44 protein-coding genes and 6 pseudogenes (1 of these 50 running past the window's edge) are annotated in these 57,671 nt (G+C 60.3%); 20 read left to right on the forward strand and 30 right to left on the reverse strand.

The genetic code is table 11. The features are described 5' to 3' along the window. Positions 1 to 726: 726 nt before the first annotated feature. A complete protein-coding gene (locus K408_RS38685) occupies positions 727 to 1,830 on the reverse strand; it encodes a helix-turn-helix transcriptional regulator (RefSeq protein ID WP_024343484.1) in 1,104 nt (367 codons plus the stop codon). A 2,083-nt stretch (positions 1,831 to 3,913) separates the two neighbouring features. Between K408_RS38685 and K408_RS44325 the strand changes: the two are divergent. After that, positions 3,914 to 4,027: pseudogene (locus tag K408_RS44325) on the forward strand (PEPxxWA-CTERM sorting domain-containing protein); the annotation flags it as partial. A 2,459-nt stretch (positions 4,028 to 6,486) separates the two neighbouring features. On the opposite strand, the pseudogene tnpC (K408_RS38690) reads toward K408_RS44325, so the two are convergent. Then, positions 6,487 to 7,245: pseudogene (tnpC, locus tag K408_RS38690) on the reverse strand (IS66 family transposase); the annotation flags it as partial. 105 nt (positions 7,246 to 7,350) lie between these two features. Here tnpC (K408_RS38690) and K408_RS38695 point away from each other — a divergent pair. Further along, positions 7,351 to 8,307 carry an IS110 family RNA-guided transposase gene (locus K408_RS38695; RefSeq protein ID WP_051160752.1) on the forward strand — a complete coding sequence of 319 codons (957 nt, stop codon included), beginning with the start codon at positions 7,351 to 7,353 and terminating at the stop codon, positions 8,305 to 8,307. Between the two features lie 227 nt (positions 8,308 to 8,534). Here the strand turns inward: K408_RS38695 and tnpC (K408_RS38700) are convergent. From tnpC (K408_RS38700) to K408_RS42290, 5 genes and pseudogenes are all read right to left on the reverse strand, one after another. After that, positions 8,535 to 9,275 (reverse strand): annotated as a pseudogene (tnpC, locus tag K408_RS38700) (IS66 family transposase); the annotation flags it as partial. Between the two features lie 329 nt (positions 9,276 to 9,604). Next, on the reverse strand, positions 9,605 to 9,769 hold the full coding sequence (locus tag K408_RS42285) for a hypothetical protein (protein ID WP_155248632.1): 165 nt from the start codon (positions 9,767 to 9,769) through the stop codon (positions 9,605 to 9,607). Between the two features lie 65 nt (positions 9,770 to 9,834). Then, positions 9,835 to 10,782 (reverse strand): PEPxxWA-CTERM sorting domain-containing protein, encoded by a 948-nt coding sequence (locus K408_RS38705; RefSeq protein ID WP_035698514.1) that lies wholly within the window; start codon positions 10,780 to 10,782, stop codon positions 9,835 to 9,837. A 268-nt stretch (positions 10,783 to 11,050) separates the two neighbouring features. Then, positions 11,051 to 11,233, reverse strand: a complete 183-nt coding sequence (locus K408_RS0125730) for a hypothetical protein (RefSeq protein ID WP_024341342.1) — start codon at positions 11,231 to 11,233, stop codon at positions 11,051 to 11,053. A gap of 508 nt (positions 11,234 to 11,741) precedes the next feature. Further along, positions 11,742 to 11,894, reverse strand: a complete 153-nt coding sequence (locus K408_RS42290) for a hypothetical protein (protein WP_155248633.1) — start codon at positions 11,892 to 11,894, stop codon at positions 11,742 to 11,744. 518 nt (positions 11,895 to 12,412) lie between these two features. Between K408_RS42290 and K408_RS40400 the strand changes: the two genes are divergently transcribed. The 5 genes from K408_RS40400 (at position 12,413) to K408_RS44330 (ending at position 14,541) form a co-directional block, all read left to right on the forward strand. Further along, the gene (locus K408_RS40400; RefSeq protein ID WP_024341343.1) at positions 12,413 to 12,790 is read left to right on the forward strand and encodes a hypothetical protein; all 378 of its coding nucleotides are present in this window, start codon (positions 12,413 to 12,415) and stop codon (positions 12,788 to 12,790) included. Positions 12,791 to 12,967: 177 nt separating this feature from the next. Further along, complete coding sequence (locus K408_RS43510; protein ID WP_230646705.1) at positions 12,968 to 13,090, forward strand: phage portal protein; 123 nt, start codon at positions 12,968 to 12,970, stop codon at positions 13,088 to 13,090. Positions 13,091 to 13,110: 20 nt separating this feature from the next. Next, positions 13,111 to 13,227, forward strand: a complete 117-nt coding sequence (locus tag K408_RS43515) for a phage portal protein (protein ID WP_245265914.1) — start codon at positions 13,111 to 13,113, stop codon at positions 13,225 to 13,227. 147 nt (positions 13,228 to 13,374) lie between these two features. Next, on the forward strand, positions 13,375 to 13,815 hold the full coding sequence (locus tag K408_RS40405) for a hypothetical protein (RefSeq protein ID WP_024341344.1): 441 nt from the start codon (positions 13,375 to 13,377) through the stop codon (positions 13,813 to 13,815). Positions 13,816 to 14,049: 234 nt separating this feature from the next. Continuing rightward, positions 14,050 to 14,541 carry a sialate O-acetylesterase gene (locus K408_RS44330; RefSeq protein WP_433994146.1) on the forward strand — a complete coding sequence of 164 codons (492 nt, stop codon included), beginning with the start codon at positions 14,050 to 14,052 and terminating at the stop codon, positions 14,539 to 14,541. Here K408_RS44330 and K408_RS43520 read toward each other — a convergent pair. From K408_RS43520 to K408_RS0125790, 7 genes are all read right to left on the reverse strand, one after another. Further along, entirely contained in the window at positions 14,500 to 14,766 is a 267-nt protein-coding gene (locus tag K408_RS43520) for a hypothetical protein (protein ID WP_024341345.1), read from the reverse strand. The genes K408_RS44330 and K408_RS43520 overlap by 42 nt on opposite strands. A 157-nt stretch (positions 14,767 to 14,923) precedes the next feature. Then, entirely contained in the window at positions 14,924 to 16,489 is a 1,566-nt protein-coding gene (locus tag K408_RS41250; protein ID WP_024341346.1) for an AAA family ATPase, read from the reverse strand. Continuing rightward, on the reverse strand, positions 16,486 to 16,857 hold the full coding sequence (locus tag K408_RS38720) for a DUF6634 family protein (protein WP_155248634.1): 372 nt from the start codon (positions 16,855 to 16,857) through the stop codon (positions 16,486 to 16,488). Before K408_RS38720 ends, K408_RS41250 begins: the two co-directional genes overlap by 4 nt. Positions 16,858 to 16,925: 68 nt before the next feature. Next, the gene (locus K408_RS0125775; RefSeq protein WP_024341348.1) at positions 16,926 to 17,696 is read right to left on the reverse strand and encodes a metallophosphoesterase family protein; all 771 of its coding nucleotides are present in this window, start codon (positions 17,694 to 17,696) and stop codon (positions 16,926 to 16,928) included. Further along, positions 17,693 to 18,313 carry a hypothetical protein gene (locus tag K408_RS0125780; RefSeq protein ID WP_024341349.1) on the reverse strand — a complete coding sequence of 207 codons (621 nt, stop codon included), beginning with the start codon at positions 18,311 to 18,313 and terminating at the stop codon, positions 17,693 to 17,695. The genes K408_RS0125775 and K408_RS0125780 overlap by 4 nt, the downstream gene beginning before the upstream one ends. Before the next feature lie 11 nt (positions 18,314 to 18,324). Beyond that, positions 18,325 to 19,260, reverse strand: a complete 936-nt coding sequence (locus K408_RS0125785) for a DUF4357 domain-containing protein (protein WP_024341350.1) — start codon at positions 19,258 to 19,260, stop codon at positions 18,325 to 18,327. A 242-nt stretch (positions 19,261 to 19,502) separates the two neighbouring features. Next, positions 19,503 to 19,787: a hypothetical protein gene (locus K408_RS0125790; protein WP_024341351.1), complete on the reverse strand. Its 285-nt coding sequence runs from the start codon at positions 19,785 to 19,787 to the stop codon at positions 19,503 to 19,505. A gap of 415 nt (positions 19,788 to 20,202) precedes the next feature. Between K408_RS0125790 and K408_RS43525 the strand changes: the two are divergent. Both K408_RS43525 and K408_RS40420 read left to right on the forward strand, forming a co-directional pair. After that, positions 20,203 to 20,906, forward strand: a pseudogene (locus K408_RS43525) (transposase family protein); the annotation flags it as partial. Between the two features lie 79 nt (positions 20,907 to 20,985). Then, a complete protein-coding gene (locus K408_RS40420; RefSeq protein WP_155248635.1) occupies positions 20,986 to 21,204 on the forward strand; it encodes a helix-turn-helix domain-containing protein in 219 nt (72 codons plus the stop codon). A 229-nt stretch (positions 21,205 to 21,433) separates the two neighbouring features. Here K408_RS40420 and K408_RS0125800 read toward each other — a convergent pair whose 3' ends face one another. Beyond that, entirely contained in the window at positions 21,434 to 22,330 is an 897-nt protein-coding gene (locus K408_RS0125800; RefSeq protein WP_155248636.1) for a hypothetical protein, read from the reverse strand. A gap of 338 nt (positions 22,331 to 22,668) precedes the next feature. On the opposite strand from K408_RS0125800, the gene K408_RS0125805 reads away from it, so the two are divergent. Further along, positions 22,669 to 23,547, forward strand: coding sequence for a DUF3320 domain-containing protein (locus tag K408_RS0125805; RefSeq protein WP_024341353.1), 879 nt, complete (start codon positions 22,669 to 22,671; stop codon positions 23,545 to 23,547). Positions 23,548 to 23,624: 77 nt separating this feature from the next. After that, a pseudogene (locus tag K408_RS41255) lies at positions 23,625 to 23,843 on the forward strand (IS5/IS1182 family transposase); the annotation flags it as partial. Between the two features lie 11 nt (positions 23,844 to 23,854). Here K408_RS41255 and K408_RS0125810 read toward each other — a convergent pair. The 5 genes from K408_RS0125810 to K408_RS38740 all read right to left on the reverse strand — a co-directional run bounded on the left by K408_RS0125810 (position 23,855) and on the right by K408_RS38740 (position 30,931). After that, on the reverse strand, positions 23,855 to 26,449 hold the full coding sequence (locus K408_RS0125810; RefSeq protein ID WP_024341354.1) for an NfrA family protein: 2,595 nt from the start codon (positions 26,447 to 26,449) through the stop codon (positions 23,855 to 23,857). A gap of 189 nt (positions 26,450 to 26,638) precedes the next feature. Further along, complete coding sequence (locus tag K408_RS38735) at positions 26,639 to 27,595, reverse strand: alginate O-acetyltransferase AlgX-related protein (RefSeq protein WP_024341355.1); 957 nt, start codon at positions 27,593 to 27,595, stop codon at positions 26,639 to 26,641. 28 nt (positions 27,596 to 27,623) lie between these two features. After that, a complete protein-coding gene (locus tag K408_RS0125820) occupies positions 27,624 to 28,676 on the reverse strand; it encodes an alginate O-acetyltransferase AlgX-related protein (RefSeq protein ID WP_024341356.1) in 1,053 nt (350 codons plus the stop codon). A 7-nt stretch (positions 28,677 to 28,683) separates the two neighbouring features. Next, complete coding sequence (locus K408_RS0125825; RefSeq protein WP_024341357.1) at positions 28,684 to 30,063, reverse strand: MBOAT family O-acyltransferase; 1,380 nt, start codon at positions 30,061 to 30,063, stop codon at positions 28,684 to 28,686. 10 nt (positions 30,064 to 30,073) lie between these two features. Next, the gene (locus K408_RS38740; protein ID WP_024341358.1) at positions 30,074 to 30,931 is read right to left on the reverse strand and encodes an alginate O-acetyltransferase AlgF; all 858 of its coding nucleotides are present in this window, start codon (positions 30,929 to 30,931) and stop codon (positions 30,074 to 30,076) included. Between the two features lie 1,107 nt (positions 30,932 to 32,038). Between K408_RS38740 and K408_RS42875 the strand changes: the two genes are divergently transcribed. Further along, on the forward strand, positions 32,039 to 32,197 hold the full coding sequence (locus K408_RS42875; RefSeq protein WP_155248637.1) for a hypothetical protein: 159 nt from the start codon (positions 32,039 to 32,041) through the stop codon (positions 32,195 to 32,197). Between the two features lie 495 nt (positions 32,198 to 32,692). Here the strand turns inward: K408_RS42875 and K408_RS43950 are convergent, their stop codons facing one another. Continuing rightward, positions 32,693 to 32,827 carry a hypothetical protein gene (locus tag K408_RS43950; RefSeq protein WP_283805282.1) on the reverse strand — a complete coding sequence of 45 codons (135 nt, stop codon included), beginning with the start codon at positions 32,825 to 32,827 and terminating at the stop codon, positions 32,693 to 32,695. 651 nt (positions 32,828 to 33,478) lie between these two features. Further along, a pseudogene (locus K408_RS44335) lies at positions 33,479 to 33,589 on the reverse strand (PEPxxWA-CTERM sorting domain-containing protein); the annotation flags it as partial. Positions 33,590 to 35,382: 1,793 nt separating this feature from the next. Here K408_RS44335 and gmd point away from each other — a divergent pair. Both gmd and fcl read left to right on the forward strand, forming a co-directional pair. After that, entirely contained in the window at positions 35,383 to 36,453 is a 1,071-nt protein-coding gene (gmd, locus tag K408_RS0125850; protein WP_024341361.1) for a GDP-mannose 4,6-dehydratase, read from the forward strand. After that, complete coding sequence (fcl, locus tag K408_RS38750; protein ID WP_024341362.1) at positions 36,434 to 37,423, forward strand: GDP-L-fucose synthase; 990 nt, start codon at positions 36,434 to 36,436, stop codon at positions 37,421 to 37,423. Before gmd ends, fcl begins: the two co-directional genes overlap by 20 nt. A gap of 126 nt (positions 37,424 to 37,549) precedes the next feature. Here fcl and K408_RS0125860 read toward each other — a convergent pair whose 3' ends face one another. Continuing rightward, entirely contained in the window at positions 37,550 to 38,287 is a 738-nt protein-coding gene (locus tag K408_RS0125860) for a metallophosphoesterase family protein (protein WP_024341363.1), read from the reverse strand. Between the two features lie 614 nt (positions 38,288 to 38,901). On the opposite strand from K408_RS0125860, the gene K408_RS0125865 reads away from it, so the two are divergent. Continuing rightward, positions 38,902 to 40,332 carry an undecaprenyl-phosphate glucose phosphotransferase gene (locus tag K408_RS0125865; RefSeq protein ID WP_024341364.1) on the forward strand — a complete coding sequence of 477 codons (1,431 nt, stop codon included), beginning with the start codon at positions 38,902 to 38,904 and terminating at the stop codon, positions 40,330 to 40,332. Between the two features lie 41 nt (positions 40,333 to 40,373). Here the strand turns inward: K408_RS0125865 and K408_RS0125870 are convergent, their stop codons facing one another. The 3 genes from K408_RS0125870 to K408_RS0125880 all read right to left on the reverse strand — a co-directional run bounded on the left by K408_RS0125870 (position 40,374) and on the right by K408_RS0125880 (position 43,933). Next, complete coding sequence (locus tag K408_RS0125870; protein ID WP_024341365.1) at positions 40,374 to 40,661, reverse strand: hypothetical protein; 288 nt, start codon at positions 40,659 to 40,661, stop codon at positions 40,374 to 40,376. Positions 40,662 to 41,133: 472 nt separating this feature from the next. Next, positions 41,134 to 43,335: a Wzz/FepE/Etk N-terminal domain-containing protein gene (locus K408_RS0125875; RefSeq protein WP_024341366.1), complete on the reverse strand. Its 2,202-nt coding sequence runs from the start codon at positions 43,333 to 43,335 to the stop codon at positions 41,134 to 41,136. A gap of 31 nt (positions 43,336 to 43,366) precedes the next feature. Continuing rightward, positions 43,367 to 43,933 carry a hypothetical protein gene (locus K408_RS0125880; protein WP_245269076.1) on the reverse strand — a complete coding sequence of 189 codons (567 nt, stop codon included), beginning with the start codon at positions 43,931 to 43,933 and terminating at the stop codon, positions 43,367 to 43,369. A gap of 582 nt (positions 43,934 to 44,515) precedes the next feature. Between K408_RS0125880 and K408_RS0125885 the strand changes: the two genes are divergently transcribed. Genes K408_RS0125885 through K408_RS0125900 form a run of 4 tightly spaced genes read left to right on the forward strand, consistent with a single transcriptional unit; the run spans position 44,516 to position 49,274 of the window. Continuing rightward, entirely contained in the window at positions 44,516 to 45,727 is a 1,212-nt protein-coding gene (locus K408_RS0125885) for an acyltransferase family protein (RefSeq protein WP_230646600.1), read from the forward strand. Positions 45,728 to 45,734: 7 nt separating this feature from the next. Continuing rightward, on the forward strand, positions 45,735 to 47,072 hold the full coding sequence (locus K408_RS0125890) for a hypothetical protein (RefSeq protein WP_024341369.1): 1,338 nt from the start codon (positions 45,735 to 45,737) through the stop codon (positions 47,070 to 47,072). 7 nt (positions 47,073 to 47,079) lie between these two features. After that, positions 47,080 to 48,189, forward strand: coding sequence for an acyltransferase family protein (locus tag K408_RS0125895; RefSeq protein WP_028145992.1), 1,110 nt, complete (start codon positions 47,080 to 47,082; stop codon positions 48,187 to 48,189). Next, the gene (locus K408_RS0125900; RefSeq protein ID WP_024341371.1) at positions 48,186 to 49,274 is read left to right on the forward strand and encodes an acyltransferase family protein; all 1,089 of its coding nucleotides are present in this window, start codon (positions 48,186 to 48,188) and stop codon (positions 49,272 to 49,274) included. Before K408_RS0125895 ends, K408_RS0125900 begins: the two co-directional genes overlap by 4 nt. 15 nt (positions 49,275 to 49,289) lie before the next feature. Here the strand turns inward: K408_RS0125900 and K408_RS0125905 are convergent, their stop codons facing one another. After that, a complete protein-coding gene (locus K408_RS0125905; RefSeq protein WP_024341372.1) occupies positions 49,290 to 50,405 on the reverse strand; it encodes a glycosyltransferase family 4 protein in 1,116 nt (371 codons plus the stop codon). A gap of 1 nt (position 50,406) precedes the next feature. Beyond that, positions 50,407 to 51,210 carry a polysaccharide pyruvyl transferase family protein gene (locus K408_RS0125910; protein ID WP_024341373.1) on the reverse strand — a complete coding sequence of 268 codons (804 nt, stop codon included), beginning with the start codon at positions 51,208 to 51,210 and terminating at the stop codon, positions 50,407 to 50,409. 155 nt (positions 51,211 to 51,365) lie between these two features. On the opposite strand from K408_RS0125910, the gene K408_RS38755 reads away from it, so the two are divergent. Next, positions 51,366 to 52,832 (forward strand): lipopolysaccharide biosynthesis protein, encoded by a 1,467-nt coding sequence (locus tag K408_RS38755; RefSeq protein ID WP_024341374.1) that lies wholly within the window; start codon positions 51,366 to 51,368, stop codon positions 52,830 to 52,832. Between the two features lie 210 nt (positions 52,833 to 53,042). On the opposite strand, the gene K408_RS40425 is transcribed toward K408_RS38755, so the two are convergent. Both K408_RS40425 and K408_RS0125930 read right to left on the reverse strand, forming a co-directional pair. Continuing rightward, positions 53,043 to 53,432, reverse strand: coding sequence for an acyltransferase family protein (locus K408_RS40425; RefSeq protein ID WP_024341375.1), 390 nt, complete (start codon positions 53,430 to 53,432; stop codon positions 53,043 to 53,045). Positions 53,433 to 53,800: 368 nt separating this feature from the next. Further along, on the reverse strand, positions 53,801 to 57,671 hold the 3' portion of the coding sequence (locus tag K408_RS0125930; protein WP_024341377.1) for a hypothetical protein. The gene runs 38 nt beyond the window's last position; the window shows 3,871 of its 3,909 coding nt (coding positions 39-3,909); its start codon lies off the right edge, out of view; its stop codon occupies positions 53,801 to 53,803.

Below are 57,671 nucleotides of genomic sequence, written 5' to 3' on the forward strand. Positions count from 1 at the left end.
GTCCCGGACCTCAGGCGAAAATTTGTTCGTCGTCTTGCTTGTCATGGCTCCATCCTCTCAGGAGTTGGAGCCTCCGGCAAACCCGGGGCGGTTCACGGGGGCTCTTGTCCTCAGTTTCACCAAGCTGAAGGGATCAATCACAGTCCTCCGCCACACACCGCGCAGCCACAAGTCCTCAATTCGGCTGAGCCCGATACCGACGTGGCAGAGCGATTGATAAAACCCATCGAGGGAAGACCGCTATTTTTATGGATAGACGTGGAGCACCGTTGGCGCGGGCCGGAGCCCTGCGGGCAGCGTCTCCGGGTCTCTGCCCTTCAGCCACGGGAAGGCTGTGATCTCATCGCGGCGATGCGTCGCGATCAGATCAGCGTACCTTGGGTGATTGATGGTCGCAGCAAAACGGGGAGCTCTTCATCGTGTAGGCGTGCTTGCATCCACACTCGCACTGGGCGAAATGCTCATCCTCGACAACCTAGGCAGCCGCAAGGGCAACGCCGCTCGCCAAGCTTTCGCGCCAGAGGCGTCACCGCATCTTCCTGCCGGCCTACAGCCCCGACCTCTGTCCGATCGAGCAAGTCTTGGGAAAGCCTAAAGGCCTTCTACGCGCTGCAGAGCCTCGCGACTTGAAGGCAACTTGGCAAAAGATTGGTGAACTGCTCGATCTCTTCTGCGAGGAGGAGTGCATCAACTACGTCGCAAACTCGGGCTATTCTAGCGCTCCCTCTAGCCTTGAGGATATGTCTTCCCTCCGAGCAAACTGACCAACTCAGTTTGCCGTCGCACGCCTGTCTTGGCCAGCACGGCCTTGATCTGTTTCCGCACCGTTGAAGGCTTGACACCCAGCGATCTCGCCAAAACGTCGACGTCGCCGGCGCGACCGATGCCCTGGGCGACCCTTGCCTCGGCCGGCGTCAGGTCGAACAGTCCCTGCAAGACTTCCGCCGTCGGAACGCTCGCTCGGTCGACCGGCGTCACCATGACGATGGCCGATGCCTGGAAAAACAAGTCCTGCGCAGCGCCGCGCACCGGCAGTAGATGAACGATCATCGGTGGACGGGACGCATCGGATGCCACGGGGATAGAGCCAACACCGCGCCCCCCGGCTCCTTTGCTGAGGTTTTCCAGGACTTTCGCGAACAGGCTGTCGGCCCGCTCGTCAACGATTCGGAGACGCTCGCGTCGATCCTGGAATAAGGAGGGCATCATTCGTTCGAGCATGGCGTTGGCCGCGAGCAATTTGCCGCCATGGCGGACCACTGCCGCGGGAATGCCGATTGTCTCCAACGTACTCGCCATCGCCTTGGCACGTTCCAGTCCCGCTCGGCCCGAGAGCAACGCAGCACGCGCAAGATGGGGACGCAGGACGTCAAGGCTTAGACAATCTCCACGCGTAAACGGGCCCCTTTCGTATCGTCGCTCCACGCTGTAGATCGCGATTTCCCCGGTCGGCATCGTGATCCCTGTCCCCGCTCCGTGACCGAACCCGGCCGGCCTCAGGTAATTGACAATGGCCTCGTCCTGCTCGATCTCCTGAGGTTCGAAGATGTCACTTTCGCTGACGAAGCCTGCGTGGTTCAGAGCGATCATGCGAGGTGCCCGCTGCGTCTTCGCCTGCCATCCGCCATCGATCCATCCCATCCAAAGCTCATGCAACGCATCCGACCAGATTGCGCCGCTGGGGCTGTTGTTGTTTGACAACAGGAAAAGCGCCGTACCCGCGGCGTTGACTCTATGGGCGACCTGATCCAGCACGCCCTTCCAAAGATCGGGAACGATGGCGGCTTCATAGATTTGGTCGATCAATAGTTCGTCGGAAATCGAAGTCATTCGATAATCAGGGGCCGCCGGAAGGCGACAGCGCGGTTACTTGTCAGGATGGACATCGGAGAGCATGTGACCAGATCGGCCTCTGCCTACGGGCCGACCTTTGCAAAAATCGCCTTTCTTGCTTGCGAACTGCTTCGGGCGGAACGTGCACCTTGCTGCCGCCGATTGCATGTCTGCTGCCGACCACAGGGAAGATACGACAGCGCCAAACGATTTCGACTAATGAAGCGCCAATTCAACGCCCTACGGGCGGCGTCAAATGCCTCTCCGTTCAGGATGGACGTGGCCGCGTCAATGTCGAGTTTGGCCAAATGAACTCCGTGACGTCTAGAGGGTTCTTAGGGCGGTATCACATACGAGCGGCCGATATGCCCGGTACAAAAACTTGCACTCCAATTTGCTTCGTCGGATATGCGGCGGATCTTACGCCTGCGACCTGAGGATGAGAAGTAGGTCTTGCAAAATTTAAGATCACAAAATACGGCAGGACGACGCAACCCCGAGCACCCGCTATTCTGCAATCTGTGGCTGATGGACCGGCCTATTGGAGAGCTCCGCTCCGAGCGCAATTGAACGCCGACAACGGTTGCAACCGCATTTGCCAAGACCATGACCACTGACGGTTCTCCGGTGGTGGGTAGGCGCAGTGCTGGTCCAGTTTCATGTTGGCTCCGCCCACGAACCGCCCGCCGGCATGAACGATACGATCAGCGGCTCCTTGGCGGTTGTGACCGCGGGCTTGTTCAGGTTCATACCCCATATGGGGGTTGCTGCCGTTGTTCGAAGAACGTCTGCTGACGGAGCGGTGACCAATAGCTTCTCGCCGAACTTATCTAGCCGGGCCGAAGCACGGCCGCCCAGCTGGCATTTGATGTTGCAGGATGAGGTTCGCATTATGAAGAAAGCTGTTTTTGCTTGGGCGGTCGCAGGTTGCTCCTTCGCCCTGCCCACACTGGCGCAAGCCAGCCCAATCGACATTGGTGGACCGTATCTCTTTCTCGACAATCGGCAGGCGAACGATGCCGGGATCAGCGCGGGCGTGATTATTCAGCTTGGCGCCACGCAAGTGATGCCGCTCGGCACGACCGGCTATGCGACCTACGAGTCCAACACCATTCCCCTTGCCTCAAAGCAATACACCATAGACCCGTATTTTTTCGCCGGAGGATATAAGCCGCCGCCAGCCGCCATCTCGGCTTCCGGCAGTTATGCCGCTCCTTCGTGGACGCTGCATTTCGAAAATGGCGGCAACACAGCGACGGCCACGACGCCGGGCATCAGCTTTGCCCAGAACGTCAGTCCGATTCCCTTCGTCAGCAACGTGGTGATCAGTTGGTCAGGAGACAAGCCGACGCTGAGCTGGACAAATACCGGAGCCGGTCTTGACGCTGTCGGCATCCGCATCCGGGAGAACGGCACCGACGTGGGCGGAGGCCTTGCCAATATCGTCTTTCAGACCTACCTAGCGCCGGTGCAGGGCACGCAGAGCATCTCGCCGTCGAGCTTGTCGCAACTCCCGCTTGTTCAGGGGAAGCAATATTCGATCGAGATCGCTCAGATTCAGACGCGAAACGATGTAGCGCCAGTCAGCGGCCAGCTTCCATTCCCAAGCATCCTGAACCAATCGCGCTCCTTTGTCGATTTCACTTTCGCCAAGTTGGAGTCTGTCCCGGATAACACGCCTGTCTATCTGCCGAATGTGACCCTCTCATCCAACAACGTGCCTATCTACAATTTCGAGCTCTCGGTCTTGGCCGGGCAGACCTATTTCATCGACCCGACCTATGCCAGTGGCTACATCTTCAACACCGGTTTGAGTGATCCGCTGTTCGCCTCGGTCATTCTCCCGGTTCTGGACGGCACGCCGAGTTACACCATCGTGCTGCCCGACGGCACCACGTACACCGTCGTCGGCGGCAACATCTTCGATTTCACGACGCACGGCTACAACCAGGGGGTTTCCGCCTTCAGAGTAGAGGGCATCACGGCGCTGACTAATCTCGATCCGACCGATCCGATGGCCTTCGCCGCAGGCCTGACATTTATGGGCAACGGCGAATTTACGGGATCGATGACCCCCATCGTCACGGATGTCCCCGAACCCTCGACTTGGGCTATGATGATGCTCGGCTTCGGGGGATTGGGCTGGCTCGCATATCGGCGGCGCAGTTACGCCTCTGCATTGGTCGCAGCTTAATCATAGTTGCATCCCGATTAGGGAAAGTTGCCTCTGGGCGGCTTTTCTGTTGGGCAGCATCGACATGGAGATTTCGTCAGGCACCGGCGAGCCGCCGCAATCATTCGGCCGAGCCCGGCAGCAGAATCGTGATCGGTCCGCATCATCGATTGAGTTGCTCGATTTCTATGATGACTTGTGCTGCTCCTCGACATCGAGCGTCGGAGCGTTTCTCCGCGGCGTTGGCAGCTTCGTTGGATTCTGAGCTTGGTCAACCAGCTTCCACGAAACAGATCAGGATTGTTGATGCCATTGCTTGCAATTCGGGGTCATATTATTAGACGGTCCAAGCTCAAGCGGTGCTTTCCAACTGGCTTCTCGCAATAGCCGATCTATTGACGAGAGCTCTTCGATGGGAGTTGCTGCGCGCTTTTAGAATCAATCAGTCCCTTCGCTTCGTTAGAAATATGGACTGGGCTTGCAGGGACATGCACTGGGCTTGCGTCCCATAATTCTTTCGCAATCGGGCGAGGCGAGATTTGCAGGTTTGCCCACCAAGTTCTTTCGTCTCCTGTCTGTGCAGAGATTGATCGACAGAGTGGCACTGTGAACTCATTGCTGACCTTGCGGCCCAATGCTCGTGGCTGGCGAACTTCCGGTGGTGCGCGTCCGCAGGGCTTTTTTTTGGGCAGACAAGGCACTCCTGGCTGCGGATGAAGGCGAGGTGTTCCTTGCTTCGACGCCGGGACGGCTCCTTCGGAAAGGCAAGGCCGACATGTGCTTGGAGGAAGGGATCGACCGCTGTATCGACTCCGATGGGTGTCGGTCCAGAGGCCTGGGTGATCTCAGATGGATCGCTACGTGGGGCAGGGAGCTGATTTCCGCGCTCAAGGTCGGGAGGGGCGTCATGCTCCAATCTGAACTAGTAGGCCGCCTCGAGGGCCCGGGCGTCCCTTTCCAGGAGGGTGTTCTTGAGAGGCAGGCTTGCTTTCGCCTAGGCTAGTAGCCCCTCGTCGCCTGCCTGGAGGGCCGGCTCGCCAGGAGGCGCTCTAGTAGCTCGGCCGAGGGTTCAGGCGGCAACACCGGAGCCCGGTTCAGAACGCTTTTTTTGGCGGCCTACCCTTCGATCTGGTGCGATCTGTGGCTCGGGGGCAGCCGGCGGCCCTTTTGCGATGTCAGGGGAGCCCAGATCGTCCTCTCCCGCAATCCCGACGAGCGCAAACAGGGCGTACCGTCGGGCATCCTGGGAGCCGCCGCAGTGGGTAGAGCCGGGGAGAGAACACGACCTCGTCATCGCCGCCCCCGTCATTCATGTGCATCCCTTTGCCCAACCACCCATACGCAAATGGTCAGCAGTCGTGCGGCTCCCAAGGAGACCCACCACGATGGAATAAATCAACCCTAGGGAACCAACAGGTGGGCTGATTTCCCTGCAAATGCGCAGGAAATTCGCTGCCCGTCTCAAAGGACCAATTCTTCCAAAGGACGCATATCTTTAGTAAGGTGTCTTATTGACTTCAGGCAGCAGGCGGCTTTTGCTATAGTTTTCGCTGCATCGTTTCCTGCTTGCAGCGAAATGGCTTCGCCGCAGCGTTGAGCTATCGGCTCCTACTTTATGACGTCGCTTGGGACTTTTGCGTCAGCCCCAGGCTTGGAATTTGTAGATTAGGTGGGGTCACGGGACGTTGATCGAACCTCGCTAGGGTCCCGCCTAACCAACATCGGGCGAGTGAGGCAGCGCTAAGTACATTGGTATGCGTTTTGCTTTCTATTGGACGTCGGAGCATTTTTATGAAGAGCGCATTTTCGAAGGAGCGGAGACCACGCGAGCTGAAGAAGGTGAAACGGGCGCCCAAGAGGCCTCCGGTCGCCGAGACCATCGCGGAGCGCTACCTCGAAGTTTTGCGGCTCAGGCAGCGTGTTCTCGAGGCAGATACGTTGCGTCTGGATCGACATTAGGAAGTGCGATTATGCGTTCTGTTTACGTCATGTCGCTCGTGGTGGGGATGGTGGCCTGGATCTGGGCGCTGACCACGGGGATTGTGTGGATCTTCGGCGCGTAGGGCAACTCTTGAAGATTGTCGCTCGGGCACGATCCTTGGAAGCCGGATATTCATCGACCAATAGTGGCTCTTGGCCTGCGATCGCCCTGTCGAACGAACAGGATCCTCCCGTTCCTCGACGTCGAAGCATCTCGCCTCGGAGTTGGACCGAGTTACTCTTAAAGGGAACTCATCGATTAGCGTTGGTGGCCATCGGCGCAGGCTTAGCTAGAGCGTTTCACATTTTGATTGAAGCATAACCGGCGGTTGCGAAGTAGTTGGCGCATTCGCGAGGCTGGATGTCCTGGACGAGGTGACCGATTTGGCGCCAGGTGTCCTCGATGGTGCGCTTCTGAGCTTGCCGCATCCAATGTTTGATCGTACGCGTCCGGTGACGGCCCCTGGTTAGGTCATCTTGAGTGGATGGCTGACCGCCGTTTATGCGGCCTGAGCGACGTTCTGAGGTCGCCAATTCCAGGGCATGAGTTCGTGGATGCGCTTGGCAGGGTGATCCGGTAGGCGCGCCAGCACGTCGGCGAGCCAAGCCTGCGGGTCGATGTCATTGAGTTTGGCGGTGGCGATGAGGCTGTAGATGGCGGCCGCACGCCGGCCGCCCTCGTCGGACCCGGCAAAGGTCCAATTTTTTCGTCCCACGGCGGCCGCTCTTAGCTCACGCTCAGCAGCGTTGTTCGACATGCAAAGCCGTCCGTCATCAAGGAAGCGGCTAAATGCATCCCAGCGGCTGAGGCAGTAATTGATCGCTTTGGTCGTGTCGTTGTTCCTGGAGAGCTTGGCGCGCTGCTCGCGCAACCACGCCTCCAGCTCGACGATCAGGGGGCGGCTACGCTCCTGGCGCACACGCAACCGCTCCTGCGCAGTAAGACCGTTGATCTCGCGCTCGATGGCGAACAGGACATCGATGCGCTTGACCGCCTCGGCCGCAATCGGCGCCTTGCTGAGCCGTGCCAGATCAAAGAACTTGCGCCTGCCGTGCGCCCAGCACGCGGCCTCGATGATCGGGCCGCCCTTGCGATTGGCCTCGTAGAGCCTGCCAAAGCCGGCGTAGGCGTCGGCCTGCATCAGTCCGGCATAGCCCGCCAGATGTTGCTCCGGATGCTCGCCGCCACGGTCCGGTGAGTAGAAGAACACGGCCGCCGGCGGATCTGGGCCGGCAAACGGACGGTCGTCGCGCACGTAATGAGATGGACGGTCCCCGCCCTGATAAGCTGCGAAAGGGCACCCCAAGAAGGAGGACAAGCTATGGTGACAATCGGGCTTGATATCTCGAAGAGCTGGTTTTAAATCCACTGGATTACGGCGGATGGAGAAATTATCCGCAAGAAGCTCGCTCGCGGGAAGGTTCTCGATTTCTTTTCACGGCTTCCAAGTTGTCTCGTTGGTCTTGAGGCTTGCGGCAGCGCTCATCATTGGGCTCGTGAACTAATAAAGCTTGGACACAAAGCACGTCTTATGCCGGCCCGCTACGTCCGAGCCTACGTGAAGACAAACAAGCATGATGCTGCTGATGCGGAGGCGTGCTGGGAAGCCGTCCAACGGCCTGGCATGCGCTTTGTCCCTGTAAAAACCGTCGAACAGCAGGGAATTTTAATGCTACATCGCACGCGAGATTTGCTTATTCGACAGCGCACAGGCGCGATAAATGCTCTGCGTGGTCATTTGGGCGAGTTGGGAATCGTGACCGGGAAGGGAAAAGCAAACGCGAGAGAGCTCATGGCACTCGTGGACGTTGACGAGCGCATCCCACAGAGCGCGCGTAGCGCTCTTTCAATCCTTGTCGATCAGATCGAAGACCTTGAGCTACACATTGAAAGCCACGAGAAAATGATCCTTGCAACTGCCAAAGACAATGAAGTCTGTCGGCGTCTCATGAAGGTGGCGGGCATCGGCCCATTTGCCGCCACCGCCCTGGCGGCGTCTGTCGATCATCCACAACAGTTCGCTTCGGCAAGGCATTTCGCCGCCTGGCTTGGATTAGTACCGAAGCAGCATTCGACCGGGGGAAGGGAGCGTTTGGGCGGTATCAGCAAGCGCGGCGACGGCTACATTCGTAAGTTGCTAATACATGGCGCCCGAGCGGCCGTTCATCGCGTCCGTATCCATCAGGTCACCAATACCTGGATAACAGAGCTGCTCGGCAGGCGTCCCTTCAATGTCGTGACGGTGGCGCTCGCTCACAAAACTGCACGGATCGCTTGGGCGATCATGGCCAATGGTGAAGAATACCGCGCGCAAGTATAAATCGAGCGTGGCTCCGTTTGCGAGGGCAAAGCAGAGTGATGGCAACCGGTCGGACCGGGGTCGGCTAAGCCCGTTGGACCTATCGAGCTTCAGAGCTCGCCAACGTAATTGGGCGCCGATCCGCGGATCTCATCAAGGCTCGTGGCATGCCATAAAGCCGGATAGATAGCTGCAAACGATCGTTAGCCAAAACAAAGCAAATGGCCTTGCAAAGCGGGGACCGTCCATAGATAAGTCCAGAGCCGGCCGGTCCGGGTCTTGCCCTTGGCCAGGACCGGCACTGTGGTGTCATCCGCGTGGATGCGCTCGGCTGCGAAGACGTGGCTCCGGATCGCATCGACCAGGGGCATCAGGGTTGCCGCGGAGGCACCTACCCAGTCCGCGAGCGTCGATACGTCGAGGTCGATGCCTTCACGCTGGTAGACGTCGCTCTGGCGATGAAGCGGCAGGTGCAGGCCGTACTTGGCAAACAGGACATGGGCCAGCAGCTTGGGCCCCGCACGCCCGCGTGCAATCGGATGCGAGGGGGCCGGCGGCTGGGTGATCGCTTCGCAGGCCCGGCAGACGAGCTTCTCGCGCACGTGCTGGATCACCTTCCACTGCCGCGGAACGAGCTCCAGCGTCTCGGTCACGTCCTCGCCGATCTTGCGCAATCGGCTGTCGCCGCAGCATGGGCAGGTGGCAGGCACCGGATAGACAAGGCGCTCCCGCGGCAAATGCTCCGGCAGCGGCCGGCGGGCTGGCTTGCGGCGCTCGAACGATGGCACCGCAATCTTCTCGGCTGCCATCTGTGCCGCGGTCTCAGCTTGCGCCGCGTTCTCCTCCAGATCGGCGAGTTGCAGCTCGAGCTGGTCCAGCAATGCGCCTCGCTCGGAGGACTGCCCGAACTGCTCGTGCCGGAGCTTCTTGATCGTGAGTTTGAGCTTCTCGATCAGCAAGGTCCCCGCCTGGGCCTCGGCTTCCGCGGCCACGGGAGTCGAAGTACCGATGCCCGGCGTGCAGTACAGGTCCGCTAAGGGCGGGCAGAATTCGGCCCAATACACCCTCAGGGATGCCGGTCCACTCCTCTCAGGGAAGCACGGACTTCATTGCCGGTTGATCGGCTAAGAGCGCATGCAGTGCCGGACCATCTCAGCACGGATGATGTTCGCGACGAAAGGCGAGATCGGCATGCTGCGCTCCCTATAGCGGCGAGTTCAACCGGTCTCTCAGTCACCCGATAATCGCCCGTGCCGGCGACGATGTAAGTGCCCTCCGACTTTTGCGGTGGCAGTCAATCGCCAGGTCCGATTCCCCTTCAACTGGGGCGCTTTGGGTGGCTGGTGGCTATCTGCTCCAGGTGCTCGATCCGCGTGCGGTATTCGTCCGCCAACTCAAGCAGCGCGAACTTTGTCCGCATATCGCCAGTCAAGGCGGCCTGCCGGCGGGCTAGGGCTTCGAGATGTCGAAGATGGTCAAGCATTTCAGATGCTCCGATGCTCCAGCTACCAGTGGGTTTCCAAGCTGCAGGCTCGGTTCTGCGCACTTTCAGGACAGCGTATGCCTAATCAATGTGGTGTAGCACGAGCGGTTCGCCTCAGGCCGCCAGCCCCTGGAAGCCGTTCTTGGGGGAATGGGCGGAGCCAGCGACTTGCGGGCGGAACAGGGAATTCCCCAAGCCCATCCTGTTTGGTTGCGTTTGCATGTCAAAACTGAAGCTCTCTCCCTCAGGGATGCCGGTTCGCTCCTCTCAGGACTGCGAAGGAAGGGCCGGTTCTGGAAGGCGTCCCTCGAGACCGACCCACTCCCAAACGAAAAACCCGCCAGCGAGACTGACGGGTCCTTAGTAAGCTGAAACTTGTTAGGCCGTGATGATCTTGCGGCGCGGAAGGTGAGACCGACACCTGCGAAGCCGAGCAACATCATGGCCCAGGTGGAAGGTTCGGGAACGGCGGAAGTGACCGAACCATCCAAGTAGAACGCAAACTCGGCGTTGATGTTTGAGCCGTTATGGCCGTTGCCCGGGTAACCGGAAGTGACCCACCACGCGCTGTAGATCGTGCTTCCCGCACCCGTCAGGCCCAACCAATAGTTGGTATTTGCGGCAGCAAGAAACGGGGTCTGTAGATCGAACGTAACGAGCCAAGCGTTTCCCCCGCAGCACCATGGCAATCCTGAGTCGAGTGCTGCAACGTTCTGTGCCGTGCCCGACGCTAGCAACGTCCCGGGCGATCCGCTGACGTCAGAATAGAAGTTGTAGTTGACGACCTGATCCCAGCCGTTGATGCCCGGGTAGGTCTGAAAATAAAAACCGACGCTTGTAACCGACGCGGCGGAAGAAAATCTGAAATCATCTGCAGCCTCATTCACTGAGAAGATGGAGTAACCGTTGTAGGTGTCGGGTCCACCGTTGTTGTAGATTGTGGCCGCACCTGCACTGAAGGACACGCCGAGCTGGGCAAGGAGTCCCAAAAGGGCCAGCATGATTATGCGCATTTACCCCCCCCCATTAAATAGCAATTAAATACGATTCAATGATAGGAACCTTAGGTAAATCGTGTCAAGTAGGCTGACGGATTTCCCCGGGCTGCATTGCGTAGCGCACTCTTCTCAAGCGCCTCCGTGCGCCAGTCTTGGGGCCGGTCTTGGGGATGGCTGGGCGGGCGGCCTTCGGGCGGGACTGGGGGTCTCACGCGGGTCGGAATGCTATGGGCTCGGACGGCATGTCAAAAGGGTTGTCTGGTTTGTGAAGCGGTGCGCGTCGTTAGGTGCCGCGAGTCGGCTTTCGGGGAAATATCTCGCGCGCAGCAAGTTCGAGCTCCAGATCGGTAATCCGCTCGAATATCCGGTTGGCAACCAATTCGGCCTCTGCGTCTGTTAGCGAGCGGATGCCAATGGACCGAAGTTCATCCCTCAAAATCTTGGCAACGATGGATTTAATGCTCATCGAACCTCTGGGTACGGGCGAAGCCTCTCGGTGATGGCGGCATCCAACACGAGGTTCGTGAACGATGACAGGGGTTCTCAGGGTGAGGCCCACCACTCGTCGGGAAATGGCTCCAGCGGAGCCTCGATTGGGTTGTCGTTCGCAGCGTCCGGAAACGCACCGTTCTTTCCTGCTTGGTGGAGGGCAGCGCGGGGTGGTTTCTGGTCCGGCTGAACCGCTCGAGAATGTATTGAGTTTGCATCCAGTTCGATCGGGCAGTTCACCCGCAGCATTCGCTCCACGTCTGCACTGACGTTTGGCATCGAAATCTTCCTCTGAAAATGTCTACTGAAAAGACGAATTGCACCAACGCCTCCATGCTCGCGGCATCTGAAAAGGACACTATCCGCGCTCGACAGTTAAGCTAGCCGAGGCAAGACGACCGGTTTGTGAAATCACTCACACTTCGGATTGAATTGGAGCCCTGTTTACTCCTTCAGGGGAGCGTTCAAAGGGCAATGCCTGAAGTCTACCAGATCGTCTCTTGCCGCTCGATCTCGCGATCTTCCACCTGCTTTTCGCGGGGCGTCATATGGGCGCGGTGACGGCGATACCAGACATTAGCTGCCACCACGGTAGCTATCAGGGCGACCAGGAGGACTATGCCGATTGTTGTGTTCATGCAGGAAAACGCTGGGTCCCGTCGCCAGTTCCTTGTTTCACTCCTCAGGGGGCAGCGGATCGACGATCGGGGAAACGGCGGCGCAGGAGCAATTCGCCTCAGGCCGCCAGCCCGAGGGGCCGTTCTTGGGGAATGGCAGGCCAGCGACCTTCGGGCGAAACTGGGAGTTGCGCAGCCCGATGCTACTGGAAGGGAGATGTATGTCAAACCACACCGTTTGCTGCCTCAGGGTGAGAGAGCAACTGCCACCCTCACAGCCGCCGGCGCCGATCACTCGCCCGGCGCCTCGCGCTGATCGCGGCCCTGATGCCATAGCCGATAGATGCGCCGAGCAGGAAGGCACTGATCCCGATTACGACGGCTAGGTTGAGATCGATCACGCGTCCTTGCCCCTTTATTGAGTCTTTTCAACGTGTAGCCGCTTGCGGCCGTTCCGGCGCGTCAAGCTCGATCCGACAACCCAGATTCCAATACCGCCGCGCGCGCCACCCGCTCTCTAGGTCAAGAGAACATCATTCATGGCAACTTCCGTTCCGTCCGTGCCGCCGCCAGGCCAAGCCAAGGCGGTCGTGACCAAGGCGGCCGAAGGTCAATACCGACCGGGGCCCTATTTGCTCTCGGAGGGCTGGCTTTCCGCGACCGCCGGCAAGTTCATGAACTGGTGGCAGATGGGCTATTCGATCCAGCCTTACGGCCCGGCGGGGGCGATGGTCGAGGCGTGCGTCTCCGCCTATTCGCAGACGGTTGCGATGTGTCCGGGCGGGCATTGGCGATCGCTTCCGGAAGGCGGTCGCGAGGCGGTCACGACGTCGGATCTGGGACCGGATCCTGCGCAAGCCCAACGACTACCAGTCGATCTCCGATCTGCTGTTGAACATCACCCGTCGTCTCTATGAGAAAGGCGAGGCATTTGGCCTGGCGATCCGGAAGGATCGAAACGAGGTCAAAGAACTGCACTGGATGCGCCACAGCGTCCCGTACATTGCGAAAGATGGGTCGATCTTCTACGGCTGGGCGGCAATTAGGTCGTCGAGCGGCGCTTCGATCTCTCCTATCCGATTCCGGCGCGTGACGTGCTCCACGTGCGCCTGCATACGCCGCGCCACCCCTTGAAGGGCGAGAGCCCGATCCTGGCCGCGGCGCTCGATCTCGCCATGTCGGGCGCGGCGCTGAACCAGCAGGTGTCGTTCATCTGAATGCCGCGCGTCCGTCCTTCATGCTGGAGACCGATCAGCAGCTGACCGCGCCCCAGACCAAGGAGCTGCGCGAGCGCTGGGACGAGCAGACGAAGGGCGACGGCGCCGGCGGTACGCCGATCCTGGCGTGGGGCTGAAGGCCAAGCCGGTCACCGTGACGGCGCAGGACGGCCACCCGCGAATCCAAGGCTCAGTAGCACTCGGGCGCCCACGAATCTCGCTGAGGGCGGCCATCGTCAGGTCGCCCCCGATCGCCAACAGCCTCTCACGCATGACACCCTCAAATGGCCACGGAAATCCTAGCGATTGGCACGACTGCCGAGAGTTCCGAAGACGTGACGGTCTCGTCGGGAAGCACGTTGACCGTGTGCCTGAAGGACGCCGCCGGCGCGGTTCTCGGCCAGGGCGCCAGCGTCGAGATCCAGCTCAAGGCGGATAGCAACGAGTATTTTACCGTCGCGCCGCTCAGCGCGTCAAAGCTGGCATTGGTCATCACCGGCGCGGGGACATACCGCTTCACCCACCAGCGGCCCTGTGCGCGCATCAGGCACCTACAGCGGAGGCACGCCGAGCGCGATCGAGCTTCAGGTCCTCAAGGTCTCCGACAATTCGATCGTCAAGGATTGGACGACTGCGACCGCGTCTATCGGCGGCGGGACATGGTCAGCGAGCGTTTCGGGCGTCGCGCAGGGTGGCAGCTACTACTTGAAGGCTCGCTCCGCTAATGCAACGAGCCTTGCTCAGACCGGCAGCAATCCGTTCTACGTCGGCATCTTCCTCGCTATCTACGGGCAATCGAACGCGCAGGGAATTTACGGAGGACCGTCATTATCTCCTCCCTCAGCTAACGCACTGACGATCTGGTACAACGGCTCCGCTGGGGCCGCGGTGCCAAGTTCAAACGGAATCCGGGAGCTTCTGAACGGCATTGCCTCTCTTGTAGGTGTGCCGGTCGGTGCCTGCGGGGGGGCGGTGTCTGGAGTCCCGATTTCCTTCCTCACGAAGGGTGCCGGCACGGGCACTATCAGGCTGTGGCAGCGCAGATAGTTGCGGCTACCCACGATCTCGAATTCATCGTCTGGCATCAAGGCGAAGGTGACAGCGCGAACGGCACATCGCAGGCTGCCTATCTGGCGCAACTCGACGCGCTAAACGGAAGCTTTGCGACCGATTTTGGTCGGAGCAAATCTACCATCCCGCTTGTTCTGTCAGGTCTGGGCACTGTCACGGGAGGCGCTTCAGGTTACGGGACAGATGCCTCTTGGGACGCAATGGAGCGAACGCTGCTCGACGCTCGCTCACGGGCGTCTATTATTCGCACAGCAACCGTGACGCGGTCATTGTCAATGCCAACGTCCACTACGATGCGGCAAGCTACGGCCGCATGGGCAAGCGCTACGCTCGCACCATTACGACATTGCTCGGCTCGACCAGCGGATATGAGAAGGTGAGCTTAGCGCCAACATCGGAAAGCGCATAGCTGACCCGGTGGCGAACTTCCGTCGGGTTAAGCGCGAACGCTCCCAACCGCAGGCGCGGTGGCCGAACTCGACCTCCCTTGCCGCGAGCTGCTGTTCAAACCGCCGCCAGGTCTCGGCCACGAGCGGTTCGGCCAGCGATTCGGTGAGCTTGATCTCGGTCCGGCACTTCGGGCACACGATCTGAGGCTCAGTCATGCTCTTTTTTCAACGTTCTCAGTTCCGTTGATAGTGCCAGCCGGGCCTTGGCTTAAGCGGCGTCCGCAAAGTGTCCCCGGCGACTGGGGCGGCCGCGGCAGCCGGGATCCCGGCAGCCGCGTGGTGGAATTTGCCAACTTGTTGGTGTCGCGCGTCATCAGTGCCTCGTCGTCTCGGTCTCGCGATGCTGCAGGATCGCCTCGACGATCCGGCGAAGCCGTCGGACCGAGCCGCCGCGCCAGCCCCGCGCGACGGCGAGGTGCTCAGGTCCATCGAGTGGCCGCACCCATCTCTCGTCGATGCCTCGCTCTCGGGCGAGGTCGGCAATCATCGCCGGCAACAGGGCGTCGAGATGAGCGGCCGTGGGTTTGGGGAACGTCACCACGCGAAACCTGTCGCGGATCGGCGAGGGCAGGGGACCGAGACTGTTCGCCGTCGCGATGTAAGATACATGCGACAGGTCGAGATTGGTCTGCAGTGCCGGATCCGGATAGCGCACACTGGTCTCAGGCTCGAGGAAGCCGAGCAGGCAGTCCCAGAGACGGCCATAGTCGTTCCTGGAAGCTGCCTTTTCGAGCTCGTCGATGAGAATCAGCGGGTTGGCGATCTTGCCCTGAGCGACCGCAAGAAACGGATGGCAGGGTTCGGCCGAGTACCAGCGACGATCAGTGCCGCCAAACACCGCGCCGTCGCAGCGGCTCGCATCCGTGCGCCAGACGCTGACTCCCAGCAACTCGCCAAGCCTCCGCCCAAACCGGCTTTTGCCCCCGCCGGCATCGCCACACAGGAGTAGGGGACGCAGGCGAACCGTGGTTCGCCCGACCAGATCGGCAAGCGCGAAATCGATCACCTCACCTGCGTATGGAAACTCGAAGAGAAGCTTGTTGCGGACCTCGTGAAGGGGCGGGGCCTTCACGAGCGGCAAGGCGACGTTGATGACGCCCTTCAGCGGCCCCAGGATGTCTTTGAGCTTGCCATTCTTCATCTCCTCCGCGGAGAGGCGGGCCACCACGACGCTTTGGTTCGACGTGGGATCAGCAGGAGGCTCCTCGCGCTGATTAGAGGCGGTGGCTTCGGCCTTCTGCTGCTCCCGGCGTTCTTCCTCCTCTTTCAGCTTGCGACGCAAGGCTGCCCTGGCGGTGAAGATCCGGTGCTCGGCCATCATGGGCCCAAGCCTGATGGCGTTCATCAGGGCGCTGTCATGCTTCGTAACCAGATCGCTGCACGCGGGCAGAGCCGCCCAGCCGAAGGTGATTTCTTCAAGTTCGCTGCACAGCTCCTCGTTGGCCTCGCGGCAGACTTTCCTGAACGCCTTGACCAGTGCCTTGCCGACCCGGCGAAAATCGTCGAACAAGTTGGCGCTGTGCGGCAGAGGCAGGCACAACAAGCGGACGCAGTCCGCGAGGCTGCGCAGGGCGGGCTCGTCCTGACCGACGGCGCGCCGGTCGAGCTCGGCCGCGAGCGCAAGCCCGTTGGCGGTGCTTTCCGTCGCCGACCAGACCGCGGTCTCGGCGAGCCCGGGACAGACTTCGTTGATTTCGGCGATCAGCCGCTCCTGAATATGCGTACCGCCTTCGTTGGCCAGCATCGCATAGCGCAGAAGGCGCGGCAGCGCCTTCAGACGCTCGTCGAGATCCGACGAGTCAGCTGCAGCTCCGGTCGACGCGGCATCGGTCACGGCCGCGGGAAGGTCGAGATCGTCGGTGTCATCCGTTGCGGTCATGCCTCTTCCTCCGATCCGGAGGCTTCGGAAGAGCCGAGCATGCGGGGAACGTCTGCGGCGTCGGCCGGAGATCCCAGGCGGTAGAACCGCGACAGGCTTCGGACCCATTTGCCGTCAGGATCCGCCCACCAGAGCGGCGTCGTCATCACCATGCGATCGCCATGCACCGGGTGCCCCACCGCGTACCCGGCCAGATGCAGGCCCGCCGGCCTCAAGATAGGGATCCAGTCCCGCAGCAGCGGAGCCTTGTCCAGAAGTCGCGTCGGGACGCCTCGGCGGAGCCGGAGACGGTCGCAGTCGTCGGCGAGGGCGCGGAGCTGGTGGGACGGATCGAGCGAGATGTGGGCCGGATCGAGAAAAGGAAACATGCGCGTAAGCATGAGGAGAAACACCGGACGAGACAGGATATCGATTGGGTGGAGCGCGATGATCGGACCTAGGCGCCGATCTCGACTACGAGCGAGCCGTTGAAATCCGGGTTCTCGCTGCCGTAGCCGTGCGGATTGCAGACGATCCGGGTGTTGCCGAGCCGGTAGTCGCAGGAATTATGGACGTGCCCATGAATCCACAGCGCCGGCCGGTACGTTTCGATGGTCGCGGTCATGTCCGACACGTAGGCGGCCGTCACCAGGTCGTTCCGGTATTGCGGCAGCACCGAGTTGAAATGAATGGCATGGTGAGAGAGGACGGCCGTCGGGCCAGCGAAGTTCGTCGCCAGGATCGAGGCGATGTAGCTCCGCGACCGATGGTGCAGCAAGGCCGCTTCCCGCGGTCTGAATCGCGCCCAGGGCTCCTTTCGCCAGCCGATGCGGCGGTGATCGTTCATTCCGGCAGCGCAAGCGTTCATGACCGCCAGCTGGTTAGCATCGCCGAAATTCCGGTAGTCGGTCCACAGCGTCGCGCCGACGAAACGGACTCCGACATACACGATCGCGTCGTTCTCCATCACGTGAATGTTGAAGGACGGCGCCCGTGCCCGGGCGAGCGCGAGCTCGTCCGGAACGAAACGGCGATAGTATTCGTGATTGCCGAGCACCATCAGGATCGGAATCGGCATCGGAACGATTTTGCGCAGCTGTGCAAACGCCTGCACCGCGCCTTCGCAGACGTCGCCCGCCACGATGACGGCATCGATGCCATCGACGATCGAGATCGGCTTGACCGGCGCGACGTCCAGATGCAGGTCCGAAAAGACTTGAACCTTCATGCGCTCTCTCCGCTGTGCTGGAGCTCCCGGAAGGCCATGAGCAGCACGGCCTCGGCCTGGCCGAACTTGCGCGGATTGCTCGAGTGGCGCAGGCCGTGCGTGTACCAGGACGCGGCCAGCTCGGTGGCCAGCCCGTGATCGAGATAGGTCAGACCGATGACCTGAGCCAGGACCAGCGCCGCGATCGCGTTCGGCGCGAGTGCGGCGCGCATGAGCGCCGACATCGCGATGTCGACGGTCAGCGTGGTGTCTTCGATCGGCATCAAGGCGAATGCGACGTCAATGGCGGCCGCGACATCGCCGGCTAGCGCGGCCGCGAGATCATCGCCACCATGGAGGACCCCGATCCGCTCCAGCGTCCTGAGCAGGATGTCCTGCTCGGCGTCCTGGAACGCATCGGACGGCAGCGTTCGCCACCATTGCAGGGGCGAGACGTCCCGGGCCTCGAGCGGCCACGGGCGATCCGGCGGCCTCTTGATCCGCGAGGCCGGGTTGTCGGTGAACGCGTTCGCCACAATCGATCCTCGATCGATCGAGGGCAGGGAGGTGGCAGCGCCGGCGCGGCGGGCTTCCTCGTGCCGGAGCTTGCGCTCCGGCACCTCGCTTGCGTCAGACATGGCTTGAGCTCCTAGGCCGCGACCAGGATCGGCCGCGGATCGCGCGGCGGCTGCCACTTGCTGGAGTCCACATGCGCGCCGGTGACGACCTTCGCGGCGATGGCGGCCGACGGGAAGCACACGGCGACGCGCAAACGCTGCCGGTCCTGCACGCCCGGGATCGCCATCAGAGCCTGGGCGCCCGCGAGCTCATTGCGGCGCGCTTCAACGATCGGCGGCGCGCTCGGGTTGACCGTGCTGCGGAGCTCGGAACCGGCCATCACCACGAAGCCCTCGGGCGTGGGGAAGCCCCTCGCCCAGAGATCGCCGTAGTTGAGCTGGAGCTCGCTGCCGAGCGGCGGCGTGGCGATCACGCCGATCTGCATCGGGCCGCTGTCGTCCGGACCGATGGTATCGACGTCGGCGACGGTGCGACGCTGGCTGGCGAAATTCGAGCGCAGCACGCGGCACCCGGCGTCGAACAGGAGCCGCTCGCCGTGCTCGACGAAAATATCGAGCGAGGCACGTCGATGCGAGGGCAGCTCCAGGACCTGCGGGTTGACCCCCTTCATGATGTCGACCAGGCCGGCCTGCTCGGCCAGCTTGGTGAGGCGGTACTGCAGATAAAGCGCCGCGGTGGTGTCGAACCAGGCGCCTTCGTACCCCGAGATCACGTACACCTCCTTCGCGAAGGCCTTGCTCTGGTCACGGAAGTGATCGGACAGCCGGCGGCCGATATTGCCGCTCTCGCCGATATAGGCCGTGCAGTGGTCGGCCAGGATGTAGCAGGCCGGCACTGCGGCGCGCGTCATCGACATGTCCTTGATCATCGCGAACGGGAAGGCCGACGCCGTGAGGCGGCCGACATCATCGTGAACCTCGCGCAGGCCCTCGATGCCGCCCATCGGACGGTGGACGTTGTTGGTGCAGGCCGGCTGCACCGAGCTGTTGGAAGCAAAAAGCGTCATGCTGGTTCTCACTGTCAGGATGTGTGCGAGAGACCGAAGAGCTCGGCGCCGTCGAACCTGAACGCGCACGGCTACCCCAGCGCCACGAAGGGCGGAGGCGTCCGGTCGTCCCGACATTCGGCCGATCAGCAACGGTCGACGACGCGGTTGACGCGTCGTCACCTTGCCCCGGGGGCCATCTGGACGGGAGACGAGCCGGTCAGTGCAACGCTTGCGTTGCTGACGTCGAGCTCCGCGATCAGCTAGTCGATGGAGGTGGTGATGGAGGTGGCCCCGCCCTGGGGCCGCGTCGCGTGGACGGCGCCGTGATCCCGCAGCCGGCGCGCGTAGTCGATGCTCTCGCCGATATACATGGCCGCGCTGCCGTTCAGGATGTAGGACGCGATCACGGACGGCGCCTCGATCGCCGACAGGGCCGGGAAGGCGATGGGCTTGACGGCGCTGCTCTCGGGGCTGCCGGGCATGCCGGGGCGCAGAGAGAAGAGGGGCGGGAACGGCGAATCGCCGTTATACTGGCACTCAGCCATGATCGACTCCTACTAAGTCGGTTGTGGTCAGGCCGTTGTCGTGTGTTGGTAGCACCGGCAGCGGCCGCCTTCGCAGGAATTGCGAATGGCACGACAAGTATCGGGTGGCTCTGTTCCAATTGCAAGTTCCGCCCCCGCTCCGCCGACAACATGCTTACTTTACATTAACGGATGGGGTCCGCGGGTCGGCGTCGCTGCTGCCACGCCGGCATTAGAAGCCCGGGACATCGCTGCCTGCCCTGTCGCTGCGCGACACGAGCAATCAGGCGGATGCTATTAGGGGTATCAACAATGATTATTGTGATGCTAAGGATGAGCCTAGCGTCACGACAAGCGGGAGGAGGACACCGAGTCCGGCCCGGGCATGAAACGTGCACACAAGCAGCCGGCCTAGGTGTTCAGTCCCGGGGTGTAGGTGGGACAGGTACTCCACGGCAGCGCCACGACAACGCATGCCATCCGAACTGCGATACAGCGGTCGAAGGCTCCGCTCAAGAACCTAATAGCGGTCCAGTACGGCCTCAACCAAAGACCGTGGCCAAGTGGCGCAAGCGCAGCTTCGTCCTGGATGCGCCCATGGGGCCGATGGCCCCGCGCTCGACCGTTCTTTCGGCCGAAGAGGAGGCGGTGGTCGTTGCATTTCGGCGACATACCCTTCTGCCACTGGACGACTGCCTCTATGCCTTGCAAGCCACCATTCCGCACCTGACGCGCTCCTCGCTGCATCGATGTTTGCAGCGCCACGGCATCAGCAGGCTGCCCGACGTCGCGGCGACAGACCGTCCAGAAAAAGCTCAAGGCCTATCCGATCGGCTACTTCCATATCGACATCGAGGAGGTCCGCACAGAAGAGGGGAAGCTGTATCTCTTTGTGGCTGTGGTCAGGCTCTCGAAGTTTGCCTTCGCGCAGTTGCACGACGTCGCTACGGTGAAGACCGCCGCGGCCATACTACAGGCCTTGACCGAAGCAGTTCCCTTCAAAATCCACACGCCACTCACCGACAATGGCGTACCGTTTTGTGATCACCCTCGCGCCGATCTGGACCGACCGCCCGTTGGCGTCTGCACATGTTTGACCGCATCTGTCGCGAGCACAAAATCGAGCACCGCCACACCAAGCGTAAGCGTCGTTCCGCTCCCACCTTTTCGTGGCAGATGGGATAGGCGAGTTTCACGATCTCTTTAAAGGGATCGGTTTGTGACTATGTTTGACCATACGCTTAAGTCGGATGTAACGGCGCGCCGGCTGGAAGTGATCACGGAGACGGGACGACGTCGTTGGTTCTGCAAGGACGACAAGGCCCTGATTGTCGAGGAGACGCTGGTACCAGGCGCGGTCGTTTCCGAGATTGCCCGGCGACGCGGGCTGACCCACAACAAGTGTTCACTTGGCGCCGGCAAGCGCGCCGGCATCTGACAACGTAGCTTTAGAGAGCCTGCTTTGTCGTTGTGTCCCTGCCCGTCGAGCTTCGCGAAGCCCGCTCATGGCGACGGCCCGTTGGTCGGAGCGATAGTTTGCTGACTTGTCAGACAGCTGTCTTGCATGCTTTGCCGCCTTACTTACCGGTTGCGATCCGGCGGGCCCCCGTGCGAGGGATGGAGGTCACAGGCGTGCGGTGCAGTCACGTCAATGCGACGCCATCACGTCAAAAAGGAGGGGTGGGCGTATCGCCCGCAGGCCCATCGCGCATTCTTTCTTCGCGATTCTTCATGAACTCCAAGTTAGCTTCGCGGCTTACCTTCCGCGATCCGATCACCTTCGCAACGTCCTCAGGCAGGGGACGGGCAACACCGGACGGCTTGCTGCGCCATGCGGTGCGGCGCTTCGCGTAATGGGAGCTCGCTGTCGCCGTGGTCTTATGTCCGGCGGTTGCCGCCACCTCTTCAGGTGACATCCAGGACTTGGCGTTCGCCATGCCGATATGGCGCGTTGTGTACGGTGCCAATCGCTTTATGCCGATCTCCTTGCACGCCCGTGCAATTCGCGAGGCTAGCCTTCCCCACAGCCGGCGGAAGCCCTCAGCTGTCTGGGCCTGTCTCTGCAGGACCGCTAGGAGCTTGGAAAGATCGTTCACCCCTTCAGGACCGTAGTCCGTCAAATCCAGTCGTCGATGGAAGCCCAATGCCCTCCCGTTCGTGGCCTTTCCATTTCTGACAATCAGAATGTTGCCTTGGAGAATCGCCGTTCGCCACTCGCTTGGGCGGAGAAAAAGTCGAACGTTATGGTTCAACAGTCGTGCCGCGAGGCGGTCGTCGGGATGGCGGCCTCTGTTCCTCAGGTGACGTAACAGCAGACCGAACTCGGATTTCGGAACCGACTTTCTCTTCTTCGCCGAAGTCCGGGGAGGTCCGGATTGGCGGGGCTTGGGACCAAGTTTGAGAATCGCAGACAGTTCTTCGGCAGCCGCAATCGGAAGGTCAGGTTGGGAGTCTTCGATCACTTGTAGGAGCGCAGCTCGATACTGCCTGATGGTCGACTTCACCCAGCGATTATGCCCACCGGCAAACCACCTAACGGCGCCCAGCAGGTCGTTGATCTGCACGTCGGCAAGCCGACACAGGCCTACGTACCTCTGCCGATAGGCGATCACTGTCGCTGGCGTGCGGGTGACCGTTCGCCGGGTCGCATCCGTCCGAAGAGACACTGGCTTTTCTTAACTGCTCTGCTCGTTACTCGACGTAAATTACCCTATGTCTCAAGTTTGATCCAGCTCACATCCACTTCGTATGTGCCGCACCGCGGACTGCCGGAGAGCCAATCTGCGGGTTCAGAAAATGCCCTATCGGCGTTTGACGACACTATTCTATTGAAAAAAGAGGTGTTTTATATATGATGTCGTCATTTACCGACTAAGGTGTCGTCATTCGACGACGAGCATTTATGGACATTCGCGAGCCCAAAGATCTCGGACTTTTCATTCGCGACCGCCGCACTCTGCTGGGGTGGTCGCAACACCATTTAGCCCTGCGCGCGGGCGTCGGGCGGCAATGGGTGGTCGATCTGGAGAAAGGCAAAGCTGCCGCCGCGCTGCAGCTGCTGATCCCGACACTCAGAGAACTCGGATTGGTTCTAAGAATTTTTGACGATACGCCGGCGCGCCTCGCGGTCATCAGACACCTGGACAGCGAGCCGCGACCTCGGGGCGTCCGAACAGCGGCGGCCGCTGCCTTGCCGGACGCTACGAGCTCCCTCCAGGCACCTCCCAGACTTTTGCCAGCTCAGGTTGAGCCGCAGCACGGCAATCTGGAGGTAGGACTCCCTTATCATCCGACAAACTTCGCTTCGCTCGGGGTGACCTTGAGCAAGCATAGTCTGTACGAACGCGAATACCGCCGCACAATCCAGCTTATGGTGGACCACGTGATAAGCTCGGAAGGCCCGATCTTCGAGGAGCTGGTGGCGCGCCGGGTCGCGCGTGCTCACGGTCTCGCACGAGCAACGGGAAAGCTGCTCCAGATCACTCGAGAAGTGGCTGACCCATCATTCGCGCGCTCATCAGAAGAGGGGCGGTCAATTGTATGGCCGAGCCCCGAACTGCAGGAGCTGGTGCCTTTCCGGAATGCTCCGAAAGAGATTCGTGACCATTTAGATGTGCCGCTGGTCGAATTGGCGTCGCTCGCAAGCTCGCTCTTGGCTGCAGGCCACACGACAAGCAAGGCAGCGGAGCTTATGAGCCGGCGAATGGGCTTGAAACGTATGGCGGGCACTACCCGCTCTCGATTTGAAGCTGCTGCTGAACTGGCTCTGAGGGCCGGATAATCAGAGCAGGCGCACTGTTCGCCTGTCCTGTCGCATCGAGGCGGTTTGCGAGACGCCGGCTTTACTGTATCACGACCTCCGCCATCGAACCCGTCATCGGGCACCTGAAGACCGATGGTCAACTCGGCCGCTGCTACCTCAAAGGCCGCGCCGGCGATGCGGCCAACGTTATCCTCTCGGACGTCGGCCACTACTTCCGCCGCATCCTCGCCTGGCTCAGGGCTCTTTGGTGCCTCTTCCTGGCCACTCTCATCGCAGCCATCAGCGACCGCTCCCCGCTGCAATCGGCTTCTTAACGGACGACGAGTTAGTAGTTGATGGACGTTTGCGCGAAGATGCCCTCGGCGCGCCTGTCGCCGGCGAGCCTGAAGCGATACTGCAGCGTCAGCTCCCAGTAAGAGGGAGGCGCAAGATATTTCGTTTCACCAAACCAATAGCGGATCGAGCTGCCGACGCCGGCAGAAAAGGCGTCGCGAACAGCAAATGAATCGTCGTAGCTGGCGGCAACAACTGCGTGGGGGAAGAACACCAGGTTCCTGCTGATCGGATCCAGGCGGAAGCTGTGACCAAAGCGTCCTTCGAACAATCCGATGAGCTGTGTCTTCTGGAAGAAGCGATCAACCTCCGCATAGATATACCAGGTCGGCCAATGCGTATCCATTGCCCGCAAGTCCGTTCCGACCGTGTACGAATAGGCCGCTCGCAGCAGCGTATCGTCGCGGGCGGCGTTGCCAAGCCTGAACAGTTTGTCCACCTCGAATACGAGGTTGTGATCCGAGAACGGCTTCCACCGGGCGCCGGCCATGCCTTGCGTCGTACGTAGCCCGGTAGGTCCGCCCGCCTCGTCGTACAGTGTCTCGAAGAGGCGGCCGAAAACCTCGAACAGGGCGCCGTTACGGTTTCCGAACGCCTCCGGCCGGTAGTAGAGCTCCGATCCAAATTGGGACGTGTAGGTGCTTGCGGGCGAGTTGATCGTCAGGAAAGGATTGGGAGCTGACCCCACCTTGCCGTAGGAGATAGAGCTGTTGATCCCCCATACGCGCGTCAGATCGGCAACCGTCCGCCGTGTTTCGAACAGCTTCTGATCGTCGATGTTGATGCGACCGTCGGCCTTCGCGTCGATGCCCTCCATGAGATAGGCGATTGCCTTTGGATTTAGGAACTGCCGCATCGCGGTGTAGCCGGCATCGATGGTGGCCCGGGGCGGCAACGCACCGTTTGCCTTCGCGCGATCGAACAGCTCCAGCGCCACTTTATCGTTGCCGACGGCAACGCCGATATAGGCGGCATCTGCGCCCCGGATCGATTTGAGCTGGCCCCGAGCAATCGCCGCGTCGAAGATCGCTCGTGCCTCGGGCTTGCGATCAAGCTCCAGCAGGGTGTTGATTTGTGCCTGGATAGCGCCATCGCGCTGAACATTGGTGACAGATAGACGCTCAGCCGACCTGAAGTCGCGCAGCGCCTCTTCCTTGCGGCTCAAAGCTTGATAGGCATATGCGCGGCGAATTGTGAAGTCGTAGTCTAGGCCTACGCGCGGAAGCGACCGCAGCGCCCGTTGCGGATCCTTGGCCTTCAGCGCCGTGTCGACCAGCGCGAGACGGACGTTCCGGATTTGATCTCCTGGAAGCCCACGCGCAAGCGCTGTCTCCCAATCTGCCATTGCGCCCTTGTCATTGCCGATGCGGCTGCGCGCGAATCCGCGCTGTGCGTAGATCTCGGCATCAACCACGCCTTCCGCGATTGCGCGGCTCGCTGTGGCTTCGGCCTCGGCCGGCCGACCGGCGGTTAGCTGCAGGTTGATGAGGAGCAGCCGGGTGCTGGCGATCTCCGGGGTATCCGCCACCGCTTTCTTGGCTTGCTCGATCGCCACGCTGTAGTTCTTGGCACGGGCGGCCTCGTAGGCCTTGCCTGCCGCCCCCATGCCTTCGGCCTTCTTGTCGATGGGCGTGGCGATGCTCTGAACGAGCGGCGCCTGCAGACTGCAGACCGAGCCGTATGGCGTGTCGCGGCAATCCTGCACCGGCATCGGCATGAGCCTGCCGTCGCCCTTCAGGGTCGCCTTGCCTTCGGCAGCAGCATCGGCATCGCCAATCCGCGTAACGACCGATGGATCTGTCTTGGCATATGGCTGAAGCAGGATCTGAACCGCGCGGGCGTCGCCGGAAGCCAGGGCCGCATCGGATGCAATCAATCTGATCTGCTTCTTCTCGGCGTCGGTAAGGTCGGGAACGGCGAGTGCCGCATTGAAGTCGGCGACGGCGAGCGTCCGGTTGCCGAGCTTCTGGGAAATATATGCCCGCCACACGAGCGGAACGTAATTGCCGGAATCGAGTTTGATCGCCTCCGAGGCGGTCTCTGCGGCACCAACAAGGTTGTTGTCGGCGAGTTGGGCGGCAAGCAGAAGCAGCCGGTATGACATCACATCCGGCCCATACTCCACGGCTTTGCGGGCGGCGCGAACAGCGGCCTTTGGATCTCCCCGCTCAAGCGCCTTGTAGCCCTCGCCGGCCGGTTGCTGTGCAAGCCGCTGGCGAATACTGGATTGCCGGGACTCCAGCTCCTGGTTCGAGGAAAAAGTTGCGAGCGCCGCCATGGTTGCCTGTTCGGCCGACGCAAGGTTGCCTGCAGCGACTAATGCGTCGATCAAGAGCAACCGCAGGCGGAGGATGTCAGGTCGCAAGGAAACCGAGGCTGCAGCCTGGTTTGCGGCAGCCTGGTAGTTGCCCTGCTCAAACGATTTATATGCTTGTGCGGCGGAGGAGTAGGCCTCGCCGTCGAGAGGGCGGTCCAGATCGGCGGTTTGGGCGCGTGCCGAGCACGCCAAGACAAGCGAAAGCGCGAGGCCGCCGAGGGCAGCCCGCAGCTTACGTCGTCTCAGACGCTCTGCGCCCCTGATAACCATGGCCCCCACAGGCAGTAACACTTGCATCTCAGATTAGCGGACGGGGCAAACCTGCGGAACCAGAATTTGATGTCCGACTGCAACAAGACCTTCAAAGATCATGCTTTTTGTCCGACATGTTGCGCAATTGCTGCGGTGTTTCGCAGCAGATTTAGGGGGAAATCCTGACGTCAGAGAAAATTAAGCCTTTTACCGATTTTTCAAGGCATCGCTAACCTTCATTCGCCACTCGACGCGGCTGGAAATACTCTGCGAAGCCCATTCGCCGACGGCGTCGGGCCCGTTCTGGACTTGCGCTTCGTTGAACTGCCAAACGAGGTATCTGATTGGCGACGTCCTGAATTCGGCTGAGCGCAAGAATTGCAGGAGTGTGGCCCATGGTCCGACATCCCCGGGATTCCACTTCAGCGCCACCGGCCTGTCGATCTTGCTGGACAGCCGCTGCGGAAAGCCGAAATACGGTTGCACAAAGCTGTTGCCTACGACGGCGACTGGAGCCGGATCCTCATCGAGCAATCCGACGGCTGGTTTGGCGGGGCCCCGGATAACGTAGGCTTCGGGGCCGATCGCCCGTTTTCGATCCGGCGGCAGGAAATTGGCGGCAAGGTCGCCAAGGTGGCGATCGTTCATCCACTCGCCAAGCTGCGCACCGCTTCCGGCTTTGCCGGGGAGGGGGCCGTCGGCGGTGATTGCGCTGGCGACGAGATCCGCGGACGCTTCGGCGGCAAACGTCGTCCAATGAAAATCAGTGCGGTAGAAGACCTCCTTCTTGTCGTCGATGACGGTCTTGAGAGCGTCTCGAAGATCGGGCGCTGCAACGCCGGCAGTGCGCAGTCCGGTGAGTTCCCGATCGTAACGCTGCCGAACGATGTCGGACAGCTTTGAGCCATCGGGAAGCAGGCTTTCATAGTACCTGGGCTTGAGCGGGACAATGGCGACGATAAGCTTGACATTTTTCTGAGCCAAGAGCTGCCCGACCGCCGAAATCAGCTCGATGGAGCTTCGCTCGGCGTCAGGACGCGCGACGGTGAGGCTTTCCCAGCCGGCGAAGAGCCAGTTGGACTTGCCTTCGATGACGGCATCGCGCGCAGTTGCGACCGACGTCAGCGGTGCGGACGCCAGGAGCGCGGCAGCAGTAATCACCATCAATCGCGTTACACTTTGCGCCACTGCATCACCTGATCCGGCGTAGGAAGTTTTTCTCGGCTTCGCTTGGAGGGAAGGTCAATGATCGCATTGGCCACTCCCATATCACGACCTTGGCTTTCTCCAAGCTGCCAGATCGTGTCTCGAGAAGTTCTAGCAGCGCGCCGGCGAACCCTCCGCCAGGCCAGCTGACTTGCGCGACTTCTCGAGCGAGCGAGTTCTGGAAATACTCGAAGAACCCCGAATTCATCGAAAAGGACGATCCAGCGAGAATGATAGAAGGTTCGGGCGTGTCGTCGAGCAATCCGCCTGATCGCGAGATGTCCGCCTTCAATTCTCGCTCCTGCTCGGGCTGTGGCGCGAGCACACGTGGCGCATCGGTCAACCCAGACAATCTGGCGAGGTCACCCGTGCGCTGTCGCGTGGTCCCTTCAATCAGCTTCACCGTCTCTGGCGCGGGTTCGAGCGTGTGTGCGACGGCTTGTGCGATCCGCTCGGCAGCAAAGCGGGCGCCGGTTTGATCCCAGTGTGTGTCCGTCTTCCAATAGCCTGGACGGGGCCAGTTATCGCGGAGATCGACGACAACCGCCCCTTCCATGCGGCCGAGCTCGTTCCAGAATTGGTCTCGCAATCGCGATTGCGCTGCAGTGATTCCGCAGAGCCTGTCTTCGACCTGCGCGGCTTTGTCGGGCACCGGGACAATGATGAGACGCGTGCCGGATTGTCTGACTGCATGCGCCAGCCCCCGCAGCAGTTCTGCCCGGAGCGCCATGTTGGCTCCGGCGTGACGCTCTGCGCGCAATTCCTCCATGGTGAAGAGCCAATCACCGCAACCGGCGCGGACCTGTGGTCCGGCATCGCCGAGCAATCGATATTCGATTCCGGAAACGAGGCCGTCCAGGTCAGTGCTGCGTGGTACTGCACCAAGAACCGCCTTGTCGATTCTCTGGGCGAAGCGACCATCGGCAAGGTCGTTCAACGTCGTCGTCTTCAGCACTTCGCCCAGAGAACCATGACCTCTGATCAGCACGGAGACCAGCCCCGAGAAGATCACTGCGAGTACGAGGACAACCCTGAGCATGACGTCCCTAGAACTGGAAATACAGAAAGGGAATAACGGTGCGGCTCTGTATCGTCCACAAGGCGCATAGCCACAAGAGGAGCGCCAATTCGAACGGTGGACGGGCGATATAGGCTCGCAGACGAGAGGGCGGCAGCGTCGGAGCGTAGACCGCAAGGAGCCCAATGCAGACTGTCAGCAACTCCGTTGGCCTTGCAGCAGCAGCCATCGGCGATGACAGGGCAAGTCCATGAAAGCCCAGCAGACCCGACAACATTGTTTGCGCAGCCTGCCAGTCCTGGGCGCGAAACAAGAGCCATCCGACCATCACGAAGGCCAAAGTGAGCAGATGGGAAATGAATGTGGGGATCGGAGGCGCGCCGGCTACGTTCCAGAGCCGTGCTACGATCAGCCCCAAACCATGCCAGATGCCCCAGACCAGAAAAGTCCAGCTGGCGCCGTGCCAGAGGCCGCCGAGCGCCATGGTGATCAGCAGGTTGAAGTAGGAGCGAACCTTGCCAACGCGGTTGCCGCCAAGCGGTATGTACAAATAGTCGCGCAGCCAACTCGACAGGCTGATGTGCCAGCGGCGCCAGAATTCGGTAATTGATCGGCTCAGATAGGGATTGTCGAAATTCTCCGGAAACTTCAAGCCGACCATCAGTCCGAGACCGATGGCCATGCTGCTGTACCCTGCAAAGTCGAAGTAAAGGTGCAGCGTGTAGGCGGTAACCGTCAACGCGACGTCGGCCACGCTGGGGTTGGGCAGCGCATAGCCGGCATCGACGAGTGGCGCGAGTGTATCTCCAAGGAGAACTTTCTGCGCGAAACCCAGCATGAAGCGGCGCCAGCCCTCGGTGAACTCCGAAAGGTCGAAGGTGCGTGAAGACAGCCGCTCGGCCACGGACTGATAGCGCACCACGGGACCCGCGACGAGATGGCCGAACATTGCCTGATAGGTGGCGTAGTTCACGAAACTGGGCTCGGCGGCGACGGTCTTTCGGAAGACATCCACCGAGTATGAGATCGCGCCGAACACGAAGAATGAGAGGCCGATGGGCAATGGAATAGCTGTCCAATGCTCGACCGGTGCACCTAAGACCGATGCGGTTTCAACGAGAAGGTTGGCGTATTTGAACCAGATCAGACTTGCGAGTGGGGCCACAATGGCCGCGGTCAGGGCAAGCTGACGTTCGCGGCCTGAGCTTCGGACGATCCAGAGCCCCGTAGCCCAGGACCAGGACGCGATCGCAATGAGGAGGGGGAGAAAATCGAACCGCCACCAACCATAGAAGACGAGGCTGAATAGGAGGATCGTGGCATTCCGCAGGCGCGCGGAAACAACTGCGTAGACAGTTAGGAACAGAGGCAGGAAGAGAAAAACAAAGGAGTCGCTGACGAATACCATCGCGAACTGCCTAGCGCTCCCGATGAGGCTCGGTCTCATCCAAGCCGCCGGTGAGACGAAGCCGTTGGGACTCCTTCCGAAGGAACACGCTGTAGTGATCCCCGGCACGCAATTGAGGAAGCGTCAGGCCGGCGCTGCCCTCGCCGCAGGATCCTTCAAGCCGTGCGGATACGGGATTGATGGCCCGAGACCGGACGGAGGCAAATGGACTTTGCTCGAAGATTGTGGGGCCGTCCGCAATCTTCAGAATGGCTGCGCAGCCGGGCACGAGGTTGAAGAAGCGGAGCTTGGCCTTCAGGCCGTCATCCGAATTCTGCCCCTCGTCAATCGATTGGACGGTCCAGGCGGGGTTGGCTTTCGAGACCACCAAGGTCAGAAATGTTTCCGGGGCCGGCACGACATCTTTCGAGATCGGAGAGCCGTTCGCCGCCAGGTGCAGGGGCTGGTTGCCGGGAACGGCGCGATAGGAACTCGCCCCCGTGGCCTCGTTAATGGCCAGATCTGCCGAGTTGACCTGTATCCGAGGGGAATTGCCCTCAGATACTGTGGCGATCCTGATGAAGGCGTATCCGGGCGGTGGTCTGGTTGCGTACAGGCGGCCGATCTCCTGGCCCTGGCTTTGCGTCAACTGCCCAAACGATAAGGCTATGAGCAGGGCAGGGCCGAACGATCGTCGGCAACGCCGAACACACGAAATGAGATGGATGGTCATTTTGAAGGTCAGATCAGCAATGAAGCGGGCCTTGGCTACATACCACCGCACCAGCGGCCAGAAAATCCGCCCCGAAATTCCAGTCGCCACATGGGAAACGGAATTGGTTAGCAAGGTCTTCGTGAGACCCCCTTCTTGGTTCGAAGCTACCGGCATTCAGCGGCCTTGTCTCTCGCGGGGAGCGCGAAGCGACATGTGCCGATGTGGCAGATCGATCGCCGAGTGGTTTGGTCAGGGGACGGACGACAACATGCGGGTCTCAGGCGGCCTTGTCCTGCGGAAAAGAGACCATTAAGACTGTTAGTCTCTGTCGAACTTAGAATCGGGTGGATCCGAAGGGCAAGACAATGCTGAAATTTACTGGAGCGATCGCCGGTCTTTCGATGATGCTGGCAGGGGGGGCGGCTGCGGCGCCGCTTCTAGTCCAGACCACTACGCCCCATTCCAAACCGGCGCTCGTGCAGGTCAAGGTGATCTGCAATGAGGCGGGACGCTGCTACCGACCACCTACCCGTAAGCCAGTCGCGCGTTGGGTGTATGGGGACGGCAATTTCTACGGACCCTATGAAGGTCCCGGCTATTATGGCGATCCTCGGCTGCGATACCGGGTGTTTCCTTACTTTTGGTGGTGATACGGCGCGGCTTGGCGAGGCTTTCCGGGCCGGTTAGCCGACGCTGGATAATGCCGGCGGGTTATGCTGACGGATTTGTTCACTCCCAGAGAGCGGAGACTGTTTTTAGCGCGGCTACTTGCTCTGCACGGCAGTGGCCGAGACAATTCCTTCGTCTGCGCAGAAAAGTGGACCATCGGCACCTGCATCCGCAACTGCACCTTGGACCCGTTCAATGGTTTCCGCACCCAGCTTGGCAATGTGCTCAGAGCCTTGAAGGGGTGAACGCGAGGATCGAGGAAATGCAAAAACGATCGAAAACTTGTCCAAGCCTGACGCTGCGAAGCAGCAAGTCGAGGAGTTTCAGCGTTGATTTTTCGGACCCGGGGTTTGGTTCTCGGTCAATGCCGAAAAATCGCGAAACTCGGGATGCCCGCTGACATATTGCTCGCTCCAAGCAGGAGCAAATGCGCACGACACCAATTTCACACGTCAGAGCGGTCGTCTTTGCAGAAGCGTTGGGATTAAACCCGTTGCAAGAATGTGAAGACGACCGATGGATTGGCGAAGGCGAGCAACGAACTCGCGTAGCTTCTGAAGACCGTCCAGACCCCGGCTATGCCTTGTTGGAGGTCGAAAGTGCGGATGAGAGATGGTGAGAGTCGTCTGCAATCTCACTGGAGACGAGGGGCGCTTCGGAGGGGCTGAAGCGCTTCATCCGCAGCGTCTCGCCGCCGGGGTGATCTGGCTGAGGTCGATTCAGGTGGTCGTGCTGACCGGCTGTGACCGGCAGGCCGAAGGGCTTTGTTAAGGTGAAGAAGAGCTTCGCCACCCTCACTAACGGAGGTACTCTGCTTCTGAATGCGAGGGCGCGCGATTGGGTGGCTGCAGCCGTTTTGTGATCCAACGGATCATTGGCAGCGCAAATCTTCGGATCGAGCGCGAGGCAAGTCGAAAGCTGAGCGATTTTGCGGTGCGGAAGAACTCTGTTGTGATCGCAAGACTGGCTGCGACCAGCGAGATGCTCCGTTGTTCGGGCGCCGTCGCAACCCTTCGGAGAAGCAGACAGGCAGCGGCGTCGCTCGCAATGCTGGGTGGCGGTACGGCTGTTTATCCCGGGGATCCGAGTACTTTTTGCCATTAAATTCGACTCATTAAAGCGAGCTTGACCCCTCGGTTAAAAACTCAAATAATGGGAATTATTAAGTCTCGGGTGCGAGGACCCTGTCGGGTGCAGTGCCTTGCGACGGCCTCTGTTAGTCACTTTGGACGCGCTCCCAGACTGCTTGCGCGCGCCACTGCAGGCTCAATCCTCGTCGGGCCTACTATGGGGAGAGATCTGATGGGTCATGCCGCGATGCACCTTTCTCATCTGCGACGCCTTCAGGAGGCTCTTGAGAAGATTGCGAGCGACCTCGACGAAATCGAGGGAAGGTCCCATGCGCGCCTTCGCTACGTAGCTCAAGATCTGAACGACGACGGTCCGGCCCGTAGTATCGAGTCCTGTGTTTCCAATTTCGAGATTGCAGTACGAGGCCGATTGGTGAACTAGGACCTCCCTGATCAAGATCGCTCAGGCCCAGGAAGTTTCCCCGGACATCGTCGGATGCGTCTTCGCCATCCGTGAGAGGCGACGGCAGTCTGAACCACACGCTCGCCCGCCCTTTTGGCCATCGCGGCCTCGCCTTAACGCGCGACAACGATGACAAGCTGTACGCGCCTTCTTTTTCGCTTCGGCTCGCTAAAACGACCGATCTTCATTTCAAGCGTGTTTGGAATTAGATCGAGGTCTGCATCTCGCGGTGTTCGAGATGCCTGCTATTCGGCGTGCTTCCTCTTTCTCCTTCTTGAGGTCGGCGGCGCAAGAATTCCAGCGCGGCGAGCCATACGAAATACCTCGTCAGCATGTCACTCTCCAGCGATCAAATGATAATAGGAGACGATATTCATTTTATGGGCAGGACTGGATTCTTAGTCCTAGTTTCAACCCTTGTCATCGCTTGTGTTCCATCCCTCAGCAAGGTGGTTCTGGCGGACAAAAAGGTCGCTTCGCAGACCTCCTCTCGAAGGGAGTTCGGGGGGGCCGGCTGGTCTAGGCGGCGGTCGGCAGCAAATTGCGGCGACGATATGCAAGGAGACCAACGCCGGCGAACCCGAGGATCATCATTGCCCAAGTCGAAGGTTCAGGCACGGCCGCGACCGTGAAAACGAACTGCTCGTCGGTGTAGTTGTGATCCGTCCACCCGGTCTGATGCAGGCTGAGATCCTCGAAGCCAACATAGGTTCCCGTCGGAATCTTCCCGTCGCCATCGAATGCTGTCGAGTAGACGTGGTTCACGCCATCACTATTCTCCGAAATGTCAGAGTAGTAGGTATGCCCCGTCGTCTTGACGTCGATGTAGAAGACTAGGATATCACCGGCGTTCACCTGGCCGAAATTGTGCATCGTGCCGTACTGACTGGTGTGGTTGTTCAGAGCCGTACCCCGATCGTCCTGGCCGTTGACGAGCAAGCCCAGGTTCTCGCTGAAAGCGGCTCCTGACCCATAAAAGTACGCGAGCAATGAACCAGTGGAGTTCGCAACGAACGTGTAAGTAATCGGATTTTCCGTACCTTGGTTCTGGTATGGAATCGTAGCCGCTTGGGCTGTGGTAGCAGCAATCAGTCCCGTCAGGGCGGCAGCGAAGCACGTTCTGATCATAGGCGAGTCTCACGCATTTAATACTATATTATATTTTTATTTATTATAAGATATATTCTGAGGCCGTCAATTGATGAATCTAAGAATCGGGACTGCCTCAGGTCGCATCGGTTTGAGCGCCTGGGAGGGCCGATTTCCGTGCGGCAGGGTAGTCACCCCCGAGACCTGAACGCCCAACTTCATCGGCGCTTCTGTGCCCCTCGTTTTGTCGACATGGCGGACGCTCGCCGCGCGGCGTCCCGTTTGAGTTGATGGGCCCGCAGTTCGGCTTGCGCCACCTGTTCCCGCAAGGAAATTATTTCTGACATCAAGAGAAGCAGATCAGAATCTGGAACAGGTTCTTTCAGCACCATTCGTCGCATCCGAAATTCGAACTGTCGCCCATCGGGCGGTAAATGGCTTTCAAAAAGATGAGACCGTCTGGGTGCGCACACGGCTGCGCCGCGTACGAAGCTTTGGGTATTCAATCCAATCAACAGCGCGTGATCAATTTTGTTCCGCAAGTCTGTTTAAATCAGGCTGACTGCCCATTTATTTCGAACTGTCATTCAGACGGGCCGCCCCGCTCCTCCCACGACAGCAGCCGACCAACCCGCCACAGCTTTTCCACGGCATCAGCCAACCGTGCGTGTTGATCCTGCGTCAGCTGCTGAACGGGCCCCAACGCGACGCTTGGACAGGCGGTACGAACAACAGCCCGAGAACCAGGTGAAGTGCTGCAAGATTGCTTGGCTCTCTGTCGTTGCAATCGGACAGTGCTCTGTAGGCGAAAGCGACGCTACGCAGATCAAAGCAGGAGCGCAGGCCAAATAGCGCCGGATTTCCAAGATATTGGTCGCATAACCCATAGGACGGTGCAACTGCACGAGTTGTAGCGGCAAGAGTGACCGAATTCGACCCACAGCCAAATAGGCCCGCGACGCGTGCCGCTGCTTGTCCAAGGTAGGTGACGGGTCGAGCGTATCGCTCCGATCATCAGCAACGGGGGCGGCAAGGCCCGTCTCGCCGTGGCTTGCCGGGTAAATGGGGGCCGGCCTGGCCGATGATGCGGGGCGGCCTTTGATTGAGCGATTGCGACCGAGCGAGGGGGCCTGCAGATCTCGGGTATTGGACTGTCCCGGCCGTCGGAAGACCCAATGGGCCGCAGTCTCAGTCACGTTCGGGTTGACCCGGGCGGCCGATATGGCCAAGAAAGGCAGTGTGCGGTTGGCCCAACGCTACAGGCATCATCAAGAGAATCGTATCGAGTTTGCGGTCGCTAATCCCAGTTCTGGTCGAAAGGTGAGACGTTAGTCATGGCTGAGCGTATCGCGCTCATTACGGGGGTTACGGGGCAGGACGGCGCCTATCTCGTCGAACATCTGCTGTCGCTCGGCTATACCGTGCATGGCATCAAGCGGCGCTCGTCTTCGTTCAATACCGCTCGCGTCGATCATCTGTACCAGGACCCGCATGTTGGGAACGTCCCGTTTCTGATGCACTATGGCGACATGACGGACTCGACCAATTTGATCCGCCTGGTGCAGCAGATCCGCCCGACCGAGATCTACAATCTGGCCGCCCAGAGTCACGTCGCCGTCAGTTTCGAGAGTCCGGAATACACCGCTAACGCTGATGCTGTTGGCGTGCTGCGGCTACTCGAGGCGATCCGCATCCTCGGCATGGAGAAGGAGACGCGGTTCTACCAGGCCTCGACCTCCGAGCTCTACGGCCTCGTGCAAGAAATCCCGCAGAAGGAGACGACGCCGTTCTATCCTCGCTCGCCATACGGCGTCGCAAAGCTCTACGGCTATTGGATCACGGTTAATTACCGTGAAGCCTATGGGATGTTCGCGTCTAATGGCATCTTGTTCAACCATGAGAGCCCGGTACGCGGCGAGACGTTCGTGACCCGCAAGATCACCCGCGGCGTCGCCCGCATCGAGGTCGGTCTCGAGGACACGCTCTATCTTGGTAACCTGTCCGCCAAACGCGACTGGGGTCATGCGCGCGACTATGTCGAGGGCATGCACATGATACTCCAGGCCGACAAGGCCGACGACTTCGTGCTCGCAACCGGCGAGATGCGCTCCGTGCGGGAGATGGTGGAGCTCTCGTTCGCGCAGATCGAGCGCCGTATCGAATGGCGCGGCGAGGGGATCGATGAGACCGGCGTTGACGTGAAGAGCGGCAAAATCGTGGTACGGATCGATCCCACATATTTCCGGCCGACCGAGGTCGATCTCCTCGTCGGAGACGCCAGCAAGGCGCGCGAGAAGCTCGGTTGGAAGCCGAAGCGGACGTTCGACCAACTGGTCGAGGAGATGGTGGCGAGCGACCTGGCAGAGGCAAAGCGGGACGCGGCCCGTGGCAAACGCACGGTTTGAACTGAAAGGCAAGAGCGTCTATGTGGCCGGCCATCGCGGTATGGTCGGCAGCGCGCTCGTGCGCCGACTCCATCAGGAAGATGCGCGGCTCGTCACGGTTGACCGGCACGAGCTCGACCTCCGCGACCAAGCCGCCGTGTTCGACTGGTTCGCGAAAACGCGGCCGCAGGTCGTCTTCCTCGCCGCCGCCAAGGTCGGCGGCATAGTCGCCAACAATACGCTACGCGCCGAGTTTATCTACGACAACATCGCGATCGCGGCGAACGTGATTCATGCCGCGCACGTTAACGGCGCCGAGAAGCTGATGTTCTTGGGCTCCTCTTGCATCTATCCGAAGCTGGCGCTTCAGCCTCTGCGCGAGGACTCGATGCTGACCGGTGCTCTCGAGCCGACCAACGAACCATACGCGATCGCCAAAATCGCCGGTATCAAGATGGTCGAGGCCTATCGCAGCCAATATGGATGTGACTTCATTAGCGTGATGCCGACCAATCTCTATGGTCCCGGCGACAATTACCATCCCGAGTATAGTCATGTGGTTGCGGCCCTGATCCGTCGCTTTCATGAGGCAAAGCTGACGGGCGCCGGGAGCGTCCTTGTCTGGGGTACAGGGAGGCCGCGGCGCGAATTCCTCTATGTCGATGATCTGGCGGATGCCTGCATACATCTGATGAAGATCTATTCGAGTGCGGAACTGATCAATATCGGCACAGGCGAGGAGATCACGATTGCCGAATTCGCGCGTGTCGTCGCAGACGTTGTAGGTTATGATGGCGAGATCTCTTTCGACACCTCGCGTCCCGACGGCACGCCGCGCAAGCTGCTCGACGTTAGCCGCCTCGCTAAGCTCGGCTGGCGGGCCCAAACCGCGCTGAAGGATGGAGTACGATTGGCTTATTCAGCCTTCCTGTCCAGCCAGCAGGACCCGAAGAGACCACGCGGCGATCCCGACCGAGTGACCACTACGTGAGCACGCCGGTGGATCTCTCGGGAGCCTCTCCACGCGAAATCGAAGGAGTCATAGGTCGTCCCAGGTAGCGGCGGCAAGGAGCGCGGACCTCCTTCCATCCCGTGAAACGGTCTCGCGTCAGCCGTGTCACACGGCGAGCATGCGGCTTCCCTGGATGCTCATCAGGGTGAGGTTGCCGGTCGCATAGGCGCCGGTGTCGATGTTGACGCGGTTGGCCAGGAACTCCGCACTGCGGACCGGCGTATGACCGTGGACAATATACTTGCCGAACTGCTCCTCGCTTTGCAGGAATTCCTCGCGAATCCAGAGCAGATCGCGCTCCGTTTGCTCGGCCAATGGAACGCCGGGGCGAACGCCGGCGTGGACGAAGAAGAAGTCTCCGCAACTGAAGCTCAGCCTCAGATTGTCCAGGAATTCCAGATGCTCGGTCGGCATTGCGCGAATGAGGTCGCGGAGGATCGATGCCGGCTCGTCGCGCTTGAGATCCGGCGGGGCAAGCCCGTAGGACATCAATGTCTGGGTCCCGCCGAAAGCAATCCAGTCCTCGAACAGTGAAGGGTCTTCGAACACCCTCACCAGAAAGGCCTCGTGATTGCCCTTGAGGAAAACCGCGTTTCCCCGGCGGCTCCGCTCGACCAGGATGTCGAGGGTGGAGCGCGTATCCGGGCCGCGATCGATGTAGTCGCCCATGAAGACTTCGACAGCATGGCGCGGCCGGCTGCGCTCGACGTCGGCGTCGATCACCCGCAGCATGGGCTGGAGCAAATGTGCGCAGCCGTGGATATCCGAGATGGCATAGATGCGCACTCCGTCCGGCAATTGCGGTTTGGGAATGGGCGGGCGTGGTCGCGCGAGGGATCTCATGACGCTCAATCGGTCGGGTGATCGAAAAATTCCCCAAGTCGCCGGCACCGGAGAGCTTCCATCCAACACGAACAACGCGAATTCGGTGGGGCCGCGTCGTTGTTCTCCGACCTGATCACGCCAAAAGAAGGGCGCGGAATTTTCTGCCTACTCGTCTCGTGCTGGACTGGCGGAACGAAATCGGTCCGCGGAAATTGCATCGCTGACCCGGGGTGTGCCGCAAGTCCGCATGACTCATGAAAAGGAGGCAGGTGCACCCACAGATAGAAGTCCTAAGAGATTCTCGTGATCAACTGATCTGCTCTTTGCGAGAGCAACGCCGCGCCTGATAGTTGAGCGAAACAGCGCTTAAGCAACGGCGTTGCGTCGCGTGGATACGGAACTTGATTCAAAATAGGGCACTCCGTTCGCTCATATGTCAGCACTGTGACGACATTTTCAGCGTTCGACTTTTCACTTCGCATTTCAACATGGCGCATCTTCCGTGCGCCGCAAAAGTTTTGCGTGCGGCGCCACAATGTCGCTGCGATCAATCAACACTTTCCGTGCGGGAATTGACGAGTCTTCAGCATCACGATGAGCGTCAGGCACTCTCTCGATAAGTAGAGGTTAGAATGGCTGTTGCAACTTATGGTTCTGAAAGTGCTCATGCGCTGTCATCCGCGCGCGGCAGCGCTCTTCAGAGGCCCTTTCAGATCGTCGTCATCGCCGCCGACTTTCTGTTGATCCTGTTAAGTTATGTGGCGGGGGCTTCGCTGTATGGTGTGGTCGTCGGTTCGCCTTCCGACAGCGCGTCGGCGGGAGCGGGGTTGTTTGTCGGCGTGGTGTTCGTCGGGATCGCCTATTTCCGGGACGTCTATTCCACGTACCGTCTGCTCAACGTCGTATGGCAGCTTCGAATGGCGGTGTTCATTTGGCTGACATCACTCACGATCCTTGCCGTTGCCGCCTTCCTGCTGAAATCGACGGACAATCTATCGCGCGGCACCGTCATCGTCTTCGCCGTGATCGGCGGGCTCGGCTTGATCAGCCTGCGCTTCGCCTGGCAGGCCGTGTTCGGTACCACTTTTGCGAGAAGCCGGCTGGTCGATCGCAAGGTGATCCTGCTCAGTCTGAAGCCGCTCGACTTCACCTCCAGTCGCTTCAAGGATTTGCGGAGGAATGGCTTCGACGTCATGCGCCATTTCGTGCTCGGAGCAGACCGGGAGGATGGCCAGTGGGAACGACAGATTCGCGACGTCATCCGTCAGTCGCGATCGGCTGATGTCGACGAATATCTGCTCGCGATCGACTGGAACGAGTTGCCGATGCTGCGTAAGCTGGGACCCTATTTGCGCGCCGTCCCGCAGCCCATTCGCCTGCTGCCAGACGACTCCGTTGCCGATCTCGTGACCCGTCCCTTTCTGCCGGTCAGCGGAACCGTAGCGGTCGAGATCCAGCGGCCGCCGCTCACCATTCTCGAGCGGTTGCAGAAGCGCTGTCTCGATGTCGGCGTCGCTCTGTTCGCGCTCGTGATGCTGACGCCGCTTCTGCTGACTGTGGCCGTGCTGATCAAGCTGGATTCCCCGGGGACCGTCATATTCCGGCAGTCGCGTCGTGGCTTCAACGGCAGGCCGTTCGAGATCTGGAAATTTCGGACGATGACCGTCAGCGAGAACGGCGAGACGGTGACGCAGGCGACCAAGAGGGATGCCCGGGTCACAAAGATCGGGCGTTTCCTTCGCATGACGAGCATCGACGAGCTGCCGCAGCTCTGGAACGTGCTGCGTGGAGACATGTCACTGGTTGGACCACGCCCACACGCGCTCGCCCATGACAATTACTATGACGAGCTCATCAGCAAGTATGTCTACCGCCATCACATGAAGCCGGGTCTGACAGGCTGGGCGCAGGTAAACGGATTCAGGGGCGAAACGCCGACGATCGATCTGATGGAGAAGCGGGTCGAGTACGACGTCTGGTACGTCAGCAACTGGAGCGTCTGGCTCGATCTGAAGATCATGGCCCGCACAGCGTCTGCGGTGATGTTCCAGGAAGCGTACTAGTCGCTCACTCTCGGTGAGTGGACCTCCCCGGCCCTGAAGCCTCAGGTTCCATTGCGCGGCGGCCTGCCGAAGAGCCGCATGATCGCATCGCGCAGGGCGAGCAGCGGCGGTACGAGCACGAAGAACGCTCCCATGGCGACGGAGACGATGACGTGGCGGATCGAGAAGGGCTCGTCCTGGTCGATCTCGCGCCGGCTCGGGTCGATGGGCGCCGGCGAGAGCGTCGTCGCCACAGGCTGCCGAAGCGGCTTGCGTGGAGGAACCACGATCACCACGAAAAGAATATTGAGCAGAACCCAAATAATTAGAATCGTGAGGACGATCAGCATCCGAGTCCACCGGAAAGGAACTACCACCAGTATGAGCCGAGATTAGCGGCGCAGGACCGAGAAAGAAAGATGCCTAAAGTTTCGGCATTGTGGAGGCATCAAGCGCCGGACGTGTCTGGTGTCGACCGATGGTCCAAAGTACGGCTGTTCTGGCCGCCATCGTCTACGCCAATCCTTGCGTTAGGTAGAGCAAAATAACTGCAAGTTGTGGATTCCGGACGAATACGGTGAACGTAAGCCGACCGAGCAGCGGAACTGTCCACGATCGTTACGCGCGCCAGCGATCCGTTATGTCGGCCCGCTGCCGGCTGCGGCCCGGAGAACATGAGCACGATGAGAAGGGGTTGAATGCAGGAGCTCGCCCGAAGGGCCGAGTTTCCTCACCACAGTTGCGCGGGAATGCCCCACCTCGGTGCAACTCCCCGGTCCAATGCGGCGATCCAACGTGGGGCCGAACTCCTTCCGCCCAAGACTAGGCGTGCTCGACGTAATAGCTGTTGTGGTGCTTACCCTTATAGGCCTCGATACGCTTGAGCATCTTTGGGTTGGCGCGGTTGAGCACGGCGCCGAGCAGCTTCTTTTGCAGGACTTCCGACCCGGAAACCGACTCCTGAAGAGCGCTTCGTGTCGTCTGGCCCCATTCGATGACGTAGACCATGGCATCGATCAGCAGGCTGACAGCCTTCGAGTCCGCCACCGGCATCACCGGGGCCAGGTCGATCACGATATATTCATAGTGCTCTCTCAACATCTTGAGCAGCTCGGCCATCGCCTTCGATCCGATGACATCGGCCGAATTCACCATGCGAGAAGCCACGACGGAGGGAAGGAAATCCAGACCCGTCTCCTTGCTCCGTTGGACGTGATAGCCAAGGCTCGCGGGGTCGTTGAGTGCCTCCACAAGTCCGCTTTTGGCATCGGGCGCGAGCTCTCGGGTCAGCGAGCGCGTGTGCAGATCGCCGTCGATCAGAACCGTGCGGTGCCCAGTGAGGGCGACCAATTGTGCGAAATTGGCTGCGACCGTCGTTTTTCCTTCCTTGGGAAGGGAAGAGACGATGCCGATCACCTTGATCTCGCGGGTCAGGCGCGCGACGTCGATCGACACCTTGATGTTGCGCAACGTCTCGGCAAACCGCGAGAATGGATGATCTACGACGTAGCGGGACAGATCGGATAAGCTGGCCTTCGTTGGCGAGCGAATATCGGGCAGCACGCCGAGGCACTTCACGCCGAGCTCGTCTTCGACTTCTCCGGGGGTCCTCAGCACGTCGCTCAGCAGCTCGCGCGCAAATGCGACGCCTAAACCGAGACAGAGACCGCCGACGAGGCCGCCCACCAGCGCGAGGACGGTGCGCGGCGAGCTCTTGCGGTCCGGTTTGGTGGCGGTGCTGATCAGACGCGCCTCGCTGAGCGGGAAGCTCTGATTCTGGGTGGCGCTCTGCAGCTTTTCGAGGAAATTGTTGTAGAGATTACGATAAGTATCGGCGGCACTTTCGAGATCGCGCAGCTTGACCTCCGCCTGGCCAGTGTGGCCTGCCTGGGCAACGAGTTCCTTTACGCTCTTGTCGAGCGATGCCTCTCGGCTCTTTGCGATCTCGTAGTCGCTGCGATAGGCGTCTCCGATCCGACGCAGCTCGTCGGCGATGTTCTTGCGCAGCTCCTCCATCTTGTTGGCCAAATTGACTGTCGCAAGGTGGGTCTTGCCATAGCGCCTGGACCAATCGGCGTACTGGGCCTGGAGGTCGAGAAACTGCGCGCGCAGGCGGGTGATGACGGAATTGTTGAGGGCGTCCGTTACTGTCGGCTGCGTGAGATCCTGATCGGAGATTGCCTCGATCCGGTCAAGACGCGCCTTGGCTTCCGCAGTCGCAGCCCGCGCCTGAACCAGCTGACTGTTCAGGTCCGACAATTGTTGCTCCGACATCAGGCCGCGGCTGGTTCCGACGATGTTATTCTCGGCTTTGAAGGTCTGCACGGCACGGTCGCTGGCTGTTGCCTGCTCGCTCAGTTCCAAGCTGCGCTGCTGGAGCCACTCGGTCGCCCGCTTGGTGGACTGATATTTCGCTTCCAGCGCGCCGACCAAGTACGCATTGGCGATGGCGTTGGCGATCTTGGCAGCCGTGTCCGGGGTTCGCGCGCGATAGCTCAGGGACAGGACATAGGTTGTCAGGACGCGCTCCGTCCTGAGGTTTTTCTGCACCTGCTGCACCACGGCATGTTCGATTCGCTCCTGGGACGCCGGCTCGTCCGAGCGAAACGGCGACATGACTTTGCCGAGAATGAGGGAGAGGAGGCCAGGATTGGAGCCATTGAACTCCGGGTCCTCGGTCAGTTTCAGGCGACGGACGACGGACAGGATCAAGTCATCCGAGTTGATGATTTCGACTTGGCTGTCGACATAGCCGGTATCTATCAAAGCGCTGCTGGTGTTGCTCTCCTTGTCCAGCACCTGCGCCTGACGCGTATCCATCATGATCCGGGCATTCGCCGTATACATCGGTTGCGCCGAAGCCAGGTATACCATCACCAGAGCCAACGAAGCTCCGACGCAAGCCGCAATGATCGGCCACTGGCGCCGCAGCACGTCAGCCACGCGCTCGAAGCTGAGCACCGCTCCGCCGAATTCGATGCCGAAGCGTTGCCCCGACTGGAAATGTTCTCTAGGCTGGTACATCTGAAACTTTGCTGCCTTTGACAATCATCGATCAATTCGGAAGGGGAACGGGCTTGAATGGGTTGGCCAGCTTGGTCTTCCATTCGCCCTCGAGAAGGGCTCCGGCTCGGGGCGGCGGTGCCAGACGCTTGCCTTGCGATTGGGCCTGGACGCCCGAGCTGTCCTCTCCCGCTGCGGAATAGCCCGCTTGCACGTGGAGATCTCCGATCCGCTGCGCGAAATCCCTGATCTTGCGTGCTGCCGCAGGTTTCGTCGACGTGCAGCGCGCTTCGGCAAATCGCAGCGCGCCGCCGATGGCTGACCGTTCGGCTGAGGCCGACGTGGAGATCAACGTCTGCACGGACGGCAACACCGATGGATCCGTAGTAATGTAGCTGGCGAGCCGAAATCTCAGCTTTTCTCTGTCATTGCGCATCCGCTCCAGTAGCGAAGAGGGCGACTTTACGAATGCGTCGAGCTCAAGCTGCGAGGCGCGATCCGAAAATTCGACGCACTGAGCGCTGCAGACATCGACGCTCGTCACAATCAACGCGGAACCGATCAAGACAATTGCCAGCCATCGCGGCTGCGCATGGAGACGTGTTAGTCCGCGGCCCATCCGTGTTCCTTGCTTCCGTTGCAATTGGAGAACAAGCGAAACCTGGCAGGCAACTGTGTCAAATGTTGTGCGACGCAAAAGGCGCGGGATTGCCGAGAGCGAATGCGACGCTCGCCGGTCTGCGGTTGCACAGGAACGGTTTGCAATGCCTGCGAGAACGGCATTCCGCGCTCAGGAATGTTGCAACTTGAGAACATAAAAGGCATTCGCGCGTCCGCACGTCGCAAAACCGACGCAAGTCATCACTCTCCTCTTTGTTCCGCTAAGGGAGAGAGATCTTTGTGCGAGCACCGCCGCAGGCGAATCAGCTCGTCGCTAGGCGCTACCGCAACAGCGCCGAATTTCGCGCACACTTTTCACGCAAATACTCGCAATCATTATGGCTGATGAACTTTGCGCCCGAAGTACACAGGCCTCAAACGAAAAGTGGCATCAACTTGGCGCTCGCATGTCCGAATAGTCTGCAAGCGTTGAAATTATCGTCGGTTATCATGCGTCGAATGCGAGTTCGCGATCGCAAAGATTGAACACGCGCGAGACCTGATACACACTGCTGCGATGCAACGGCTACGGAATGTTGATGTGACGGAGTTGGTTCATCGTGAGAAGGCGCACGTCGTGCCGCTCGACAGTATTCGGGGGATCGCAGCGACTTCGGTGGTGATCCACCATCTGTTGCTGATGCCGACCTTTCTTGCGGCATTTCCGCATAACGCCTGGATCAATTGCTCCTTCTTCAGGAGTGCATGGCTGCTTGTCGATCTGTTCTTTGTTCTCAGCGGAATGGTGATGGCGCTCAGTTACGTCGAGAACGACTTTTCGCGTTTCTCGCTGCGCGAGTTCATGATACGGCGCCTGGCGCGAGTTTACCCACTGCATATCGTCATGCTGCTGGCTAACCTCGTCTTTCGCCTGCTGCGCATTGGCCTGGTCATGGGGGGTGTGGTGGTGGCCGCGCCTGCGGCGTTCGAAGTGAACAATGCCTATTCGTTCGGCCTCAACGTCGTGCTTCTCCACTCGATGGGGTTCATCGACTATCTGAGCTGGAATGCGCCGAGCTGGAGCATCAGCGTCGAGTTCTACACTTACCTGGTGTTTGGTCTGATCGTTCTCTTTGCCCTGCGCATGCGCTCGCTGTCGTGGTTTTATGTCCTCTCCGGGCTGCTCGCGGTCGGAAGTCTTGTCTCCATCATCTTCGTGCTCGAAAAGAAAAGCATCGAGCTTCAGACGGATTTCGGTCTTCTGCGCTGCTTCGTTGGCTTTTTCCTGGGCGTGTTGATGGTGAGGATCGTCGATTGCCTGCCGGCCAGGCCGCACCCTGCCGTGCAGGGCGCGTTGCAATTCGTCGCCATGATCGCGAGCTTAGTCCTGGTATCACTGGCGGAGACCAATCCTGCGGCGACTTTCCTCGCGCCAGTGATGTTCGCGGTCTTCCTCGGCAGCCTGCTGGCCTTTCCGGATGCGCTGCTGGTGCCGCGCATCCTGGTGGCCAAACCGTTGGTCTGGCTGGGACGCCGTTCGTACTCCATCTATATGGTGCACGCGCTCGTGGTGCTGCTGGCTGAATATTTCGTGCGGGGCGTGGGAGCGGGGCGAATCGCCGCCCTGGATTCGATCTGGGCGGGCCTGCCGGCGACGCTGAATCTCGTCGTTTCACTGGCCGCCGTGCTGGCGGTTTCGCACCTCACCTATCTCTACGTCGAAATTCCCGGCGGCAGGCTCCTGCGAAATGCATTCGGAAGCCCCCCGGACTTTGCGCCATCCCCCGCCCGATCGGCGCGGCTGAGCAACTGAGCCGCGCATGAGCACCTTCGCGCTGCAGCCCCGCAGGATGATGCTGATCAGCCTCAATATCGAGGCGATCGCGCTCGCGGCCTATCTGGTCCGGGACGCCTTCGGTGGCGTGATGCGGTATTACACAAGCATCATGCATTTGGACGCGCTGTGGTTCGCGCCGGATGGCATTGCGCTTCTGTGCCTGGTTCAGTTCATCGTGCATTGTATCTTGCGCAATCGCAGCATCATGGCTGCAGTTGTACTGGTGCAGATCATGCTGTCGCTAGTGCTCGGCTATTTCATGCTGGGCACGACGAATGCGGCGATGTCGTCGTTCAAGATGATGCTCCCGGTGTTCGTCGGATTCTGTTTCTGCGACACCAGTCTGGGCTCCTACAAGAAGCTGCGGTCGGTCATTGCCGTGACGTTCTATCTCTCGCTGATCGGCGTGCTGCTGACGAAATTCTACCTGATGCCCTGGGTCGGCTACAAATATGAGTCCTTCGGCGCCGTTCGTGAGGCGGGCCGCCTATGGTGGGCCTATGGCGGCGACGATCAGCGTCTCACTGGCTTTGCGGCAGAAAGCACAATGGCCGCCTTCTTCATACTCGTGTCCTTCGCAATTACGTCGATCCGTAAGAGTACGACTTGGTGCATCGTGTTCGGTTCCATCGCGATCTATGTGACTCGCCTGACCACGAGCAAGACGACCATGATCGTCCTCGTGCTCTACCTGGTCTTGCTGGTGTGCGTGCGGATGCTTCCGGAGAGATCGCGCTTCGCCGCGATCCGGACCATTGCACTGTGGTCGTTTGCCGCGATACTCGTACCCTTCTTCATGATCGTGCTGGCTTCCGGTACCGCCGCAGTGCCGCACACGACCCTGTTCAGCATCGTTGACCGCATCAACAACAGCTGGCAGCTGCCGTTCGTCTACCTGAGCCAGCTCATGCCCGTTGGTCTCGTGACCGGCTGCGGCGTGGGCTGCTTCAACTATCCACAGAAGCTGTTCTCGCCGCTTGCGCACTTCTGGGTTCCCGTCGACAATTTCTATATCGGCACGTACCTGATGTTCGGCCTCCCGTTCGTCGCATTCATGGTGATGGTATTCCGCGCGACGTTCGGGACGACCGACGTCTACAAGCTGACGCTGATCTTCGTCGTCAATATGTTCACGATCACGGTCCTGAACTACGGCCCGGCGTCCGGGCTGCTGATCATCGCGTTGAGCTTCAGCGAGGTGTTCTCACGGCGCGCAGCCTCCGCACGAGCAGGCGACGCCGTGCCAATCGTCATGCGGCCGCCGATGCCGTCATTGGAAGGCTTCCGCCCGGATATGCCGGCGGCGAGCGGAGGCAGGTGAGAGCGAAATGATGCACAAAAGGCTCGCATTCATCGACACGCTGCGCGGCATTGCCGTGTTGTCGGTCGTGGTCCAGCACGTATTCGAGGTGATCGTCGAAAAGCACCCGACGGGCGCATATTACTGGCCGATCCATGATCTGTTCGGCTACTACATGAATTTTGGCCGGTTCGGCGTCGTGTTGTTCTTCTTCGTCAGCGGATTCGTCATTCCGTTCAGCTTTCCGGACAGCGCCACGCCTGTGCGCGACTTTACGATCAGCCGCTTCTTTCGGCTGTATCCGGCCTACTGGACCTCGCTCGTGGTCGGGCTCGTGGCGATGTACTTTCTTGATTCGAAGGTCTATCCGCTGGGGCAGGTCGTCGCGAACCTGACGATGTTCCAGACCTTCGTGAACGTCCCGAACCTCTTGGTATTCTACTGGACGCTGGCGATCGAGCTCTTGTTCTACGTCGGATGCACCATTCTCTTTGCCATGGGGCTGCTGAACCGGCGCTTCACGGCGGTGAGCATCGTCGTTGCGGCGGCGCTGGTCGGAACCGCGGCCGCACTCTTCGTCGAGAACAGGACGGTCTCCTCGGTGATGGAGGTCGGGCTGAACCTGTCGGCGATGTTCCTGGGCAAGATCATCCGCGACACCGTCATCGGCGGAAAGCTGCGGTGGAGCCATGTGACGATCTGCACTCTGATGTATGCGATCTTCGCCATCACCCTGTCGGACCGCAGGTTCGGAGGCGTGTATCATGAGAATTTCTTCTACAGCTATTCGATCGGATCGGCCTATGTCTGCGCGGCGCTGGTCTTCATCGGATTTGCCGTGTTCGGCGAACGAATGGCCTGGCGCCCCATGGCTTTCGTCGGAGTCATCAGCTACTCGGTCTACCTGATGTCGCCGTTCGTGATGGGCTTCATCGATCGCCTCGTCCGGTTCGGCGACGGACCTCTCGGCTGGTCGATCTTCCTGGCCTTGACCCTGGCGTTGTCGATTCTCGTCAGCTGGATGACATTCGCCTTCATCGAGAAGCCCAGCATTTCCTTCGGGCAGAGGTTCCGCTCGGCGCGAAGAAGGCCTGTCGTCCCCGAACCGGCCCTCAGCATCCAGGGTGCCGCGGAGTGATCAAGGCACCCCACCAGCCGGGCGCCGCGCATGATGGATCGTTCGTTCCGTCGGTCCAGGGCCTTCGCGCCATCGCCGCGTTGAGCGTGCTGATGGACCATTTCTACGACATGCCGAAGGGAGGGATGTACGACATCCCGGATCCCGGCTTCCTGCCGCCGCTCTGGCCCTGGCTGCAATCGGTGATCAATGTCGGTGGGCACGGCGTCGAGCTGTTCTTCATGATCAGCGGATTCCTGATCCCGGCAAGCCTGGTGCGGCACGGGTCGCTGTCACGGTTCTTCTTCGACCGCGTGCTGCGCATCATGCCGGTGTTCGTCGTGCTGCATCTTGCGCTGTTCGCGATCGGTCCGATCGTGGCCTACAAATTCTTCCGCGGGATCGATCTCACCAGCTATCTCGGGATTTTTGCGGCCAATCTGTTCTTCGTGCAGGACGCGCTCGGCCTGCCCATCGCCCAGCAGAACGCCTGGACATTGACCTATGAGTGGGCGTTCTACATCTGGTTTGCGCTGACGTTCTCGGTGTGGCGCACCGGTGGCAGATTGCTGGCGGCGCCCCTGATCCTGCTTGGCATCGCCTGCCTGATGCACTGGCCGATCACCGCCTTCTTCTGCATCGGCATGCTGTTCAGTGCCACGGGAGTCCGCATCTCGATTCCGGGACGCATCGGCTTGCTCGCGGGCATTGCTTGCGGAGCGGCGCTGTATGCGAGCCTGGTGCTGTTTCACCCCTTCGTCGGGCTCATTCCCGGATTTCTGCTGTTCGGCATGGTGCTCGCTCCGGACTCGGGCCTCGGCAGGGCTCTGAGCCTACCGGCGCTGCAATATGTCGGCAAGATCAGCTACAGCCTCTATCTCGTGCACCCCTTCGTGCTGTTTCCCCTGCAGGTGATCGGCCTGAAGCTGGTCGCCGCCGGCGTCGACCGCTGGCTGCTGTGGACCGCCTTCATCGGGCTTGGGCTGGTGATGTCGCTGGTTGCAAGCGCGATCAGCTATGAGCTAATCGAGGTCAGGCTAAGGCGACTGCTGGACGGCGCGATCCGCAGCATGTTCTCCCGGCCGCAGATCGAGCAATCGGTTTGAGGGCGCCGGCCGAGCTCAGCTCACGGTGCGACCGGCGAGCTTGTGATAGGACCCCAGCAATCCTTCAGCGATGCGATCCCAGTTGAGGATGCCGACGGAGGTCTGCCATGCGCCCTCGGTCAACGTTGCGGCGAGAGGCTTCGACGTCAGCACGCGCTCGAGCGCATCGGCCAGCGCAGTGGCATCGCCGGGCGGGACCAGCAGCCCGTTGACGTTATCGGTCACGACGTCGGGAATGCCGCCAGTGGCACTGGCGACCACGGGGCGGGAATTCCCATAGGCGGATGCAAGCACGCCGCTCTGCGTTGCATCCTTATAGGGCAGGGCGACCACGGTTGCGGACTGAAACAGTCGTCCGGTCTCGGCAGGCGCAATATAGGCGTTGATGGTCTTGACGGTCGGCATCGCCTCCATGCGCGCTCCGAGCCGTGTCATCTCGGGGCCGCGGCCGGCAACGATCGCTTCATGGGCCACACCGCGCCGGGCCAACATGTCGATCGCATCGATGAAGACGTCGAGGCCCTTGTAGGCCCACATCCGTCCAAAAAACAGGATGCGCGCGGCCTCCGGCGCGGTGACCGCGCTCCCTGCCGGTGGAACCATGAGCACGCCGTGCATGCTGGAGATCGCTTCCCCTTTGAAATCAGGCGAGGCACGGCGAAAATCGGCGACGCAGCTCTTGCCATGCGTGGTGACGACCGACGCGGCTGCGCGCATGCGCCCGCGCCATGCATCTTCACGCGGCGACGTACCGGAGCCGCCTTCCGAATGCGGGATCGCATCGTGAACGGTCAACACCAGCGGAATGCCGAGCGGACGAAGAAGCTGGATCAGCCTGGACGTGTAGATCTCCGGAACTTCGTGACAATGAATCACGTCGGGACGAAACGAAATTATGTCGAGGAATGAGGCCGGGATGCCGATCGCGCCACCGCGGCGCAGGCTCAGGTCGCGAACTCTCGTTTCGAATGGAGCTGTCACGGCGATATCGGCCAGCTCCCATTGCTGATTGGCGTCCTTGCGGTTGAGCACCAGCCGGACGTCGCAATGGCGAGCCAATCCCGACGCGAGACGGTAGGAATATTCCGCTAAATGCGGTGCGTAGATGGCGACGCGAAGGCGCTTGGCCATATCAGCTGTTTCCGCTCCAGAGGTCGATCGGGAATGCACTCATCAAGGCACGATGATCGAAGTTGAGGCGCGCAGCCCCACCCATCTCGCGACCTTCGTCAATGCTCGAGGCAAACTCGACGGCAAACCGGCCGGTGCCCTCGTAATAGTCACGATACTTGAACTCGGATTCTCCGCTGCTCAGGCGCACGTAGCGAGCCGGTATCCCGAATGCCTCGGCGACAATGATGCCGTGGAGCGAGCTTGCCAGAACCAGCTCCGCTTCGAGAATGGCGTCAATTCGTCGGTTCCATGATCCCAGCGGTGAGACCACCGTATCGGCGCCACGGGCGATGAGACTCAAATCGTGCAAATTCGGGACAAACACCCACGGCTTCTTGGCGGTGGGGCGAAAGCGATTCGGAAACAGCTGAGGGAGCAGCAACGCAGGGTCCCCGAACACTTCGGGTACCGCGATGCCCCGGCGCCGCAAAATCTCCCATGTACGAGGGCCGCGCACCGCTCGCACGTCCAGGTTCTGCACGCGGCGATTGAGGTCATCCTGGCCGGGGCGTCCGTTCACGCCGCTGCCCCAGATCACATCGTCATTTCGCGCGTAATGGAGCACGGAGCCGATCGCGAACAAGCGCGTTTGCCGCGGCACCTCGTCGGCGAGCGTATAGCCGAAATGCCGCAAGAGATGGTCAACGACGACGACCGAAAGATAGTCGCCGAAATTTATCGTTCCATCGTCAGGACGCCAGAAGAACAAGTCCACGTGCGGATACGGCAGCTGATGAATAAAGTCGCAACCGACCTCGTTCATCAACCGTCGTAGATTGGTCCGAAAATTCATGCTGCCTCGGATTGTAGCTGCTTTCTTGCCGTAGTGTCCTCGTAAACAAGGCGACTATTGGACCATTGCAGCCAATGGCTCAACGACGAAAGTCGGCCTAACCGGAAATTGTGACAGGCCTCCAATTGCGCCACGAGAATATCAAGCCGCGCTCGATCGTTTCGGGCGTCATTTGGTCCGCACTCGATTCCGCAGTCGGGCAGGCTCTCACGCTCGCGATCTACATGATCATGGCGCGGCTGCTGTCGCCGCAGATTCTCGGCATCGTGGCAACGGGGGCGCTGGCGCTCGAATTCTGCCGGGCAGTCCTGATCGAGAGCATCGCGATCGCGGTCCAGGCGCGTGCCGAGCCGAAGGACGAGGATTACACTGCCTCGTTCTGGCTCATCGCAGGTCTCTCCTTGTTTGCAGCGCTCGCACTGTTCGCCTCGAGCGGCGCGATCGAACGATTTTCGGGTCTTTCGGACATTGCCATCGTTCTCAAGGGGTTCTGCATCGTGGTGGCCGTACAGGGCCTGTCACGGACGCACGAAGCCTGGTTGATGCGCAATCAACTGTTTCGATCCCTCGCCATCCGCTCGCTTTCTTCAATATCGGTTGGCGGGGCCGTTGGGATCGGGCTGGCGATCCAGGGGTACGGGGTCGTTGCGCTGGTCGGACAGCTCGTTTCGACGTCGTTGATCTCGCTGGTCAGCCTTTGGGTCCTGACGCCCTGGCGTCCTCGGCTCCGGGTCAGCCGGCAGGCTGTTGTCGAACTCCTGAGCTATGCGCGCTACGTGGCGCTGACGGGGATCACGAACTTCGCCAATGCCAATTCCGATCTGATTTTCGTTACCTGGTATACCGGCGCCGCCGGCGCGGGCTTGTACAGCCTGGCCAAGCGCCTGGTCAATGCCGTGAGTACCGTGATTGGGAATGCGTTGAACCGGGTGTTCTTTGCGACCATCGCTGGCCTCCAGCATGACCGGGAAGCATCGCGTTCGACGCTGGTTGCCTTCGTCCTGTACACGTCGCTGCTGACGGCTCCGATCTTCGCCGGCATAGCGGTTCTGGCGCCGGATCTGATCACTGCTTTCTTCGGGTCCAAGTGGAGCGGGGCCGCGCCTCTGCTCGCGATCATGTCGGTCACCGGATTCCTGACCACGATCGGCCTCTACAATCACTCCGTTATCCTGGCGTTCGGCAAACCGCACTGGCAAACCTGGCTGACGCTGATCTACGCGGTCTCGAACATAGCAATCTTCATCCTCGCTGCGCCGTTTGGCCTTATCGCGATTGCTGTCGGCTACGTCGCTCGCGCCTTGTTGCTGTATCCGCTATCCGCCGGAGCTTCGATGCGGATCCTGTCGCTCGGTATCAGGCCCTATGCCGCGGCGCTGATGCCCGCACTTGCGGGCTCTGCGGTGATGGCATGCGCGGTGGCTGGTGCCTCCGTTGCGATGCCGGCCACGTCGCCATGGCTGCGTCTCGCCGCGCTCGTGCTGCTCGGTTCTTCGGTATATCTCGTCGTTGTTGTCGCGATCGCCCGGCCGGCCGTGGTGCGGATATGCCAGGAAATCCTGAGCCGAGTGCGGCGATCGTCGAAAACCTAGCTGCAAGACACCTAAAGCGCGATGCGATTAGGATGAATCGTCATCGCGCTTTAGGTTGTTGTTTGAGCATGATCTTTTCGGAAAACCGCTACACACTTTTCCGGATCGTGCTCTAGCTCGCATTGGCCGCTTGTCGGGTCCCCGAAGGATCGAGCGGCTCGGCCTTCGGGATGTGGGCCGACCTCGCATCGCCCGGCGCAAGCCGGTTGATCAATTTTCGAGCGGGATTCTCGAAGTAGTGATAGTCACGTCGGCGACGACCGTCAGAATGATGCAGCAGACCAACGCAAACACTGGAAACATGCTTGGTTGAAGTCCGAAATAGTGCCACGCCGGCTTGAAAAGCAGGATCAGCAGCACTTCGTGAACCATGTAGATCGCGTATGACGTGTTGCCGAGGCGGCCAAGCCAGTCAGAGCCGGGAAACCGGGCGAAGGCGCTTTCGCCGGTGGCTGTGACCCGGATCGCAAGAGAAAACAGTGTGATTGCGAGGTCGGGCTTGGCAAAGAAGTTGAGGACCATGATCGAGACGGCAAACAGTGCTATTCCGGCGAATGCGACTGGCTTCTTGCGATAATCGCTTGAGAGCCTGAACAGCACAGTCAGGAGAATCCCGCTCAGGGAGCTCGGAAGAGTCGCACCGTCGATCTTCGACCGGACGTCGCCGACCCCTTAAGATCCCGAGAATCGAAGGTTGCCCCGTACATCTGTGAGCGGTCCTGCCAGATCGGCAGGTGAGCATGGGCGACGACTCCATAAGGCAGCGCGACCATGATCGCGAGCATCAGCGACGAGATCCCGCCCGCTGCGGTGCAATCGCGCCGGTCCGGAAATGCATGGAGCCCTTCCGATTGCAAATGGCCTTCGGCTCTCTGCTCATCGATGAGGCATGTGCTCGAAAAGCGAACTGGGGCGGACATGGTCCCGCCCCAGCAATCTTGCTGCCGGTTGGACGGCTACCGTCTCGTTCACACGAACACGAAGTCGTGGCTCGTCAGGCTGGTGACATAGACGTTCTTCAGCAGGATCGAGTCGTTCTCCGAGAACGTGATGAGCGCGTTCGTGCCCGACTGCGTCATCTGCAGGTGGCTGTAGTCCGCGGCCAGGAGCTTCGAGATCTGGATCACGTCGTGGGTCGTGGCGTCGCCGGCCTGGAAGTTGAGGATCTGGTCCTGGCCGTGATCATAGGCGATGGTGGTCGAATTCGGCGCGGCCGAGAACACGTCGTTGCCGGCGCCGCCCTGGATCGTCACGCCGCTCCCAACGGCCGTGACGTTATGGGTGCCGTCGGTCCTGGTCTGATCGATGAACTGCAGTGCATTGGCGGTGTTGTAGTTCTCGTGCTGCGTGATGCCGGCCTGTCCGTTGAAGTTAAACAGGAATACGTCCCTCGAGCCGTCGGCGTGGCTGGCGATCTCCTGGGTCTTGATGCCGGCGCTGTTATAGATGTCGGTCAGTTTGCTGCCGTCATCGTTCATGACCTGGGTAAAGTCCAGAGTGCCGTCGGCGTGGGTCCTTGTGATCTCGACGATATTGCCCGAAGCATCGAGGTGCTGGTGCTGGGTCGTGTAGGACTGGCCTTTGACGTTGTAGTTCCAATTGTCCTGCGTACCGTCGGCGTTCTTAATGTAGGCAGCAGTCTTGATACCGCCCGTGTACACAGTCGTGGAACTGTAACCGTCGGTCTTGGTCGTGACTTCGCTGGTGATGACGCCTTTGGCGTCGTACCACTCCGAGGTCTTGGTGCCGTCGACGCTCTGCACGAGGGTGAACGCCAGGCTGTTGTCGGCGTGGGTCCGCACGATGTTTGTGAGGAAGCCCGTTGAATCGTAAGTGTCGTGCTCGGTCGTGTAGTTCTGACCGACAATGTTGGAGAGATAAACATCCCTCGAGCCGTCGGGGTGATAGTCGGTTTGTATCTTCTTGATGCCGGAGGCGTCGTAGTTGGTCACAACGCTGCCGCCGTCACTGCCGACGACCTGGGTAAAGTCGAGCGTGCCGTCAGCGTGCCAGCGGGTCACCTCTGTCGTCTTGCCGGTCGGATCGAGATGCTGGTGCTGCGTGGCATAGCTCTGGCCGGTGATGTTGTAGGTGAAATTGTCTTGGCTCCGGTCGGCATTGGTGATGTAGGCCGCAGTCTTTAGTCCGTTGGTATAGAGCGTGGTCGAGCTGTAACCATCCGCCTTCGTAATCACCTCGCTGGTAAGGACGCCCTTGGCATCGTACCAGTCCGTCGTCTTGATCCCGTCCTTGCTCTGCACCAGCTTGAACGCCATGCTGCCGTCTGCGTGCTTGCGGATCAGCGTGGTGAGGAAGCCGGTTGCATCGTAGATGTCGTGCTCGGTCGTGTAGTTCTGGCCGGTGATGTTGAACAGGAAGACGTCCTTACTGCCATCGGCGTGACTTTCGCTTTGCTTCGTCAGTACTCCCTTTGCGTCATAATAGGTGGCGACGCTGCTGCCGTCATTGTTGACGACCTGCGTAAAATCCAGCGTGCCGTCGGCGTGCTTGCGAGTCACGGCCGTGACCTTTCCGGTCGGATCGATGTGCTGAATCTGCGTGGTGTAGCTCTGGCCGGTGACGCCGTAGGCATAATTGTCCAGACTGCCGTCGGCGTTCTTGATATAGGCCTTGGTCTTGACGCCGTTGCCGTAGAGGGTCGTCGATGTAAAACCATCGGCCTTTTCAACCACCTCGCTGGTAAGGCTGCCGACGGCATTGTACCAGTTGGTCGTCTTGGTGCCATCCGGGGTCTGCATTAGCTTGAAAGCCAGGCTGCCGTCGGTATGCAGGCGCGTCAGGGTCGTGAGGAATCCGGACGCGTCATAGACGTCGTGCTGGGTCGTATAGTTCTGGCCCTTGATGTTGTACGTCCACACGTCCTTGCTGCGATCGGTATGGTAGTCGGTCTCGACCAGCTTTACTCCGGAGGCGCTATACAGCGTGATCACGCTGCTGCCATCGTTCTTGTAGACCTGGGTTGAATCCAACGAGCCGTCGGCATGGCTGCGAATGACCGAAGTAATCTTCCCTGATGCGTCAAGGTGCTGAACCTGGGTGGTAAAGCTCTTTCCGACGACGTTGTAGGAATAGTTGTCCTGCGAACCGTCAGCGTTCTTAATATAGGCGACGGTCTTGACGCCGTTGGTGTATAGCGTCGTGGAGTAGTAGCCGTCCGGCTTCTGCACGATCTCGCTGAGAAGAGTTCCCGCCGTATTGTAGGTATCTGTGGTACGGACGGCGTCGGTGCCGACGTGAACGAATTTCGTCTTCACGCCGCCGGTGTAGCTGATCAGGTCCTGGGAGCCGTCGCTGTAGACGACGTTGGTCGACGTCGGCTGCCCGCTCGCATTCAGGCCGGTGTCGGATGTCGAGAGCAGCTTTCCGCTCGAATCGTAGGTCTTCGTGTTGGTCCAGGTCGCGGCCGTATTGGTCACCGAGAACGAATATCCGCCCTGGATCTTGGAGAGGGCGCTGCCGTAATGGGCGATGATGTAGTCCATGGTCGCCTTCGAAGCGACCGGCAGGACGTGCGAGTCGGTCAGCGTGATGGTCTGCAGCGCCGTCGAGTCGCTCAGGTCGGACAGTTGCGGCACGATTTCGGCAGCAGCGCCCGTAATGCTGGTCCGGCTGTCCGGCGGCGTGGTCGTGGTCGGGGGCGCATCGATCTCGATGATCACGGGGTGATCGCTGACAGGAATGGTGATCGTGCTGACGTCGGTGTAGCTGGCAATGGCCGTGGTCCCCGTCAGCGTGTCGTACACCTTCACAGTGTGATGCACGGCGCCGAGATTCACAGTGACGGTCTGGGCCGCATTGGTCAGCTCGGTGTCGGTGGCGTCGTTCCAGAGCTTCGGCTCGGCCCACACGACGAGCTCGTAGGCGCCATTGCTCTTGCCGAGGACCATGCTGTTGCCTGTGGCCGGCATGTTGCCCAGGGTGTAGTTCAACGGGTCGGTCGGCTGCTGGCCGCCCTTGCCGTCGTCGGCCAGGATGGTGGTCAGGTTGTGGATCGCCGTCGCGGCGAGCTTGGGCGTGCCGTCGGAGTTGAACAGGCCGAAATTGGCTTCCGGATTGGTATTGCTTGCGGAGGAGTCGCGGTCGAACAGCTCGTAGAGGTAAGTCTGGCTCACGCCGGCCTTGTAGGCATCGACCAGGGTGTTCAGGATCGACTTGGCCTGCACCGTCTCGTTGACGCCGAGATATTGCGTGTTGGCTTGCGTGGTGTAGCCGGTTTCCGTGATGACCACGGGCTTTCCCGGCGCCGCAGTCATGACGGCGCTCAGAGTTGCCGCAATTGAGCTGCTCGGATTGAGGCTGGTGCTGACATAGGCGTGGGCGTTGGCGTAGTCGACGGAGGCCGACATGTTGCCGAGCTGGCTGTAGCCCTGAGGATCGTTGTAGGCCAGTGACAGATTGTAGACGGGGATGCTGCCGAGCGCAGCATTGGCATTGACTGCTTGATAGAGGGCGCTCTGGAATTGAGCCGCGGCGGTGAGGCTCGAGCTGCCATTGTAGCTGAAGGGCTGATGATTGGCCTCATTGAGGCCCTCGATGGCGCTGATGCTGCCCGGGTGGCTCGTTGCGAACTTCTCGAGCGACGCGATATACTTCTGAAGCCCGGCCGTACCCGATTGGGGCAGGGCGGACGACACCAGGAAATCGAACTTGTAGCCGGCAGCGGCAAGGCCGTCGACCACCGGTTGCGCGGCGGGGCTTGTCCCCATCGAGTCGCGCAGATGCGTGACGCCGAGATATTTCAGGTCGTCGACCATCAGCGCGAGATTGTTGTAGCCGGTCCACCCGAAGCCGGCATGCGTGTTGACGCCGATGGAGTTG

The organism is Bradyrhizobium sp. in8p8 (assembly GCF_000426845.1).
In the GTDB taxonomy this organism is placed as follows: domain Bacteria; phylum Pseudomonadota; class Alphaproteobacteria; order Rhizobiales; family Xanthobacteraceae; genus Bradyrhizobium; species Bradyrhizobium japonicum_C.

Bases quoted from the DNA above. Each gene is read 5' to 3' on its own strand.
- K408_RS40405 (WP_024341344.1), top strand. From the start codon at position 13,375: ATGGCCACGGAAATCCTAGCGATTGGCACGACTGCCGAGAGTTCCGAA.
- K408_RS0125895 (WP_028145992.1), top strand. From the start codon at position 47,080: ATGATGCACAAAAGGCTCGCATTCATCGACACGCTGCGCGGCATTGCC.
- K408_RS43515 (WP_245265914.1), top strand. From the start codon at position 13,111: ATGCTGGAGACCGATCAGCAGCTGACCGCGCCCCAGACCAAGGAGCTG.
- K408_RS0125820 (WP_024341356.1), bottom strand. From the start codon at position 28,676: ATGCTCAGGGTTGTCCTCGTACTCGCAGTGATCTTCTCGGGGCTGGTC.
- K408_RS41250 (WP_024341346.1), bottom strand. From the start codon at position 16,489: ATGACCGCAACGGATGACACCGACGATCTCGACCTTCCCGCGGCCGTG.
- gmd (WP_024341361.1), top strand. From the start codon at position 35,383: ATGGCTGAGCGTATCGCGCTCATTACGGGGGTTACGGGGCAGGACGGC.
- K408_RS43950 (WP_283805282.1), bottom strand. From the start codon at position 32,827: ATGGGACCTTCCCTCGATTTCGTCGAGGTCGCTCGCAATCTTCTCAAG.
- K408_RS38720 (WP_155248634.1), bottom strand. From the start codon at position 16,857: ATGTTTCCTTTTCTCGATCCGGCCCACATCTCGCTCGATCCGTCCCAC.
- K408_RS40400 (WP_024341343.1), top strand. From the start codon at position 12,413: ATGGCAACTTCCGTTCCGTCCGTGCCGCCGCCAGGCCAAGCCAAGGCG.
- K408_RS0125910 (WP_024341373.1), bottom strand. From the start codon at position 51,210: ATGAACGAGGTCGGTTGCGACTTTATTCATCAGCTGCCGTATCCGCAC.
- K408_RS0125870 (WP_024341365.1), bottom strand. From the start codon at position 40,661: ATGCTGATCGTCCTCACGATTCTAATTATTTGGGTTCTGCTCAATATT.
- K408_RS42290 (WP_155248633.1), bottom strand. From the start codon at position 11,894: ATGAACACAACAATCGGCATAGTCCTCCTGGTCGCCCTGATAGCTACC.
- K408_RS38685 (WP_024343484.1), bottom strand. From the start codon at position 1,830: ATGACTTCGATTTCCGACGAACTATTGATCGACCAAATCTATGAAGCC.
- K408_RS0125780 (WP_024341349.1), bottom strand. From the start codon at position 18,313: ATGTCTGACGCAAGCGAGGTGCCGGAGCGCAAGCTCCGGCACGAGGAA.
- K408_RS0125810 (WP_024341354.1), bottom strand. From the start codon at position 26,449: ATGGTTATCAGGGGCGCAGAGCGTCTGAGACGACGTAAGCTGCGGGCT.
- K408_RS0125775 (WP_024341348.1), bottom strand. From the start codon at position 17,696: ATGAAGGTTCAAGTCTTTTCGGACCTGCATCTGGACGTCGCGCCGGTC.
- K408_RS42285 (WP_155248632.1), bottom strand. From the start codon at position 9,769: ATGCTTGACCATCTTCGACATCTCGAAGCCCTAGCCCGCCGGCAGGCC.
- K408_RS0125805 (WP_024341353.1), top strand. From the start codon at position 22,669: ATGGACATTCGCGAGCCCAAAGATCTCGGACTTTTCATTCGCGACCGC.
- K408_RS0125890 (WP_024341369.1), top strand. From the start codon at position 45,735: ATGAGCACCTTCGCGCTGCAGCCCCGCAGGATGATGCTGATCAGCCTC.
- K408_RS38740 (WP_024341358.1), bottom strand. From the start codon at position 30,931: ATGCCGGTAGCTTCGAACCAAGAAGGGGGTCTCACGAAGACCTTGCTA.
- K408_RS42875 (WP_155248637.1), top strand. From the start codon at position 32,039: ATGGTGAGAGTCGTCTGCAATCTCACTGGAGACGAGGGGCGCTTCGGA.
- K408_RS0125875 (WP_024341366.1), bottom strand. From the start codon at position 43,335: ATGTACCAGCCTAGAGAACATTTCCAGTCGGGGCAACGCTTCGGCATC.
- K408_RS0125790 (WP_024341351.1), bottom strand. From the start codon at position 19,787: ATGGCTGAGTGCCAGTATAACGGCGATTCGCCGTTCCCGCCCCTCTTC.
- K408_RS38735 (WP_024341355.1), bottom strand. From the start codon at position 27,595: ATGGTGATTACTGCTGCCGCGCTCCTGGCGTCCGCACCGCTGACGTCG.
- K408_RS0125880 (WP_245269076.1), bottom strand. From the start codon at position 43,933: ATGGGCCGCGGACTAACACGTCTCCATGCGCAGCCGCGATGGCTGGCA.
- K408_RS43520 (WP_024341345.1), bottom strand. From the start codon at position 14,766: ATGACTGAGCCTCAGATCGTGTGCCCGAAGTGCCGGACCGAGATCAAG.
- K408_RS0125905 (WP_024341372.1), bottom strand. From the start codon at position 50,405: ATGGCCAAGCGCCTTCGCGTCGCCATCTACGCACCGCATTTAGCGGAA.
- K408_RS0125865 (WP_024341364.1), top strand. From the start codon at position 38,902: ATGGCTGTTGCAACTTATGGTTCTGAAAGTGCTCATGCGCTGTCATCC.
- K408_RS0125860 (WP_024341363.1), bottom strand. From the start codon at position 38,287: ATGAGATCCCTCGCGCGACCACGCCCGCCCATTCCCAAACCGCAATTG.
- K408_RS38705 (WP_035698514.1), bottom strand. From the start codon at position 10,782: ATGCGCATAATCATGCTGGCCCTTTTGGGACTCCTTGCCCAGCTCGGC.
- K408_RS0125785 (WP_024341350.1), bottom strand. From the start codon at position 19,260: ATGACGCTTTTTGCTTCCAACAGCTCGGTGCAGCCGGCCTGCACCAAC.
- K408_RS0125825 (WP_024341357.1), bottom strand. From the start codon at position 30,063: ATGGTATTCGTCAGCGACTCCTTTGTTTTTCTCTTCCTGCCTCTGTTC.
- K408_RS0125730 (WP_024341342.1), bottom strand. From the start codon at position 11,233: ATGAGCATTAAATCCATCGTTGCCAAGATTTTGAGGGATGAACTTCGG.